This window comes from Streptomyces sp. NPDC047017 (assembly GCF_040644175.1).
GTDB lineage: Bacteria > Actinomycetota > Actinomycetes > Streptomycetales > Streptomycetaceae > Streptomyces.
Genome location: NZ_JBEYVW010000002.1, coordinates 229,001 through 285,817, shown reverse-complemented (window position 1 = coordinate 285,817; position 56,817 = coordinate 229,001). Strand labels below are relative to the sequence as shown.

47 protein-coding genes and 5 pseudogenes (1 of these 52 running past the window's edge) are annotated in these 56,817 nt (G+C 70.7%); 21 read left to right on the top strand and 31 right to left on the bottom strand.

The annotated features are described in order from the left end of the window. Positions 1 to 82: 82 nt before the first annotated feature. Positions 83 to 1,387 (top strand): MFS transporter, encoded by a 1,305-nt coding sequence (locus ABZ858_RS04580; protein WP_361372956.1) that lies wholly within the window; start codon positions 83 to 85, stop codon positions 1,385 to 1,387. 282 nt (positions 1,388 to 1,669) lie between these two features. On the opposite strand, the gene ABZ858_RS04575 is transcribed toward ABZ858_RS04580, so the two are convergent. Beyond that, on the bottom strand, positions 1,670 to 2,869 hold the full coding sequence (locus ABZ858_RS04575) for an NAD(P)/FAD-dependent oxidoreductase (protein WP_361372546.1): 1,200 nt from the start codon (positions 2,867 to 2,869) through the stop codon (positions 1,670 to 1,672). Between the two features lie 177 nt (positions 2,870 to 3,046). Here ABZ858_RS04575 and ABZ858_RS04570 point away from each other — a divergent pair, with 177 nt between their 5' ends. Next, a complete protein-coding gene (locus ABZ858_RS04570) occupies positions 3,047 to 3,685 on the top strand; it encodes a GNAT family N-acetyltransferase (protein WP_361372544.1) in 639 nt (212 codons plus the stop codon). 410 nt (positions 3,686 to 4,095) lie between these two features. Beyond that, on the top strand, positions 4,096 to 4,980 hold the full coding sequence (locus ABZ858_RS04565; protein WP_361372542.1) for a GNAT family N-acetyltransferase: 885 nt from the start codon (positions 4,096 to 4,098) through the stop codon (positions 4,978 to 4,980). Between the two features lie 16 nt (positions 4,981 to 4,996). Here ABZ858_RS04565 and ABZ858_RS04560 read toward each other — a convergent pair whose 3' ends face one another. After that, positions 4,997 to 5,662, bottom strand: a complete 666-nt coding sequence (locus ABZ858_RS04560; protein ID WP_361372540.1) for a pyridoxal 5'-phosphate synthase — start codon at positions 5,660 to 5,662, stop codon at positions 4,997 to 4,999. A 150-nt stretch (positions 5,663 to 5,812) separates the two neighbouring features. Further along, positions 5,813 to 6,448, bottom strand: a complete 636-nt coding sequence (locus ABZ858_RS04555; protein WP_361372954.1) for a TetR family transcriptional regulator — start codon at positions 6,446 to 6,448, stop codon at positions 5,813 to 5,815. Positions 6,449 to 6,582: 134 nt separating this feature from the next. On the opposite strand from ABZ858_RS04555, the gene ABZ858_RS04550 reads away from it, so the two are divergent. Both ABZ858_RS04550 and ABZ858_RS04545 read left to right on the top strand, forming a co-directional pair. Beyond that, on the top strand, positions 6,583 to 7,311 hold the full coding sequence (locus tag ABZ858_RS04550; protein WP_361372538.1) for a VOC family protein: 729 nt from the start codon (positions 6,583 to 6,585) through the stop codon (positions 7,309 to 7,311). A 199-nt stretch (positions 7,312 to 7,510) separates the two neighbouring features. Continuing rightward, on the top strand, positions 7,511 to 9,910 hold the full coding sequence (locus ABZ858_RS04545; protein ID WP_361372536.1) for a PQQ-binding-like beta-propeller repeat protein: 2,400 nt from the start codon (positions 7,511 to 7,513) through the stop codon (positions 9,908 to 9,910). 294 nt (positions 9,911 to 10,204) lie between these two features. Here ABZ858_RS04545 and ABZ858_RS04540 read toward each other — a convergent pair whose 3' ends face one another. Both ABZ858_RS04540 and ABZ858_RS04535 read right to left on the bottom strand, forming a co-directional pair. Further along, positions 10,205 to 10,387, bottom strand: a complete 183-nt coding sequence (locus tag ABZ858_RS04540; protein ID WP_361372534.1) for a hypothetical protein — start codon at positions 10,385 to 10,387, stop codon at positions 10,205 to 10,207. Between the two features lie 272 nt (positions 10,388 to 10,659). Continuing rightward, positions 10,660 to 13,599, bottom strand: a complete 2,940-nt coding sequence (locus tag ABZ858_RS04535) for a BTAD domain-containing putative transcriptional regulator (RefSeq protein ID WP_361372532.1) — start codon at positions 13,597 to 13,599, stop codon at positions 10,660 to 10,662. Positions 13,600 to 13,833: 234 nt separating this feature from the next. Here ABZ858_RS04535 and ABZ858_RS04530 point away from each other — a divergent pair, with 234 nt between their 5' ends. The 3 genes from ABZ858_RS04530 (at position 13,834) to ABZ858_RS04520 (ending at position 18,295) form a co-directional block, all read left to right on the top strand. Beyond that, a complete protein-coding gene (locus ABZ858_RS04530; RefSeq protein ID WP_361372530.1) occupies positions 13,834 to 16,419 on the top strand; it encodes a bifunctional FO biosynthesis protein CofGH in 2,586 nt (861 codons plus the stop codon). 98 nt (positions 16,420 to 16,517) lie between these two features. Continuing rightward, entirely contained in the window at positions 16,518 to 17,090 is a 573-nt protein-coding gene (locus tag ABZ858_RS04525; RefSeq protein WP_361372528.1) for a hypothetical protein, read from the top strand. Positions 17,091 to 17,182: 92 nt separating this feature from the next. Then, positions 17,183 to 18,295: an ADP-ribosylglycohydrolase family protein gene (locus ABZ858_RS04520; protein ID WP_361372526.1), complete on the top strand. Its 1,113-nt coding sequence runs from the start codon at positions 17,183 to 17,185 to the stop codon at positions 18,293 to 18,295. 32 nt (positions 18,296 to 18,327) lie between these two features. Here ABZ858_RS04520 and ABZ858_RS04515 read toward each other — a convergent pair whose 3' ends face one another. From ABZ858_RS04515 to ABZ858_RS04495, 5 genes are all read right to left on the bottom strand, one after another. Further along, positions 18,328 to 18,513, bottom strand: a complete 186-nt coding sequence (locus ABZ858_RS04515) for a hypothetical protein (protein WP_361372524.1) — start codon at positions 18,511 to 18,513, stop codon at positions 18,328 to 18,330. Between the two features lie 117 nt (positions 18,514 to 18,630). After that, positions 18,631 to 19,020: a hypothetical protein gene (locus tag ABZ858_RS04510; protein ID WP_361372522.1), complete on the bottom strand. Its 390-nt coding sequence runs from the start codon at positions 19,018 to 19,020 to the stop codon at positions 18,631 to 18,633. A gap of 188 nt (positions 19,021 to 19,208) precedes the next feature. Beyond that, entirely contained in the window at positions 19,209 to 19,400 is a 192-nt protein-coding gene (locus ABZ858_RS04505) for a DUF397 domain-containing protein (RefSeq protein WP_361372520.1), read from the bottom strand. A gap of 215 nt (positions 19,401 to 19,615) precedes the next feature. Continuing rightward, the gene (locus ABZ858_RS04500) at positions 19,616 to 20,473 is read right to left on the bottom strand and encodes a helix-turn-helix transcriptional regulator (RefSeq protein ID WP_361372518.1); all 858 of its coding nucleotides are present in this window, start codon (positions 20,471 to 20,473) and stop codon (positions 19,616 to 19,618) included. 224 nt (positions 20,474 to 20,697) lie between these two features. Then, positions 20,698 to 21,459 carry a GPP34 family phosphoprotein gene (locus ABZ858_RS04495; RefSeq protein ID WP_361372516.1) on the bottom strand — a complete coding sequence of 254 codons (762 nt, stop codon included), beginning with the start codon at positions 21,457 to 21,459 and terminating at the stop codon, positions 20,698 to 20,700. A gap of 259 nt (positions 21,460 to 21,718) precedes the next feature. Between ABZ858_RS04495 and ABZ858_RS04490 the strand changes: the two genes are divergently transcribed. Continuing rightward, entirely contained in the window at positions 21,719 to 24,148 is a 2,430-nt protein-coding gene (locus ABZ858_RS04490) for a D-alanyl-D-alanine carboxypeptidase (RefSeq protein WP_361372514.1), read from the top strand. A 173-nt stretch (positions 24,149 to 24,321) separates the two neighbouring features. Continuing rightward, positions 24,322 to 26,232 carry an MFS transporter gene (locus ABZ858_RS04485; RefSeq protein WP_361372512.1) on the top strand — a complete coding sequence of 637 codons (1,911 nt, stop codon included), beginning with the start codon at positions 24,322 to 24,324 and terminating at the stop codon, positions 26,230 to 26,232. Between the two features lie 97 nt (positions 26,233 to 26,329). Here ABZ858_RS04485 and ABZ858_RS04480 read toward each other — a convergent pair whose 3' ends face one another. The 3 genes from ABZ858_RS04480 to ABZ858_RS04470 all read right to left on the bottom strand — a co-directional run bounded on the left by ABZ858_RS04480 (position 26,330) and on the right by ABZ858_RS04470 (position 28,980). Beyond that, positions 26,330 to 27,214, bottom strand: a complete 885-nt coding sequence (locus ABZ858_RS04480) for a MerR family transcriptional regulator (protein ID WP_361372510.1) — start codon at positions 27,212 to 27,214, stop codon at positions 26,330 to 26,332. 74 nt (positions 27,215 to 27,288) lie between these two features. Beyond that, positions 27,289 to 27,810, bottom strand: coding sequence for a glutathione peroxidase (locus ABZ858_RS04475; protein ID WP_361372508.1), 522 nt, complete (start codon positions 27,808 to 27,810; stop codon positions 27,289 to 27,291). 27 nt (positions 27,811 to 27,837) lie between these two features. Then, complete coding sequence (locus tag ABZ858_RS04470) at positions 27,838 to 28,980, bottom strand: ArsR family transcriptional regulator (protein WP_361372506.1); 1,143 nt, start codon at positions 28,978 to 28,980, stop codon at positions 27,838 to 27,840. 196 nt (positions 28,981 to 29,176) lie between these two features. Between ABZ858_RS04470 and ABZ858_RS04465 the strand changes: the two genes are divergently transcribed. The 3 genes and pseudogenes from ABZ858_RS04465 to ABZ858_RS04455 form a co-directional block, all read left to right on the top strand. Next, entirely contained in the window at positions 29,177 to 30,382 is a 1,206-nt protein-coding gene (locus ABZ858_RS04465) for an MFS transporter (RefSeq protein WP_361372504.1), read from the top strand. 168 nt (positions 30,383 to 30,550) lie between these two features. Beyond that, positions 30,551 to 32,605 carry a restriction endonuclease gene (locus tag ABZ858_RS04460; protein ID WP_361372502.1) on the top strand — a complete coding sequence of 685 codons (2,055 nt, stop codon included), beginning with the start codon at positions 30,551 to 30,553 and terminating at the stop codon, positions 32,603 to 32,605. A 225-nt stretch (positions 32,606 to 32,830) separates the two neighbouring features. Next, positions 32,831 to 32,944: pseudogene (locus ABZ858_RS04455) on the top strand (oxidoreductase); the annotation flags it as partial. Between the two features lie 1,931 nt (positions 32,945 to 34,875). Here ABZ858_RS04455 and ABZ858_RS04450 read toward each other — a convergent pair. From ABZ858_RS04450 to ABZ858_RS04380, 15 genes and pseudogenes are all read right to left on the bottom strand, one after another. Next, positions 34,876 to 35,577, bottom strand: coding sequence for a hypothetical protein (locus ABZ858_RS04450; RefSeq protein WP_361372500.1), 702 nt, complete (start codon positions 35,575 to 35,577; stop codon positions 34,876 to 34,878). Then, positions 35,574 to 36,533 (bottom strand): hypothetical protein, encoded by a 960-nt coding sequence (locus tag ABZ858_RS04445; protein ID WP_361372498.1) that lies wholly within the window; start codon positions 36,531 to 36,533, stop codon positions 35,574 to 35,576. Before ABZ858_RS04445 ends, ABZ858_RS04450 begins: the two co-directional genes overlap by 4 nt. 598 nt (positions 36,534 to 37,131) lie before the next feature. Further along, positions 37,132 to 37,476, bottom strand: a pseudogene (locus tag ABZ858_RS04440) (NUDIX domain-containing protein); the annotation flags it as partial. Positions 37,477 to 37,535: 59 nt separating this feature from the next. Then, positions 37,536 to 38,300, bottom strand: a complete 765-nt coding sequence (locus ABZ858_RS04435) for a hypothetical protein (RefSeq protein ID WP_361372496.1) — start codon at positions 38,298 to 38,300, stop codon at positions 37,536 to 37,538. Positions 38,301 to 38,355: 55 nt separating this feature from the next. Next, positions 38,356 to 38,565, bottom strand: a complete 210-nt coding sequence (locus ABZ858_RS04430; protein ID WP_361372992.1) for a hypothetical protein — start codon at positions 38,563 to 38,565, stop codon at positions 38,356 to 38,358. A gap of 277 nt (positions 38,566 to 38,842) precedes the next feature. Continuing rightward, a pseudogene (locus ABZ858_RS04425) lies at positions 38,843 to 39,238 on the bottom strand (aldo/keto reductase); the annotation flags it as partial. Further along, complete coding sequence (locus ABZ858_RS04420; RefSeq protein ID WP_361372494.1) at positions 39,235 to 40,404, bottom strand: cupin domain-containing protein; 1,170 nt, start codon at positions 40,402 to 40,404, stop codon at positions 39,235 to 39,237. The gene ABZ858_RS04420 and the pseudogene ABZ858_RS04425, both read right to left, overlap by 4 nt. 15 nt (positions 40,405 to 40,419) lie before the next feature. Next, positions 40,420 to 40,554 (bottom strand): hypothetical protein, encoded by a 135-nt coding sequence (locus ABZ858_RS04415; RefSeq protein WP_263636687.1) that lies wholly within the window; start codon positions 40,552 to 40,554, stop codon positions 40,420 to 40,422. 181 nt (positions 40,555 to 40,735) lie between these two features. Then, the gene (locus ABZ858_RS04410) at positions 40,736 to 41,059 is read right to left on the bottom strand and encodes a hypothetical protein (RefSeq protein ID WP_361372491.1); all 324 of its coding nucleotides are present in this window, start codon (positions 41,057 to 41,059) and stop codon (positions 40,736 to 40,738) included. Next, positions 41,053 to 41,460 (bottom strand): ATP-binding protein, encoded by a 408-nt coding sequence (locus ABZ858_RS04405; protein WP_361372952.1) that lies wholly within the window; start codon positions 41,458 to 41,460, stop codon positions 41,053 to 41,055. Before ABZ858_RS04405 ends, ABZ858_RS04410 begins: the two co-directional genes overlap by 7 nt. Before the next feature lie 170 nt (positions 41,461 to 41,630). Then, positions 41,631 to 42,479 carry a helix-turn-helix transcriptional regulator gene (locus tag ABZ858_RS04400; RefSeq protein ID WP_361372489.1) on the bottom strand — a complete coding sequence of 283 codons (849 nt, stop codon included), beginning with the start codon at positions 42,477 to 42,479 and terminating at the stop codon, positions 41,631 to 41,633. Between the two features lie 15 nt (positions 42,480 to 42,494). Next, entirely contained in the window at positions 42,495 to 43,028 is a 534-nt protein-coding gene (locus ABZ858_RS04395; protein WP_361372487.1) for a DUF6879 family protein, read from the bottom strand. Continuing rightward, positions 42,997 to 43,263 (bottom strand): hypothetical protein, encoded by a 267-nt coding sequence (locus ABZ858_RS04390; RefSeq protein WP_361372485.1) that lies wholly within the window; start codon positions 43,261 to 43,263, stop codon positions 42,997 to 42,999. Before ABZ858_RS04390 ends, ABZ858_RS04395 begins: the two co-directional genes overlap by 32 nt. A 162-nt stretch (positions 43,264 to 43,425) precedes the next feature. Next, positions 43,426 to 43,920, bottom strand: a pseudogene (locus tag ABZ858_RS04385) (mobilization protein); the annotation flags it as partial. 1,215 nt (positions 43,921 to 45,135) lie between these two features. After that, entirely contained in the window at positions 45,136 to 45,438 is a 303-nt protein-coding gene (locus ABZ858_RS04380; protein WP_361372483.1) for a hypothetical protein, read from the bottom strand. Here ABZ858_RS04380 and ABZ858_RS04375 point away from each other — a divergent pair. From ABZ858_RS04375 to ABZ858_RS04360, 4 genes and pseudogenes are all read left to right on the top strand, one after another. Next, on the top strand, positions 45,430 to 46,437 hold the full coding sequence (locus ABZ858_RS04375; RefSeq protein ID WP_361372481.1) for a DUF4041 domain-containing protein: 1,008 nt from the start codon (positions 45,430 to 45,432) through the stop codon (positions 46,435 to 46,437). The two genes, ABZ858_RS04380 and ABZ858_RS04375, sit on opposite strands and share 9 nt — an antisense overlap. 595 nt (positions 46,438 to 47,032) lie before the next feature. Beyond that, positions 47,033 to 50,704 carry a P-loop NTPase fold protein gene (locus ABZ858_RS04370; RefSeq protein ID WP_361372479.1) on the top strand — a complete coding sequence of 1,224 codons (3,672 nt, stop codon included), beginning with the start codon at positions 47,033 to 47,035 and terminating at the stop codon, positions 50,702 to 50,704. Positions 50,705 to 50,733: 29 nt separating this feature from the next. After that, positions 50,734 to 50,829, top strand: a pseudogene (locus ABZ858_RS04365) (DDE endonuclease); the annotation flags it as partial. A 264-nt stretch (positions 50,830 to 51,093) separates the two neighbouring features. Further along, complete coding sequence (locus ABZ858_RS04360; RefSeq protein ID WP_361372990.1) at positions 51,094 to 52,185, top strand: hypothetical protein; 1,092 nt, start codon at positions 51,094 to 51,096, stop codon at positions 52,183 to 52,185. A 300-nt stretch (positions 52,186 to 52,485) separates the two neighbouring features. Here the strand turns inward: ABZ858_RS04360 and ABZ858_RS04355 are convergent, their stop codons facing one another. The 3 genes from ABZ858_RS04355 to ABZ858_RS04345 form a co-directional block, all read right to left on the bottom strand. Beyond that, entirely contained in the window at positions 52,486 to 52,989 is a 504-nt protein-coding gene (locus ABZ858_RS04355; protein WP_361372477.1) for a hypothetical protein, read from the bottom strand. Between the two features lie 147 nt (positions 52,990 to 53,136). Then, positions 53,137 to 53,676, bottom strand: coding sequence for a GNAT family N-acetyltransferase (locus ABZ858_RS04350; RefSeq protein ID WP_361372475.1), 540 nt, complete (start codon positions 53,674 to 53,676; stop codon positions 53,137 to 53,139). Next, complete coding sequence (locus tag ABZ858_RS04345) at positions 53,673 to 54,956, bottom strand: XRE family transcriptional regulator (protein ID WP_361372473.1); 1,284 nt, start codon at positions 54,954 to 54,956, stop codon at positions 53,673 to 53,675. Before ABZ858_RS04345 ends, ABZ858_RS04350 begins: the two co-directional genes overlap by 4 nt. 240 nt (positions 54,957 to 55,196) lie before the next feature. On the opposite strand from ABZ858_RS04345, the gene ABZ858_RS04340 reads away from it, so the two are divergent. The 4 genes from ABZ858_RS04340 to ABZ858_RS04325 all read left to right on the top strand — a co-directional run. Beyond that, entirely contained in the window at positions 55,197 to 55,643 is a 447-nt protein-coding gene (locus tag ABZ858_RS04340) for an ATP-binding protein (protein ID WP_361372471.1), read from the top strand. A gap of 226 nt (positions 55,644 to 55,869) precedes the next feature. After that, positions 55,870 to 56,058, top strand: coding sequence for a hypothetical protein (locus tag ABZ858_RS04335; protein ID WP_361372950.1), 189 nt, complete (start codon positions 55,870 to 55,872; stop codon positions 56,056 to 56,058). A gap of 94 nt (positions 56,059 to 56,152) precedes the next feature. Further along, positions 56,153 to 56,332, top strand: coding sequence for an FxLD family lanthipeptide (locus ABZ858_RS04330; protein ID WP_361372469.1), 180 nt, complete (start codon positions 56,153 to 56,155; stop codon positions 56,330 to 56,332). Positions 56,333 to 56,550: 218 nt separating this feature from the next. Then, positions 56,551 to 56,817, top strand: the start of a protein-coding gene (locus ABZ858_RS04325) for a lantibiotic dehydratase (protein WP_361372948.1). It continues 2,688 nt past the right edge of the window; 267 of the gene's 2,955 nt are visible here — the first part of the coding sequence; the start codon lies at positions 56,551 to 56,553; its stop codon lies off the right edge, out of view.

Genomic DNA, 56,817 nt, shown 5'->3' with positions numbered 1-56,817 from the left:
CGAACGCTGTCCTTCGGGCCACTCGATGGCGGGCGTCCCGTGCCGGAACCTCTATGACGTGACCCAGACAACGGAACCCCCGATCGACCGTCCCGGCGTCGGCGAACGGCCGCCCGCGCGCCCCGTGCGCGTGCACCGGGCCTGGTTCGTCGCCGCCGTCACCTTCGTCACGATCATCGGCGCGGCGGCCTTCCGCTCGCTGCCCGGCCTGCTGATCGACCCGCTGCACGACGAGTTCGGCTGGTCGCGCGGCACGATCGGCGCCGCCGTCTCGCTCAACCTCGCCCTGTACGGACTGACCGCGCCGTTCGCGGCCGCGCTGATGGACCGTTTCGGCATCCGCCGGGTGGTCGCCTGCGCGCTGGCCGTGATCGCCGCCGGCTCGGGCCTGACCGTGTGGATGACCGCCGCCTGGCAGCTGTGGCTGTGCTGGGGCCTGCTGGTCGGGCTCGGCACCGGGGCGATGGCGCTGGCCTTCGCCGCGACCGTCACCGAGCGCTGGTTCACCGTGCGGCGCGGCCTGGTCAGCGGCATCCTCACCGCCGCGTCCGCCTCCGGCCAGCTGATCTTCCTGCCCGTGCTGTCCTGGACGGTCCAGTCGCACGGCTGGCGCCCGGCGGCCGTCACGGTGGCCCTGGCCGCCCTCGCGGTCATCCCGTTCGTCTGGGTGCTGCTGCGCGACCACCCCGCGGACATCGGCGTACGGCCCCTGGGCGCACGGGAGTTCGTGCCCAAGCCGGAACCGGCACGGGGGGCCGCCCGCCGGACCCTGACCGTGCTGTTCTCGGCGGTCCGCACCGCCCCCTTCTGGCTGCTGGCCGGCACCTTCGCGATCTGCGGCGCCTCCACCAACGGCCTGATCCAGACCCACTTCGTGCCCGCCGAGCACGACCACGGCATGCCCGTCACGGCGGCGGCCTCGCTGCTCGCGGTCATCGGCGTGTTCGACGTGGCCGGGACCATCGCCTCCGGCTGGTTCACCGACCGCTTCGAACCGCGCCGGCTGCTCGCCGTCTACTACGCCCTGCGCGGTGTCTCCCTGCTGTTCCTGCCCATGCTGCTCGCGCCGAGCGTGCACCCGCCGATGCTGCTGTTCATCGTCTTCTACGGCCTCGACTGGGTCGCCACCGTGCCGCCCACCCTCGCCCTGTGCCGCGAGCAGTACGGCGAGGACAGCGCGATCGTCTTCGGCTGGGTGCTCGCCTCCCACCAGGTCGGCGCCGCCCTCGTCGCCTACCTCGGCGGGGTCGCGCGGGACGTCTTCGGCTCCTACGACGTGGTCTGGTACGCCTCGGGGGCGCTGTGCGCGGCGGCGGCGCTGATGGCACTGGTCATCCGGCGCCGCGGCGGCGAACGTACGGGCGCCCTCGCGGCGTACGCGGGCTGACGGCGACGACGGCGACGACGGCGAGGACGGCGAGGACGGCGAGGACGGCGAGGACGGCGAGGACGGCGAGGACGGCGAGGACGGCGAGGACGGCGAGGACGGCGACGGCCGCGACGACGGCGCGGATGGCCGGGCGGCCTGGCGGTCGGCCGCCCGGCCGCCCGGCCGTCCGTGTTTCCGGCGGGTCTGGCAGGTCGGGCGGCTGTCTGCCCGGGTGACCGCCCGCGCGGCCCCCGTACGACCGCCCGCGCGTCTGGCCGTACGACCGCCCGCCCGCCCCCGCTACGCCGACACCGGCACCAGGGCCGCCCGCGCGCTCCCGTGGTGCTTGGCGGCCTTCCGGGCTATCCGGCGTGCGTCGAGGGCCAGTTCGCGGAGCATGCCGCTGACGGGGTTGGTGAACCCGGTGAAGTACAGGCCGGGGGCCGTGCCGGCGGTGCGCGGGCCGTGCACGAGCGGTCTGCCGCGCTCGTCCAGCACTCCGAGGTGGCCGACCAACTCCGTGAGACCGCGCGCGTACCCGGTGGCCGCGATGACGGCGTCCGGCGCGATCCGGGTGCCGTCGGCGAGGACGACCTCGCCGTCCGCGAAGCCCTCGACGGCGGCCACCACCTCGATCCGGCCCGTGCGCACGGCGTCGACGAGGCCGACGTCCTGGACCGGGATCGCCCCCTGCCTGACCCGTGAGTACAGGCCGGTGTCCGGGCGGGGCAGGCCGTGCGCGGACAGGTCCGGCACGCTCAGCCGCGCCAGCGGCCGGGCGAGCCGGTCCACCAGCGGGACCGGCAGCCGCCTGCACAGCACGCCCGTGTACTGCGCGGCCCACCCGGCGGTCGAGCGGCGCACGAGGTGCGGCACGGTGCGCACGGCCAGCCGGACCCGCGCGGCCCCGCCCTCCACCAGGTCCACGGCGATCTCGGCGCCGGTGTTGCCGGCGCCGACGACGAGGACGTCCCGGCCGGTGTACGGGTCCGGTGCGCGGTAGTCGCGGGCGTGCAGGAGTTCCCCGGTGTACTGCTCGCGGCCGGGCCAGTCGGGCAGGCGGGGCGTGTGGTTGTAGCCGGTGGCGACGACCACCGCGCCGCCGGTCAGCCGCCGGCCGCCGCTGGCGTGCAGCAGCCAGCCGGTGCCGTCCGGGGCGGGCTCGACGCGGGAGACCTCGACGCCGGTCACGATCTCCAGCTCGTGGTGGTCGGCGTACTTCTCCAGGTACCGCACCACGTCGTCGCGCGCCGGCCAGCGGCCGAACCGGCGCGGCATCGCAAGGCCGGGCAGCGCGGACAGCCGGCGGGTGGTGTGCAGGCGCAGCCGGTCGTAGTGGCCGCGCCAGGACGCCCCGACGCGGTCGGACCGTTCCAGGACGACGGCCCGCAGGCCCCGCGCGCGCAGCGCGTACGCGGCGGCCAGGCCGCCCGGTCCGCCGCCGATGACGTAGACGGGCCGGTCGGTGTGCTCGGGCGTGGTGGGGGTGGGGTCGGCCATGAGCGCGAGCGTAACCACGCACCCGCTTGATGGGTCTCGGTCAAGGCCGGAATTGGTTGCGGATTGATCACGTGCGATCACGGAAGGCGTCGTACGGCGTCGTACGGTGCCGTCCGGCGTCGTACCGGGGCAGTACACCCCGCCCCCCCTGCACCTCACCCGCCCCACCGGGTGACAATGTCCCGGTGGCCTATAGATGACAATGACCCGCCGGCGGCCGGTACGACCGCGCCGCTTCCCGTCGACTCCGTCCCCGAACTGCGCGGCCACGGGCTGGTGCTGCGCGGCTGGGACCCGGGGGCCGAGGCCCAGGTGCGGACCTGGCTGCACGGCCGGTCCGACCCGGAGTTCCGGCGCTGGAACACTCCGCTGATCCTCGACGAGCGCCTGGACGACGCCCGTACGTCGCTCGCCGCGCACGTGCGGGCCGCCGCCGACGGCACGGGCATGCCGTTCCGCGTCACGGACGAGGCGAGCGGCGCCACGCTCGGCCACCTCGGCCTGGGGGTCGTCAGCCGCCCCATGCGGTCGGGCCGGGTCGGCTACTGGGTGCTGCCCGAGGCCCGTGGCCGCAACGTCGCCGCGCGGGCGCTGCTCCTCGCCACCCGCTGGGCGTTCACCGACTTCGGCCTGCACCGGCTGGAGCTGGACCACGCCCTGGGCCACGAGGCGTCCTGCCGGATCGCCGCGCGGTGCGGCTACCCCTACGAGGGCACCCTGCGCGGCGCGATGTGGGAGGCGGGCCGCCACGACGCCTTCCGCGACTGCCACCTGCACGCCCGCCTGTCCACGGACCCGGAACCCGGGGCACCCTGACCGTCCTTGACCGGCGCGCCCTTGACCGGCCGGGCCCGGCCCCGCCCTGGCCTCGGCCGGTCCGGCCGCCCGACCCGTCCCCGCCCGGTTCGGCCCGATGGAATCCGGAGGGGTCGCCGCGCCACTCGGCTCGGCCCCGCTCGGCCCGGCCTAACCTGGCCCGGCCTAACCTGGCCCGGCCGTCTGGCCCGGCCGCCTGGCCCGGTGAAAACCGGAGGCGTCGCCGCGCCACCTGGTCCGGCCGCCTGGTCCGACCTCCTGACCCGCCCAGTCCGGCCCGGCCGCCTGGTCCGGCCTCCTGACCCGGCCCCCGCCCGGCCTGCCTGCCCCCCCCGCCCAGCCCGTCCTCGCCCCGCCCACCCCGCTCAAAAACCAGAGGCGTCGCCGCCCGCCGGCCGGAACGATGAGGCATGCCTCTCGACGACTGGTACCTCACCCAGGATCTCGGCGACTTCCTCGCCCGCGCCGGGCTGTTCCTGCGTTCCCGGCCCGCGACGCACACCGTGCAGCTGACCGTCACGGAGAATCTGCGCGCCCGTGGCGGCCGTATATACGGCGGCGCCGTGCCCGAGTTCGGCGTTCTGCCGGGGGACGGCGGGCACGGCGTGGCGGCGGCCTTCCTGCGCACCCCGCCGCACCCGCTCGTCCTCACCCCGCTGACCGGGGAACAGGCCGACGCGCTGGCCGGGCAGCTGTCCGCCCGGGAAGTGCCCGGCGCCGGCCTGACCGGTGTCAACGCCGACCGGGACACCGCCGCCGCGTTCGCCGCCGCCTGGCAGCGCCGCACCGGCGCCGCGAGCAGCCTCGGCAAGCGGCTGCGGCTGTACCGGCTGGCCGGGCTGACCGTGCCCAGCCCGGAACCGCCCGGCCGCGCGCGGACGGCGGGCGCGGCGGACGGCGAGCTGCTGGCCCGCTGGTACGTGGAGTTCTGCGCCGGCGTGGGGGAACCGGCCGCCCGGGACCCGGAGGAGTGGGCGGACGAACGCGTCGTACGCGCGGACATCCTGCTCTGGGAGCTGCCGGACGGCACCCCGGTCGCCATGGCCGGCCGGTCCCCGCTGGTCGCCGGGCAGGTACGGGTGAACGCCGTCTACACACCGGCACACCTGCGCCGCCGGGGCTACGCGGGCGCCGTCACGGCGGAGGCGAGCCGGGCGGCGCTGGCGGCGGGCGCGGCCGAGGTGCTGCTCTTCACCGACCTCGCCAACCCGACCAGCAACGCCCTGTACCAGCGGATCGGCTACCGGCCGGTGTCGGACTTCGCGGTGCACGGCTTCTCCGAGCGACCGGAGTGACCAGTCCGCGTCCCCCTCACGGCCACAGCAGCTCGCTGACCCACCCCTCGGCGGTGTGCCGGTAGCGCAGGCGTACGTGGCGGCGGTGGGCGTCGCCCTGGAAGAACTCGACCTCGGCGGGGCGCAGCCGGTACAGGGTCCAGGTGGGGGCGACCGCGTCCGGTTCGCGCCGGGCCCGGTCCCAGGCCGACTCCGAGGCGCGGGCCAGTTCGCCGGGGGAGTGCAGGACCTCGCTCTGCCGGCCGGTGAGCGCGGCGGCCAGCGCTCCGGCCGAGCGGGCGTGCAGGTCCGCCCGTGCCTGCTCGGGCGGGGCGGTGGTGACCGGGCCCCGGACGCGGACCTGGCGTCCCAGGGCGGGCCAGTAGAAGGCGAGCGCCGCGTACGGGCGGCCGGCCAGGTGGCGGCCCTTGCGGCTGTCGGCGTGGGTGGCGAAGGACCAGCCCTCCTCGTCGGCGCCGTGCAGCATCACGATCCGCACGTCCGGCAGGCCCTCCGCGTCGGCCGTGGCCAGGGACATGGTGTGCGGCTCGCGCTCACCGGCGGCCACCGCCTCGGCGAACCACTCGGCGAACAGGGGCAGGGGAGCGCCGGGCGCGGCGGCGGGGTCGAACGGGGGCAGCCGGGTGACCTCCGGGTCCCAGACGCGCAGCGACCTCAGCAGTTCGTGCAGATCCTTGTGCATGATCCGAGTATCGCGCCCTGAGTATCGCGCCCCGGGTGCCGCGCGGCCCCCTCAGCGCGACAGGCGGCGGCCCACGGGAGTGGACCGCCGCCTGTCTGACAGGACTTGGGACCCGAGGCCGCCGTCAGCGAGCGGGGCCGGGGGGCACGGCTATCTCGTCGGCTTCTTCCCGGTGACGCCCAGGTGCACCAAGAGCGCGACGTTCGGCTTCAGTTCGGCCTGCTTCACGCCCCAGGAGGTGAATCCTTTCTGGTGCGAGGCGACCGCCGCGAGCATCGCGACCAGCGAACCGGCGATCGCGGCCGGGTTCACGTCCTTGTCGACCCTGCCCTTGGACTGGAGTTCGGCCACCGAATCCGCGAGGGAGCCGTTCACCGAGTTCAGGATCTTCATCCGCAGCTTGTAGAAGCGCTTGTCGCCCTCGGCGGCCCCGAGGTCGACCACGCGCAGGATCGCGTCGTTGCGGCGCCAGAACTCCAGGAACCCGTCCACGAGTTCCTGCGCGGTCTGCCAGCCCGCCTTGCCGGCCCAGGACCTGCCTTCGAGCAGCGAGGCCAAGCCCGCGCCCTCGGCCGCCATTTGCTCGGCGATCTCCAGGACGGCGCCCTCGACGTCCGGGAAGTACTGGTAGAAGGTGGCGGGCGAAGTGCCCGCCTTCCGTGCGACGTCGATGACCTTGACGTCGCGGTAGGGGGAGGAGCTGAGCATCTCGCTGAGGCAGTCGAGCAGCTTCTGCCGGGTCGCCTGCCCGCGCCGCCCGGCCACACGGCCGTCGACGGTCCGCACTTGTCCTGTCATGTCGTCAGCTTACCGAGGGGTGATGGGAGCGCGATTCGGCCGACTGCAAATGGGGTGCGCGGGCGGCGAGCGGCTGGTGTGCCTGGTCTGCGGGCTGCGGAAGACCCGGCTACTTTGACGGCATGGCCGAAAACAGGGCATCCGCGTGCACAGAGGGCGTCCCCTGCTGGGTGGACGCGCAGCTTCCCGACGTCGCCGCGGGGGAGCGTTTCTACGGTGGGCTCTTCGGGTGGACCTTCGCGGCGAAGGAGGCGTACGGCGGCTCCGTCGTGGCCCTGCTGGACGGGGAGCCCGTGGCCGCGCTCACCCCCAAGTCGGACGGCCGGATGCCCACCGTCTGGACGGTGTACTTCGCCACCCCGGACGCCCGCGCGCTGGCCGGGCGCATCCAGGGCCAGGGCGGCCAGGCGGTCGGCGGGGCCCGGCGGATCGGCCCGTACGGCACGGCCGCGCTGGCCGCCGATCCGCAGGGCGCGGTGTTCGGCCTGTGGGAGCCGGGCCGGCACGCCGGCTTCGGCCGCCGCCACCGGCCGGGCGCCTTCGGCTGGGCCCAGCTCTACACCCGCGACACCGAGTCCGCCGACGCCTTCTACAGCGGCCTCTTCCACGAGGCCCTCTTCGGCGGCCCCTCTCGCCCCGACTTCGGCCGGGCCCCGGTCGCGGACGTCTTCCCCGCGCAGATGCCGCCGCACTTCCTCGTCCACTTCGAGGTCGCGGAGACCGGGGCCGCCCTCGACGCGGTCGGGCGGCTGGGCGGGCGGGTGCAGGTGTCGCCCTTCGAGACGTCCTATGGCACGGTGGCGGTCGTCGTCGACAATCAGGGGGCGTCCTTCGCCGTACTGGAGCGGTGAGACCGCCGCCGCGGCCGGGAACCGGCGTTTTGCGCCGGGTTTGCGGAAGGACATCCCGATTCGTCGGCGGGTTCGCAACCAGTGCCGCGGCCAGGAAGAATCGGAGTGCGTGCCGCCACGGCGGTGCGGTGGTGAGACGCTGCACGGGGGCCGCGCGCACACGGAGGTGACGCGGCCCGTACGGGGAGGTGGCAGGCAAGTGGTGGATCAGCTGACGCAGCACGATCCGCGGCGGATCGGGCCGTTCGAGGTGCTGGGACGGCTGGGAGCCGGCGGCATGGGGCTGGTCTATCTCGCGCGCTCGGCGTCCGGCCGGCGGGTGGCGATCAAGACGGTCCGCACCGAACTGGCCGAGGACCAGCTGTTCCGGGTCCGCTTCACCCGCGAGGTCGAGGCCGCGCGGGCGGTCTCCGGTTTCTACACCGCGGCGGTCGTCGACGCCGACCCGCGCGCGGCCGTGCCCTGGCTGGCCACCGCCTATGTGCCCGCGCCCTCCCTCGAAGAGATAGTGACCGAGTGCGGCCCGCTCCCGGCGCAGGCGGTGCGCTGGCTGGCGGCGGGCGTGGCCGAGGCGCTCCAGTCCATCCACGGCGCCGGACTCGTCCACCGCGACCTGAAGCCGTCGAACGTGCTGGTGGTCGAGGACGGCCCGCGGGTGATCGACTTCGGTATCGCCTCCGGTGTCTCGAACACCCGTCTGACCATGACGAACGTCGCCGTCGGCACCCCCGCCTACATGTCCCCCGAGCAGGCCAAGGACTCCCGCAGCGTCACCGGGGCCAGCGACGTCTTCTCGCTCGGCTCGATGCTGGTCTTCGCCGCCACCGGGCACCCGCCCTTCCACGGCGCCAACCCGGTCGAGACCGTCTTCATGCTGCTGCGCGAGGGCCCCGACCTGGAAGGGCTGCCCGACGAGCTGCGCCCGCTGATCGAGGCGTGCATGCAGATGGAGATCGCGGCCCGCCCCACCCCCGCCGACCTCCAGGCCCAGCTCGCCCCGCACCTCTTCGGCTCCGGCTCCGACGACAGCGGCACCGCCTCGGCCTGGCTGCCCGAGCCCGCGGTGGGCCTGATCGAGTCCCGCCGCGGCGGCCGGACCGCCGTGCACCTCACCGCGCCCGGCCCCGGCGGCGACCGGGGCAACGGCCCCGGAGCCGCCGTCCGGCCGCCCGTACCGCCGCCGCCCCCGCCCTCCTACGCCCCGGTCGTCCCGGCGACCGCGCCGCCGCTGCCCGCGATGCCCGCCCCCGTCGGCGCCCCCGACACCGGCCCGGTGCGGCTGGCCGGCGCCCAGGTGCCCATCGGTCCCGGCCCGCGCGTCGCCGACGCCCGCGCCGCCGCCGTGCAGGCGCCGCCGCCGGAAGCGGGCCTGGTCGCCACCTGGTCCCGGCCGCGCCCCGGCACGGGCGGCGCCGACCCCGCCGTACCGGCGGCCCCGCCCGCGCCTTCCGCTGCGCCGGAGACCGCGCCCGGCTGGCGCCCCTGGCGGTTCCGCATGTCCAACGACGTCTGGGGCACCCCGGCCGTCGCCGGCGACCTCGTCTACGTCACCTCCTTCGAGGTGCACGCCCTCGACGTGGCCACCGGCCGCCGCCGCTTCAAGACCCGGGACGTGGCCTGGTCGATGGCGGTCGCCGACGGCAGGGTGCACGCCTCCGACGGGCCCACCCTGTTCGCCCTGGACGCCCGCGACGGCGCCGACCGGTGGCGGCTCCAGACCGACGCCTGGGTGTACACGGTCAAGGCCGAGCGGGGCACGGTCGTCACCGGCACCCGTGGCGGCGGCGTCCAGGCCCGGGAGGCGGCCGGCGGCCAGAAGCTGTGGGAGATCACCGGCTGCCAGACCGACTTCGAGTCCCCCGAGGCCGGCCCCGCCCTGCACGACGGCACGGTCTACGTCTGGCAGGACGCCCGGCTGCGCGCCCTGGAGGCCCGCACCGGCGAGGAGCGCTGGTCCTATCCCATCGGCGACGCGGCCTCCTGCGGCGGTGTGCCCGTCCGCATCACGCCCGCGCCCGACGGTTACGTCTACGTCTGCGCCGGCACCCGGGTCCTCGCCGTGGACGTGGCGAGCGGCCGGGTCCGCTGGCACTTCGAGGCCCCCGCGGTCTTCCTCTCCCCGCCCGCCTTCGCCCCGGGCCCGGCGGTCACCGGCGGTGGCGTGTACCTCGCCGACTACCTCGGCACCGTCTACGCCCTGGACGCCACCGACGGCCGCGACCGCTGGCGCATCGCCACCGAGGCGCGGTCCTCCGTCGACCCGGTGCTGGTGGTGGCCGGACACGTGCACGTGGGCAGCGGCAAGGGCCTCTACACCCTGGACGCGGTCACCGGCACGCCCAAGTGGCGCTTCCAGTCCGGCGGCGAGATCGTCGGCTCCCCGGCGGTCGCCGAGGGCCGCATCCACTTCGGCTCCACCGACCACCTCCTCTACACCCTCAAGGCCGACGACGGCCGGCTGCGCTGGAAGCTGGCCACCGGCGGCGAGATCACCGGCTCCCCGGTGGTCCGCGACGGCGTCGTCTACGCCTGCAGCAAGGACCGCTGCGTCTACGCCCTGGACGCGGAGAAGGGCACGGGAACGTCCCGCACGACGTGACGGGCCACCAATTGTTCGCGCGTCAGTCCGGCCGGTTCCCTCGTGAAGCGCGACTCCGCGCCGTAGAAGGGCAGAAGGAAGGGACGTTCGCCGACGCGTCGGGGTCCTTGCGTGCGGGCACGACTCATCACCGCCGTTCGCCCGTTGCGTACGCGCAGCCTGTGTCGCCTTCGGCGTACGCGCTCCGGCGGCGCCGCGCGACTTGTCCGTCACCCTGCGTGGAGCGGACACACGTCGGCCGCGGCGGCTCCCCCCGGTGCCGCCGCGGCCGGTCCCCCGTGCCGGGAAAGTCGGTCAGGCCTTCTCGTCCGTCGCGTGGATGTTGTCCGTGCTCGCGCCGCCGGTCTCCTCCTCCGCCTTGAGCGGGTTCGGGGTGGCGAGCGGCTCGCTGGTGGCGTGGATGTTGTTCGTGCTGACCGTGCCCGGCTTGGTGCCGGTCGCGTGGATGTTGTCCGTGCTGCTCTTCTCGTCGCTCATGTCGCTGCTTCCCCGTCTGGTTCCGGTTCGGTGATCGAGCCGCCCGCCCGGTGACTCCCCCGTGAGTCTCCGGGCGGGCGGGGATGGGCCGTTCACCCTATGCCACGGCCCTGGACCGCTCCGCCTGCCCCCCGACGCGACGGAACGACACGACGAGACTGCCGGACACCGATAAACAAACGATGAACGCCCCAGCAGCCCCACCGGCCTCGGAAGCCCCACCGGCCCCGGCCGCCGCACCGGCCCCAAGCCACCGCCCCACCGGCCCCGGTTCAGGCCACGGCGAGCGGATTGAGCAAGGCGCGGACCGTCTCCGTCTCCGGGGCGTCCGAGGTCTCGTAGAGCGTGAGCGCGTCCTGCCAGCAGACCCGGGCGCGGCCGCTCTGGCCGATGCCTTCGAGCGCGCGGCCGAGGACGACGAGCACGTTCCCGCGGCGCCAGTCGCCGCCGATGTCGCGCAGGATGCCGAGGGCCAGTTCGGCGTTGGCGGCGGCCTGCGCCGGCCGCCGGGCGGCGAGGTCCACCTCGGCCAGCCGGAACAGCGCCATCCCCTCCCACAGCCGCTGGCGGCTGTCCTGGAACACCGCCAGCGCCTCCTGGAGGCGGGCCGCCGCCTCGGCCGGCCTGCCGCTCTGGGTGAGCGCGAGCCCCAGCGCGTAACGGCCGTTGGCGCCCTTGAGGGCGTGCCCCATGGCGTCGTACATGTCGGTGCCCTGCTGGGCCAGCGACACCGCGCTGTGGGTGCGCCCGGTGGCCAGGTGGATGCGGGAGAGGTTGCACAGCGCGCTCGCCTCGCCGGCCCGGTCCAGGCAGGCGCGGAACCCCTCGATGGCCCGGGTGAGTTGCGCCTCGCCGTCCTCGTACCGGTTCTGGTAGAGCGCGATCACCCCGAGCGTGTTGTCCGCCCAGCAGGCGGCCAGCGGATCGGTGCCGGCGCTGAGCCGGGCCGCCCGCTCGGCGGCCCGCACCGCGGGGTCGAAGCGCCCGGTGATGTGGTGCACATAGGCCAGGGAGATCAGGGCGCGGGCCTCGGCCCGGGGGTCGGCGCCGTCCTCCGCCGCGTCCCGCAGCGCCGACGCCACGCTCTCGTACGCCTTGGAGTCGGTGCCGGACTCCGCGAGGTCCACGGACGCCCACAGCGTGTCGACGGCCCGGCCGAGGAACTCCGGCCGGGTGGACCGGCGTACGCAGGCCAGCAGCGCGTTCGCCTCGGCGTACAGCCAGTTCTGGGCCGCGTGCCGCTCCTCGAAGGCCAGGCCCGGGTACCGGGTCGGCCGCAGGTGCTCCACCAGCCGGTCGCCCGGCCGCTCGATCGCGTACACCCCGGCCGCCGTGGCCAGGTAGAAGTCCAGCAGCCGCGACAGCGCCGCGTCCCGCTCGCCCGGCGGCTGCTCGTCGCGCTCCGCGCACGCCCGGGCGTAGAGGCGGACCAGATCGTGGAAGCGGTAGCGGCCCGGCGCCGCCGACTCCAGCAGCGAGGTGTCGACCAGGGATTCCAGCAGGTCCTCGGTGCCCTCCACCGGCAGGTCCAGTACGGCCGCTGCCGCCGCCAGGGAGATGTCCGGGCCGTCCGCGAGGCCGAGCAGGCGGAAGGCGCGGGCCTGGGCCGGCTCCAGCTGGCCGTAGCCCAGTTCGAAGGTCGCCTTGACGGCGAGGTCACCGGCCTGGAGTTCGTCCAGGCGGCGGCGTTCGTCGGCGAGCTTGGCCGCCAGCACCGACACCGTCCAGGTGCGGCGGGCCGCCAGCCGGGACGCGGCGATACGGATGGCCAGCGGCAGGAAACCGCAGGCGGCCACCACGTCCAGGGCGGCCTTCCGCTCGCTGCCCACCCGCTCCTCGCCGACGATCCGCGTGAACAGCTGGAGGGCCTCCTCCGGGCTCATCACGTCCAGGTCGACCAGATGCGCGCCGGCCAGGTCCAGCATCCGCACCCGGGAGGTGACCAGGGCCGCGCAGCCCTCCGTGCCCGGCAGCAGCGGCCTGACCTGGGCCGCGTCCCGCGCGTTGTCCAGCAGCACAAGGACCCGGCGGCCGTCCAGGACCGAGCGGTACAGCGCCGCCCGCTCCTCCAGGGAGTCCGGGACCGCCGAGTCAGGCGTGCCCAGGGCGCGCAGGAACGAGCCGAGGACCGTCTCCGGCTCGGCCGCGCGCTGCCCGGCGCCCTGGAGGTCGACGTACAGCTGGCCGTCGGGGAAGGCGGCCCGCGCCTGGTGCGCCACGTGCACGGCGAGCGTCGTCTTGCCGACCCCGCCGATGCCCGCCAGCGCCGATACGGCCATCACCCGGCCGTCCGCCGACGCCAGCACCTCGCTCAGCTCGACGACGAACGCGGCCCGGCCGGTGAAGTCCGGGACGGTGGCGGGCAGTTGAGCGGGCCGCACCGGTGCCGCCGCCGGTTCGGCCGCCGGGGCGGACGGCTCGGCCAGCGCGGGGTCGGCCTGGAGGATCCGCTGCTGGAGTTCGCGCAGCTCGGGGCGCGGGTCCACGCCCAGTTCGTCGGCGAGCAGACGGCGGGTGTCGGCGTACACCGCCAGCGCCTCCGCCTGCCGTCCGCTGCGGTAGAGCGCCAGCATCAGCAGTTCGCGCAGGCGCTCGCGCAGCGGGTGCGCCGCCGTCAGCGCGGTCAGCTCCGAAACCGCCTCCGCGTGGCAGCCCTGCTCCAGGTCCATGTCCAGGCAGCTTTCGAGGAGCCGGAGCCGCCACTCCTCAAGGCGCGCCCGCTGCGCCTCGGCGTACGGTCCCGGCAGCCCGGCCAGCGGTTCGCCGTCCCACAGGTCCAGCGCGCGCCGCAACTGCGCGCGGGCCCGGCACAGGTCGCCGCCGGCCCGCGCCTTCTCCGCCCCGGCCGCCAGGTCCTGGACCGCCGCCACGTCCAGCGCGCCCTCGCCCAGGCCCCGTACCGCGTACCCGCCCGACTCGCTGACCAGCATGCCCGCGTCCAGGATCTTGCGCAGCCGGGACGCGTACGTCCGGACCGCCGCCAGCGCCTGCGACGGGGGGTCCTCGCCCCACAGCGCGTCGATCAGCTCGGCCGCGGTCGCCGTGCGCCCCTCGCGCAGCAGCAGCGCGGCGAGCAGGGCGCGCTGCTGGGGGGAGCCGGTGCTGAGCGGCGCCGGCCCGCGCCAGGCGCGCACCGGTCCGAGCACGCTGAAGCGCAGCGTCGCCGATCTCTCGGGACCCCGCTGCTCAGGCACTCGCGGTACACCGTCCATCGCTGCCCCCTGACGAACCTTGCACAACCGAGAGGCCAGTTTGCCTTGTTCACGGCAGATGCGTCAGCTCCGCGAGACGCCGATCACAGACCGCCGCGCGCCTGCCTCACAAGCCCTGCACACCGTCTCCCCAATCGGCGGGCGCGGGCCGGGGCCCGGGGGCGGCGGCCCGCGCCGCGGCCGGGCGGCCCCGCGGGACGCAGGGTGTGATCACCGGCTCCGTATGCTCGAAGGATGACGACTTCCGCGACCTCCGGAACCGGCCCCACCGAGAACTCCCTGCGGCGCGCCCTCAAACGGGCCCGGGACGGCGTCGCCCTGGACGTCGCCGAGGCGGCGGTGCTGCTCCAGGCGCGCGGCGAGCACCTCACGGACCTCGCCGCCTCCGCCGCCCGGGTGCGGGACGCGGGGCTGGAGGCCGCAGGCCGTCCCGGCGTCATCACCTACTCCAAGAGCGTGTTCATTCCGCTGACCCGGCTGTGCCGGGACAAGTGCCACTACTGCACGTTCGTCACCGTGCCCGGCAAGCTGCGCCGCGCCGGGCACGGGATGTTCATGTCCCCGGACGAGGTGCTGGACATCGCCCGCCGCGGCGCCGCGCTCGGCTGCAAGGAAGCCCTGATCACCCTGGGCGACAAGCCCGAGGACCGCTGGCCCGAGGCGCGCGAGTGGCTGGACGCGCACGGCTACGACGACACGATCGCCTACGTCCGCGCCGTCTCCATCCGCGTCCTGGAGGAGACCGGCCTCCTCCCGCACCTCAACCCGGGCGTGCTGACCTGGACGGACTTCCAGCGCCTCAAGCCCGTCGCGCCCAGCATGGGCATGATGCTGGAGACCACCGCGACCCGGCTGTGGTCCGAGCCGGGCGGCCCGCACCACGGCTCCCCGGACAAGGAACCGGCCGTCCGGCTGCGCGTCCTGGAGGACGCCGGGCGTTCCTCCGTCCCCTTCACCTCCGGCATCCTGATCGGCATCGGCGAGACGTACGAGGAGCGCGCGGAGTCCCTGTTCGCGCTGCGCAAGGTCGCCCGCGCCTACCACGGCGTCCAGGAGCTGATCATCCAGAACTTCCGCGCCAAGCCGGACACCGCGATGCGCGGCATGCCGGACGCGGAGCTGGACGACCTGATCGCCACGGTCGCCGTCGCCCGGCACATCATGGGCCCCTCCGCCTGCCTCCAGGCCCCGCCCAACCTGGTGGACGCGGAGTACGAACGCCTCATCGGCGCGGGCATCGACGACTGGGGCGGCGTCTCCCCGCTCACCATCGACCACGTCAACCCGGAGCGCCCCTGGCCGCAGCTCGACCAGCTCGCCGAGCGGTCCCGGGCGGCCGGCTTCGAGCTGCGCGAACGGCTGTGCGTCTACCCGGAGTTCGTCACCCGCGGCGAGCCCTGGCTCGACCCCCGGCTGCTGCCGCACGTGCGCGCCCTGGCCGACCCGGCCACCGGCCTTGCCCGCGCCGACGCCCCCGTCCAGGGCCGGCCCTGGCAGGAGCCGGACGAGGCGTTCACCTCCTCCGGCCGCACCGACCTGCACACCGCCATCGACACCGAGGGCCGCGCCGGCGACCGCCGCGACGACTTCGACGAGGTCTACGGCGACTGGGACGCCCTGCGCGAGGCGGCGGCCCCCGGCATGGCGCCCGAGCGCATCGACACGGACGTACGCCAGGCCCTGCGCACCGCCGCCGACGACCCGACGCGGCTCACCGACCCCGAGGCGCTGGCGCTGCTGCACGCGGACGGCCCGGCGCTTGACGCGCTGTGCCGGATCGCGGACGACGTACGCAGGTCGGCGGTGGGCGACGAGGTGACGTACATCGTCACCCGCAACATCAACTTCACCAACGTCTGCTACACCGGCTGCCGGTTCTGCGCCTTCGCCCAGCGCCGCACCGACGCCGACGCGTACACCCTCTCCCTCGACCAGGTCGCCGACCGCGCGCGGCAGGCGTGGGAGGTGGGCGCGGTGGAGGTGTGCATGCAGGGCGGCATCCACCCGGACCTGCCCGGCACGGCGTACTTCGACATCGCGAAGGCGGTCAAGGAACGCGTCCCCGGCATGCATGTGCACGCCTTCTCGCCCATGGAGGTGGTGAACGGCGCGACCCGCACCGGTCTGTCGATCCGCGAGTGGCTGACCGCGGCGAAGGAAGCGGGCCTGGACACCATCCCCGGCACGGCCGCGGAGATCCTGGACGACGAGGTCCGCTGGGTCCTCACCAAGGGCAAGCTGCCCACGGCCACCTGGATCGAGGTCGTGAAAACCGCCCACGAGCTGGGCATCCGCTCCTCCTCGACGATGATGTACGGCCATGTGGACCAGCCCCGGCACTGGCTCGGCCACTTCCGCACGCTGGCCCGCATCCAGCAGGAGACGGGCGGCTTCACGGAGTTCGTCACCCTGCCCTTCATCCACACCAACGCCCCCGTCTACCTCGCGGGCATCGCCCGCCCCGGCCCGACCGCGCGCGACAACCGGGCGGTCACCGCGATGGCCCGGCTGCTGCTGCACCCGCACATCCCCCACATCCAGACGAGCTGGGTGAAGCTGGGCGCCGAGGGCGCGGCCGAGATGCTGCGCTCCGGCGCGAACGACCTCGGCGGCACGCTGATGGAGGAGACCATCTCCCGGATGGCGGGTTCGTCGTACGGCTCGTACAAGTCGGTCGCGGAGCTGGTCGAGGTGGCGCGGGCGGCGGGCCGGCCCGCGAAGCCGCGCACCACGCTCTACGGCGAGGTGCCCGAGGAGCGCCGGCGTGCGGCGGCGGCCTCGGACGGGCACCTGCCGGAGCTGCTGCCCGTACTGGACTGAGCCGGGCCGGACCGAGCCGTGCGGGCGGGCCGCCCACAGTACGATGAGCCCACCGTTGCCGGGGGCGAGTGACCGAACTGCCGAGGAGATGCGTGCCCATGCCTGCCCGAATACCTTCGTGGGCCTGGGTCAGCGGGCTCACCGTGGGAGCGGTCGTCGCCGTCGGCGTGCTGGCCGCGCAGGCCGACCGGGGGCCGCACCCCACGGCGGCGGTGGCCCGCCCGCACGCGTCGTCCCCGGCGGGCGCGCCCGCGCACACCCCCGCCCCCCGGCACACCGCGCCGCCCGCGCCCCCGGCCGACTCGGGCACGGGCCACCGCATCGTCTACTCCCTGGGCCTCAAGCGGGTCTGGCTGATGGACGAGCGCGGCATGCCGTCCCGGACCTTCCCGGTCTGGCCGGGCACGGTGAACCCGGACCCGGGCGCCTACGCGATCTCCCAGCGGCAGCCCGACCCGGTGAAGGGCTCCGACGGGGTGCGGATCGAGCACATCCTGTACTTCGCGGGCAAGTCGGGCGTCTTCATCGCCTTCAGCAACGCCGTCGATGGCTCCTCGCCGCCGCCGGTCGCCTCCGGCATCAAGACGGGCGGCGTCCGCACCGGCAAGGCGGACGGCACGGCCCTGTGGGACTTCGCGACCAAGGGCACCCGGGTGGTGGTCGTCCCCTAGGGCTTCCCGCGATCACCCCCTGAACAGACCGTTCCTGTTCGACTACAGTGCCGAACGTCGTACGTACGGACGGTGCCGTGAGGGAGGTCTGGGTGAGTACGACGTCCGGTGTCCTCTGGGGGCGGGCCGAACAGCAGGACTTCCGCGGCCGGGTGCGGGGCGCGCTGCTCGGGGTGGCGCTCGGGGACGCGCTCGGGGCGCCGGTGGACGGGCTGGACCTCGGCGCGCTCCGGGAGGCGCACGGCCCCGAGGGCGTCGTGGACCTCGTGCCCGCGTACGGGCGCCGGGGCGCCGTCACCCATCTCACCCAGCTCACCCTGTTCACCGTCGACGGGCTGATCCGGGCGCAGGTGCGGCGCGACGCGGGCGCCTGGCATCCGCCGACCGATCTGCACCGGGCGTACCTGCGCTGGGCCGCCACCCAGCGGGACTGGGGCCCCGACGAGCGGCGCGAGGAGGACGGCTGGCTGGCCCGCGAGGAGTGGCTGTACGTCCGCCGGGACCCGCCGCGCTCCCTGCTCGGCGGCTTCGGCGACACCGTCATGGGCACGGTGGAGGCGCCCAAGAACCCCGCGGAGACGGGCCCGGAGGCCGCCGCGCGGTCCGCGCCGTTCGGGCTGCTCGTCGGCTGGGAGCCGCAGTTGGTGGTGCAGCTCGCCGTGGAGTGCGCGGTGCAGAGCCACGGCCACCCCACGGCCTGCCTCGCGGCGGGCGCGTACGCCGTGATCGTGCACGCCCTGGCCCGCGGCGACGCGCTCGACGGCGCCGTGCAGAAGGCGCTGGCGCTGCTCGCCGTGCGGCCGGGACACGAGCCGGTGTCCGACGCCCTGAAGCACGCGCTGGGCGCGGTCCGCCAGGGCATGCCAGGACCGGCCCGGGTGGCGGAACTGGCCGGGGACGGCACCGCGCCGGGACTGCTGGCCGTGGCCGTCTACTGCGCGCTGGTCGGCGAGGACGTACGGCACGGACTGTGCCTGGCCGTGAACCAGGACGGCCCCTCCGGCGCGGCCGGCGCCCTCACCGGCGGCCTGCTCGGCACCCTGCACGGCGAGACGGCCCTGCCCCCGGCCTGGCTGGCCGAACTGGAGGGCCGCCCCGCCCTCCTGACCCTGGCGGACGACTTCGCGATGGAGATGACCCAGGGCCCCGCCCTGCACGGCCCCACGGGCTCGTCCCCGGGCTGGCTGGCCCGGTACCCGCGCTGAGATCGCCCGTCCGCTGGCCTGGCCTGGCCCGGCTAGGCGATGGTCGCGTTGAAGAAGATGACGGCGCCTCCGAAGGCGCCGCCGCCGCAGAGCACGGCCGCGTCAGGACTGGATCCTGCCCGCACGGTGAGAATCGCTGCCCCGGTGCCCACCAGCAGGCCCAACAGGAGGACGAGTGCGGACCGCTGGGTGAACAAGGGATCAGGATCGTGCTGCAAGTACGGCTCCCCTTCCGTCGCGGATCGGAAGGCAAGGTGCCGACCGAATCCATGACGGTACAGGAACTACTCGTGCATGTCAAGTGTCCTCAGCCTGATTTTTTGAGGAAGATCGACTTACTTGCGGCGGAGGGACTGCAAGAGCTGACCGGTCTCGTTGACGGTCCAGAAGCTCCAGCCGTTCCGGTTGGGCTTGACCTTATTGTTCAGGGCCTTCAGTACGGCGGCGGCCGCACCGCTGGGGGTCCGGTGGTTCCCGGCAGCGGGGCCGTCGGCCACGAAGATGGCCTGGGTGGCGGGGTCGTACTCACCATCGATCCGCTTACCGTTGTAGATCGCGTGCACGGGAACCCGGCGGGCAGGCGTCCCGGAAGTGCGCGCCGCTTCCGGTAGCTGGAAGTGCTCGACCAGCTTGGCGACTGCCTGACCAGGGCTTACGCCCCAGGCGCGAGCGAGGAGGTTGACCTGCGCGAAGGTGGCATCGGTAACGGAGATGTTGTTGGCCATGCCCCTATCCTACACACCGATGTGAGCAAAATTGAGGATAGATAGGATCGAGAGCATAAAAGGACCCCCTCGGCAAGGACGGCGACTGTCGAGGGGGCCCTTCGGGTGGCGCAGGCTGTGCCTGGCGCCGGCTGTGCTGATTCAGTTGTCGGGCATGGCGCGGGGGAAGGATCAGCCGGATCCTCCGTTCACGCCTTGACCGATGCGACGAAGGAGTTCCAGGCGGTGGCCGGGAAGCCGAGTGCCGGGCCCTCGGTGACCTTGGAGTCGCGGACCGCCATGGCCGCGGCCACCGGTGACTTCACCTCGACACATGCGCCGTTCCCGGTGGAGTACGAGGACTTGGTCCACGAGGGGGTGGCGCCCTGACGAATTGCCATTTCTGCTCCGGATTGCCAGTGAGGGGTTGAGTGCTGACACCGCACGACGCGTTCGGCAGGAACCCACAGCGCGGTTTGCGCCAACGGTGTTGCTCGATGGCGTGATCGACGCTACTCGCTGGGCCCGGTACGCGACGGGACCGTTCACTCGACCGGATGGCATATTCCAACGGGTCTTCCGTACCCGGTGGTTGACCGTGTACGGTGCCCGCCTCTCAGCTGGTGTGCTCCTTGGCGATGGTCGCGATGAACTGCCGCGACTGCTCCACGTTCAGGGCCTGCGCCCGCAGGTGCTCGTACATCACGCTGTACTTCTGCACGTCGTTGGCCTTCTCCAGGTACAGGTCGCTGGTGACGCCCTCGATGTAGACGACACTGGAGTCGGCCGCGTCCGGGAACTCCAGGATCGCGTACTGCCCGTTCAGGCCCGGGTGCGCGCCCATCTCGAAGGGGATCACCTGCACGGTCACGTGCGGCAGCCGCGACTGCTCGATCAGATGCTCCAACTGCTCCCGCATCAACGGTCCGGTGCCCACCGCCCGGCGCAGCGCGGCCTCGTCGAGGACCGTCCACAGGCGCAGCGGGTTCTCCGCGGCGGAGATTCGTTCCTGCCTCCGCATCCGCACCTTGACCCGCTTCTCGATGTCCGCGGGCGCCGTCTCCGGCAGCGCCCCGGCGATCAGCGCCTCCGCGTACTGCCGGGTCTGCAACAGCCCCGGCACCACCTGCGGGTCGTACACCCGCAGACTCGCCGCGTCCGTCTCCAGGCCGATGTACACGCTGTACGGGATGTCACCGAACGAGTGCCACCAGCCCTGCTGGCGCGAGTCCTTGGCCATCTGCATCAGCGAGTCGACGACCCGGTGGTCCTCCACCTCGTAGACCCCGCACAGATCACGGACGTCACGCTGGCTGATGCTGCGCCGGCCGTTCTCCAGGCGGCTGATCTTCGACTGCGACACCAGCAGCCGCTCCGCCACCTCCTCGGCCGTCATGCCCTTGAGCTCACGGAGCCTGCGCAGCTCCTGGCCCAGCCGGCGCCGCCTGACGGTGGGATTGACATTGGACGCCACGGGACGCGCACCTCCGGCTGCATGCCTCTACTTTGCGTATCTGCTGCTGAGCAGACTGCCACCAAGGTGCTTCATACCGCTGGGAAACGCCGGATATGCGCCCGTCGCATGCCAGTTGGGCCCGATCAGGCACCGAGCGGGGCGACGGGACCGTATGATCGCGTCTCCCCGCCCGGGCCCGCGGCTCCCGAACGGTTCCGGGGACGTGCGGTGACGTGCGGCGTTCAGTGGGCCACGGCGCGCACCATCGAGTCGGCGCCGCGCTGCGACTGCATCGGCACCCCGTGGGACGGTTCCGCCGCGTGCCGGGACCCGGCGGACGCCTGGCGTCCGGTCACGGCCGGACCGCGCCGCGGCTGGGCCGCCACACCGTTCTGGACGTCCATCACGGCGTGCGCGACCAGACCGCCCATCGGGTCGTGCCGGATCAGGTCCCGCAGCCGGGACCGCGAGGAGCGGCCCTCGTTGCCCGGGTACAGGTGCTTGCCGAGGCCGACCGCGTGCGCCAGCGCGGCGAGCGCCGCGGTCCGCGGGTCCGGCGGCACCCCGGTGCGGATCGCCGAGTCCAGCCGGGCCCTGATCTCCCGGCTGATGGCGTTGTCCGTCGCCTGGTAGCGCGTCGTCGGCAGCACCCCGCACATCTGGCCGGCCACGGCGTGCACCATGCCGCACCGCTCCAGATGCGAGAGATAGGTCTGGCGGAGCCCGAGACGGGGCCCGCCGATCCAGTGGACGGCCCGCACCGGAGCGCCGCGCCTTCGCAGCAACTCCAGCGCGCAGTCCAGCGTCGGATCTCCTGTCGGCCGTGGCACCACCACGGCGATACGATCCCCGTCCGGGGCTATCCGTCCGGCCAGCGCCAGCTCCACTAGCTGCGCTCCGGCCAGACCCAGGTCGAGCGACTGCGGCTGCGCAGTGGTACCCGTGGCCGGGTCCAGTGCCAGCAGCAGAAGCTCTTCCGGAAGTGTTCTGCGGCTCCTGCCCATCCATGCCTCCCCGCGTGGATGAATGACAGGGTGACCCCTCTCACATTGGTCTGTCGAGGGTGCGTGACCGGTTCGTAGTGGAACCAGTAGGTATGTCGTTCTCGTCTTCCACGTGGGTTTGGTCCGCACACAGGACACTGGTACATGGTTCGGACATCGGTACGACCGAGGGGTGCAACCGGTGGTACGACCGGGTGGTACGAGCTGTCGTGCGGGTGGCGGTTCAGGGTTCGGTAGCGGCACGCGGGGCGTGCGGCACATGGAGGAGGCATCGGTGGCGGGCGAGTCCCCCGACAGGTCGAAGCAGCGCGAGTCGTCGGCAGAACCGACGTCGGGGAGCGCGGGTCCGGTTCCCGAGGCCAGGGGCGAGGTCCGCGATCCGCGCCTCGCGCCGGGCGGGGAGTCGGGCGCGTCTGGTAAGTCCGGTAACTCCGGTAAGTCTGAGTCGGGTGCGTCGTCCGGGGGGCGTGGCGGGGTGGACACCGCTACGCGGGTGTTCTCGGTACGGGACGTGACGACGGAGGCGGAGGCGGAGGCCGCTGAGGGCGCCGACTCGGACGCGGGCACCGCGGGGGAGCCCGAGGGGGCCGGAACGGCGGACGACGACTCGGGCGCGGCCGCGAAGGGCGCGAGGGGCGCGTCCGACGGCGAGAAGTCCGAGGAGGGGAAGTCGTCCGGGGCGGAGGACGGCAAGGAGCCCGAGGGTGCGAGCGGGAAGGCCGCCGCCGGGGGTGACAAGCCCGAGGCCGGCAAGCCCGAGGCCGGCAAGCCCGCGGCCGCGAGCAAGAAGCCCGGAGCCGGCAGCGAGGAGCCCCAGGCCGACGAGCCCGCGGCCGCGAGCGAGAAGCCCGCCGCCGAGGAGCCCGAGGCCGCGAGCGAGAAGCCCGCCCCCGAGAAGCCCGAGAAGCCCGAGAAGCCCGAGAAGCCCGAGCCCGGTAGCGAGAAGCCCGCCGCCGGTACCCCCGTCGATCAGCCCACCGCCGTCTTCAAGGCGCCCCGGCCCGCCGTCGACCAGCCCACCACCATGCTGAAGCTGGGCGGCGACGCGAAGAGCGGGACGGAGTCCGGTGGCGGCGACGCCGAGAAGGGCGACGGAAAGCCGGGTCCCCGGGCCGCCGAGTCCGAGGCCGAGCGCACCAGCAAGTTCGTCGCGCTCAAGGCCCTCGACGCCCCGGAGACCCGTAAGCCGAAGCCGGAGCAGACCGCCCCGAAGCCGGAGCAGACCGCCCCGAAGCCGGAGCAGACCGCCCCGAAGCCGGAGCAGACCGCCCCGAAGCCGGAGCAGACCGCCCCGAAGGCGGCGGACCCCACCCAGGCGCTGCCGCAGGCGAAGCCGGAGGCCCCGGCCACCCCGGGCGGCCCCGCCGCGCGGGGCGGCACCGAGCGGACCACGCAGCAGCCGCTGCCGCCCAAGCCCCCGCTGGACCTGCTGGCCGAGCTGACGAACACGCCGCCGCCCCCGCAGACCCCGCTGCGCACCACCGTGCGCCGGGTGAAGATCTGGACCCCGCTGGTCCTGCTCCTGCTGATCGTCTTCGCGGTCGTACAGGCCATGCGCCCACTGCCCGCCCCCACCCTCGCGCTCACCGCCAAGGACAGCTTCACCTTCGACGGGAACAAGCTGACCCTGCCCTGGCCGGGCGAGGGACAGGGCTGGATGGACGTCGACGGCATCGGCACCATGGACCACTTCGGCGAGCAGAAGCCGGTGGCCATCGGGTCGGTCGCCAAGACCATGACCGCCTACATCATCCTCCGGGACCACCCGCTGAAGGTGGGCCAGGAGGGCCAGAAGATCACCATCGACGCGACGGCGGAGAAGGAGGGCGGCTACGACAAGAGCGGTGACGAGTCCACCCTCAACACCGTCAAGGCCGGCCAGACCCTCACCGAGAAGCAGGCGCTGTCGGCTGTCATGATCCCGTCCGCGAACAACATCGCGCGGCTGCTCGCGCGCTGGGACGCGGGCTCCGAGGCGGCGTTCGTCAAGAAGATGAACGACACCGCCAAGGCACTGGGGATGAGCAACACGACGTACACCGACCCCTCGGGCCTGACGGCGTCCACCGTGTCCACCGCCGAGGACCAGGTGAAGCTGGGCGACGCGGTCGTGCGCATCCCGGCCCTGGTGGCCATCACCAGCGCGGCCAGCTGGACGGACCCCTCCGGCAAGAACTGGTCGAACTACAACGAGCTGCCGTACCGGATGGGCGCGATCGGCATCAAGACCGGCAGCACCACCGCGGCCGGCGGCAACCTGCTCTTCGCCGCCCGCAAGGAGGTCGGCGGCCAGACGGTCACCGTCGTCGGCGCGGTCCTCGGCCAGCGCAAGCCGACGATCCTCAAGACCGTCAACGACGTCAGCAAGACCGCGCTGCAGGCCGCCAAGGACGGGCTGACCTCCGCGAAGATCTTGAAGAAGGGCGATGTCGTCGGGTATGTGGACGACCGGCTCGGCGGCCACACCCCGGTCGTCGTCACCCAGGACGTCACCGCGGTCGGCTGGGCCGGTTCGCAGGTGAAGCTGTCCTTCGCCGCCGACCGGGTGCCGCACTCCGCGAAGGCCGGCGCCAAGGTGGGCACGCTCACCGTGGGCGACGGCCGGGGCGGCGCGGTCCGGGTCCCGGTCGCCCTGCAGAAGGACCTCGCCGAGCCGGGCTTCACGGACAAGCTGACCCGCGTGAGCTGACCCGCGTCAGCTGATCGGTCACAGCCGGTGACCTCGGTGATCTCGCACACCCCGTCGGGGAGCCCCACCCGGGCGCTCCCCGGCGGGGTGCGTGCTAGCGTCACGAATCGGGCGCGTCACCGGTCGCGGGACGAGGCCGCGAACAGAGGACGGGACACGGGGAGTGCCTTCAGGTGGCCACTGCGGAGCCGACACGCGCCGACGACGCCGATCCGGGCCCGGAAGCGGACCCGCGAATAGGCACGCCGACGAAGGCTGAACCGTCCCCCGCGGACCCTGCGCCCCCCGCGGCCGCCACCCCTGACGAGGCGCCCCGCGCCCGTGCCCGCGCCCACGCCGCCGTCATGGCGCTGCGCGAACGGATGCTGAAGCACCCCGTCCTCTCGGTCACCGCCCTGGCCGGGGTCCTGCACATCGTCTGGTTCTTCACGTTCGCCAACAGCGGCGGCGACCTCGCCGCGCAGGACGCGTGGGCCGAGTTCGTCGGCCGGCACCCCGACTCCGCGTACAACCTCGCCTGGTACGGCGGCATGCACGCGGTCTCGTACAGCATGGTGTCGCCGTACCTGATGTCCCTGCTCGGCGTCCGCACCACGATGATGATCGCGGGCACGGTCTCCGCGGGCCTGCTCACCCTGGTCCTGCTGCGCAGCCGGGTGGTGAAGAACCCGCTGTGGGCGTCGCTGGCCGGTGTTTTCGGGCTGCTGTGCAACGCGGTGTCGGGCCGGGTGACGTTCGGCCTGGGCACGATGTTCGCGCTGGGCGCGGTCGCCGCCGTCTTCTGCTGGCCGCACCGCTGGCGCCACAGACGCTGGGCGAAGGCCCTGGTCGCCGCCCCGCTGGCCGCGCTCGCCACCATGGGATCGCCGGTCGCGGGCCTGTTCGTGGGCCTGGTCGCGGTCGCGCTGTTCCTGCAGAAGCGCCGCCCCGGCGCCTGGGCGCTCGGGCTGGCGCCGGTCGCGGTGGTCGCCGTCTCGGCGCTGCTGTTCCCCTTCTCCGGCACCCAGCCGATGGGCTTCGGCTCGGCGTCCCTGCCCCTGGTGTACGCGGTGCTGGCCGCCGTCCTCGTGCCCAAGCGGTGGACGACGGTCCGGATCACCTCCTGGGTGTACGCCCTGTCGGTGGTCGGGGTCTGGGTGGTCAGCTCCCAGATCGGTTCCAACATCACCCGGCTGGCGATGCTGTTCGCCGGGGTGGTGCTGGTGGCGGCGCTGCCCTTCACGGTCCCGCGCTCGCGCAAGTGGTACACGACCGTGCTGGCGCTGACCGGCTTCGTCGTGTGGATCGGGGTCAAGTCGGTGGACGACATAGTGCACACCGCGCCCGCCGCGTCCTGGTCGCGCGAGCTGGCGCCGCTGGTCCACCAGTTGCAGAAGGCCGGCGCGGCCAAGGGCCGGGTCGAGGTGGTCCCGGCCAGCTCGCACCGCGAGGCGTCCGCGCTGGCCCCCTACGTCAACCTGGCCCGCGGCTGGAACCGCCAGGCCGACATGGAACGCAACCCGCTCTTCTACGACGACACGCTCGACTCGGCCAACTACCACGAGTGGCTCCAGCGCTGGGCCGTCCACTACGTGGTGCTGCCCAAGGGCGAGCCGGACGGGGACGGCGGGCAGCGCGAGCGGGCGCTGGTGCAGCGCGGGATGCCGTACCTGAGCCAGATCTGGGGCGACGCCAACTGGCAGCTGTTCAAGGTCACCGACCCCGCCCCGCTGGCCGAGCCCGACACGGTCGTCGACAGCGCCGAGCAGGGCGAGATGACCTTCGAGGTGCGCAAGCCCGGCCGCGTCCTCATCCGCGTCCCGTACTCGCCCTGGCTGAGCCTCGTCGACGACCACGGCAAGAAGCTCAAGGCGCCGCAGGAGACCGACGCGTCCAAGCACCGCGCCGAGGGCACGCCGAAGACGTACGACAACGTCAACGGCTGCCTGATGCAGACCGAGCAGGACGCCCTGGGCGTCCAGTGGACGCTGCTGCTCGCCCCGAAGGCGGGCACCTACCGGCTGGCGGCCCCGTACAAGCCCCTGCCCCGGGGCACGCCCTGCCCGGACGAGATCAAGAAGGACGTCCAGGTACCGGGGAAGTGAGGGGGCGGCGGGGCCTGGGGGAGGTCGGCGAGACGGGCTCGGCAGGGGTGGGCGAACCAGACCCGGACGAGTCAGCGGACCGGGCGGCTCGGACGGGTCAGCGGACCGGGAAGGCCACGTCGCAGACCGGGTCCTGCGGGCCGGCCGTGTCCCAGTCGGTGAAGTAGACCTCGCGGCTCGGCCCGGCCTGCTCAAGTCCCCGCGCGGCGATCCACTGCCCCACCGCCTCGAACGCGGCCAGGATCTGCGGGAAGGCCACCTGCGCCTTGGTGATCCGGGTGTACGCCAGCCGGTGCGCCGGCACCACGCGTACGCCCGTCTCCCAGGACCGGCCCCGGGCCGCCGCCCACGCCCGGGCGGCCGCCTCGTCCGCGACCGGCAGGCAGGACTCGACGGGCCCGTCGCTCTCCATGGACACCTCGGCGTGGTAGACGACGTACGGCGCGCCGGTGGCCCCGCCGCACTCCCGCGCGGCGGCCGCCAGCCGGTCCAGCGACGCCCCGATCCAGGCGGGCAGCTCGTCCGCCAGGGTGTGCCGGGTCTCGGTGATCACCACCTGCCCGGGCACGTCGGCCGTCTCGACCGTGAACTTCCCGTACATATCGGAACCCTTTCCCGACAGCCGTCCACGGAGGTATTCGGCGAGGGTGCGCTGCCCGGCCACCCGGGTCTCGACGTCCGCCCAGTACGCGGCGAGCCGGTCCGCGGCCCGCTCGCCGTCCGCCTCGGCCGCCGCGACCACCTCGGCCACCCGGGCCAGCGGCATGTCCAGCTGGCGCAGCAGCGCCACCAGCCGGGCCCGCTCGGTCTGGGAGCCGCGGTAGTAGCGGTAGCCGCTGGCCTCGTCGACCCGGTCCGGGGCGAGCAGGCCGAGGCGGTCGTACAGCCGCAGCGCCTTGGCCGACAGCCGGGCCCGCGCGGCGAACGCGCCGATGGTGAGCAGCTCCTCGCGCTCCACGTCCACGCCCTCATCCTCCGTCACCGGGCGGTCCGTCGCGCCCGGTGACAGCAACGCTCACCCTTGCCCCAGGGGCAAGGTCAACGGCCGGCCGGATGTCAGCCGAGCTGGGCCTCGACGGCCGCGACCAGCTCGTCCGCGTCCGGCTCGGTCTGCGGGGAGAACCGGGCGACGACCTCGCCGTCCCGCCCGATCAGGAACTTCTCGAAGTTCCAGCGGATGTCGCCGCGGTGCCCCCCGGCGTCGGCGAAGCCGGTCAGCCGGTCGTAGAGCGGGTGCCGGCCCTCCCCGTTGACCTCGGTCTTCTCGGTCATCGGGAAGGTGACGCCGTACGTCGCCGAGCAGAACGCGGCGATCTCCTCGGAGCTGCCCGGCTCCTGGCCCATGAACTGGTTGCAGGGCACCCCGAGCACGGTGAAGCCCTGCCCGGCGAACCGCTCGTGCAGCTTCTCCAGTCCGGCGTACTGGGGGGTGAGCCCGCACTTGGACGCCACGTTCACGACGAGCACGGCCTGTCCCGCGTACTGCCGCAGATCCGCGGAACCGCCCTGGAGGGCACCGATCTCCACGGCGAGCGGGGAGTCCTGGGGGAGTGTGGTGTTGCTGTCTGCAGTGGTCATGAACGGATGCTAGGGCCTGGGACGGCGTTACGGGCCGCCAGGGGCCGGTGATGGCCTGTCCTCGCCCCCGTCCAGGCTTTGCCCCTGCCCCTGCCCCGGCCTTGCCGTCGTCCTCGCCTTCCCTCCTGCTCCCGCCCCGGGACCGCCCCCGCCCCCGCCGCGACGAGCACCTGTCCCGTCCCCGCCTTGATGAGTACCTGCCTCGACGAGCACCTGCCCCGCCGCCGTCCGCGCGTACAGCACCGACCTCCCGGCCCGGCCGCGCGTCACCAGCCCGGCGTCCAGCAGCACCCTCAGATGGCGGCCCACGGACCCCAGCCCCTGCCCGGTCACCGCGGTCAGCTGGGTGGTGCTGAGCGGGGAGTCGAGCAGCACCAGCACCTGGGCGCGGGCCCGCCCCAGCAGCGCCCCCAGCCCCGCGGGCACCGCCGCCCGACGCGCCGCCGCGTCAGCGAGGGCGCCCGCGCACGGGTAGACGACGGCGTACCGGGACCCGGGCTCGTCCCACGACACCCAGCCGCTCTGCGGGGTCACCGGCACGAACATGAGCTGGGCCCCGGAGATCTCGCGCGGCGGATACGCGTGCGCGTTGACCTGGAGCCGGCTGCCGCCGAGCCAGCGCGTGCCCGGGCGCAGCCCGTCCAGCGCGGCGGCCCAGCCGCCCTGGCTCACCTGCGCGGTCCGCGCGAGGACATCGGCCTCCAGGACGCGCCGCCTGCGCTCCCAGGAGGGCGCCACGGCCTCCCGCCACACGTACTCCAGCAGCCGGGCCGCGCGGTCGGGCAGGTCGTCGCGGTGCAGCGCGGCCGGTACCGGACCGGCCAGCGAGAGCGCGAGATGCGCGCGCGCCGCGGCCGGGTCGGCCGCGCGCACCCGCGCCACCTCCCGCGCGAAGGACTCCCCGCCCCGGGGCGTGGGCGTGAGGAAGTCGGCGAGCCACTCCCGGCCCAGCCCGGCCCGCACCAGCAGCGCGGTGACGGGATCGGCCGCCAGCCGCGCACGGTAGGCGGGCAGCCGCTCGCGCAGCCAGGACTGCTCACCGGGGTGCCCGCCCGGATACCCGTTCGCGCCCTTGTGCAGCAGGATCAGGCTCGCGAAGGTCTCGGCGAGCGGCGACAGCACGAACCGGCTCCCGGCGAGCGTGTCCGCGTTGACCTGCCACCACCCCATGCCCACCACCACCCCATGCCCTCGCCCCAGCCCCTCGCCCCGGTCCCTCGCCCCAGCCCCTCGCCCCGGTCCCTCGCCCCGGTCCCTCGGTCCGGCGCAGGAAGATCCCGCCGCGCCCCCGACGTTCCGGACCCGACCTTTCGCCCCCGCGCGAAACAATAACGACCCCCGCCCGCCCCGCCCGAGACTCCGGCGCATGCGCAGTTACCGAGACCTGTTCCGTACCCCGGAGTTCACCCCGCTCTTCCTCTCCGCCGCCGCCCAGAACGCCGCCGGGACGATGAGCGGCCTGGCCCTCGGCACGCTCGTGTATCGGGCGACGGGCTCCCCGCTGCTGTCCGCGGTGAGCATGTTCGGCCCGTCGCTCGCCCAGGTGCTGGGCGCGACCCTGTTCCTCTCGGCCGCCGACCGGCTGCCGCCGCGCCGGGCGCTGACCGGCGTCTCGCTGGCCTTCGCCGCCGGCACGGCCCTGCTCGCGCTGCCCGGCCTGCCGCTCGGCGCCCTCTTCGCGGTCGTCCTCGTCCAGGGCCTGATCGCCTCGCTCGGCGGCGGCGTCCGCTGGGGCCTGCTGAACGAGATCCTGGCGGCGGACGGCCGGGACGGCTATCTGCTGGGACGCTCGGTGTTCAACATGATGAGCGGCCTGATGCAGATCACCGGGTACGCGACGGGCGGGGCGCTGCTCGCCCTGGTCTCCCCGGGCCCGGCGCTGCTGCTGTCGGCCGCGCTGTACGCGGCGGCCGCCGCCTGCGCCCGGCTGGGCCTGACCCGCCGCCCGCCCCGCGCCACCGGCCGCCCCTCGGTCGCGGTGACCTGGCGTACCAACGCCCGCCTGTGGTCCGACCGCCCGCGCCGCCTGACCTACCTCGGCCTGTGGCTCCCCAACGGCCTGATGGTGGGCTGCGAATCGCTGTACGTGCCGTACGCCCCCGCCGCCGCGGGCACCCTGTTCGCCTGCGCGGCCCTGGGCATGCTGGCCGGCGACCTGACCGTGGGCCGCCTGCTGCCGCCCGCCGTACGCCGCCGGGCGGCCACCCCGCTGCTGCTCCTGCTGGCGGTCCCGTACCTGCTCTTCGCCCTGCACCCGCCCGTACCGGTGGCCGCCTGCCTGGTGGCGTTCGCCTCCGTCGGTTTCGGCGCGAGCCTGGTCCAGCAGGAGCGGCTGATGACGCTGACCCCCGACGAACTCGGCGGCCACGCCCTGGGACTGCACTCGGCCGGCATGCTCACCTTCCAGGGCGTGAGCGCGTCGCTGGCCGGCGCCCTGGCCCAGGCCACCTCGCCCGCCACCGCGATGACGGCCACGGCGGCGGCGTCCGCGGCGGTGACACTGGCCCTTTCGGCGGCCGGACGCAGGCCGGTACCACGGCCGGCCCACCCGGCCCGTCCCGCCGCCGAGTGACCCCGTCGTCCCCGGCCGGGCAACCCCGCCCCCGCGCACCGCATTTGCCATGGGCAAGCTGATATACCGACATGGTCGTGGGTGGGTAGAGTCGGAGGACCGCGGGCGGTTGTAGGGGCAACCATCGGTGCCTGCCGTCGCCGGTGTCCTGGGGAGGGCCTACAGCGCATGAGTCGTCGCTCTACAGGTCTGGTCGGCGTCTGGGCCGAGGTGCAGCGCCAGCAGCAGCGCCGGCGGGAGACCGAGGCCAGGCAGCACCGGGAGCAGGCGCGGCAGGCGCAGGCCCACCAGCGGCGGGTCGCGCAGGACCACCGCCAGTACCGGCAGGCGCTGGCCAGACGGCGTACCGAGGAACTGGAGGAGCGCGTCGCCGCCCTCCAGGGCCTGCTGGCGGCCGGCTGCCGGGCCCCCGCCTTCCGCGCCGCCGCGCTGCTGCGCGCCGAGCAGGTGCCGCCCTTCTCCCCTGGCCCCCTCGCCCAGCCCGTGCCCATGCCGCAGCGCCAGCGCTACCGGGCGCAGGGCGGCGGGACCGCGGCGAGGCGCGCCCAGGCGGAGACGGAGGCCCGCGCCCGGTTCGAACGGGACTGGCACGCGGCGCAGGCCGCCGAGTCCCAGCGGCAGCACCGACTGACCGCCTACCAGCGGGAGTACGAGCGCCAGACGCAGGCCGGGCTGGCGGAGGTGCGCCGGCACAACGCGGGCGTCGCCGAGGTGACCGCGGGGGTCAGGCGCCAGGACCCGGACGCGGTGGTCGAGTACTTCTCCGCCGCCCTCTACGCCTCCACCTCCTGGCCGGAGGGCTTCCCCCGGCAGGTCGCGGCGGCCTACGACCCGGCCGCGCGCCAGCTCGTACTGGACTGGGAACTGCCCGGCTACGACATCGTCCCGGGCACCAGGTCGGTCCGGTACGTCGTCGCCTCGGAAGAGGAGAGGGAGACCCCGCGCCCCGCGACCCAGTGCCGGGCGCTGTACCGCGAGGTCGCCGCCCAGTGCGTGCTGCTGGTGCTGCACGAACTCTTCGCGGCGGACGAGTACGCGGCCCTGGAGTCGGTCGCGCTGAACGGCTTCGTGGACGCCCACGACCCGGCCACGGGCCGCCAGGGGCACATCTGCCTGGCGACGGTCATGGCCCAGCGCGCCACCTTCGCCGGCCTGCACCTGTCCCAGGTCGACCCGGTCAGCTGCCTGACGGACGCGCTCAAGGGCCGCCTCACGGCCCGGCCCGACCAGCTGACCGCGGTACGGCCCGGCCGCCGGCCCGAGGAGATAGGCAACCGGATCGTCACCCACGGCGGCGAGGCCGACGACGAGCCCGACCTTTACGCCATGGACCCGATCGCCTTCGAGGAACTGGTCGCCGAACTCTTCCGCGCCATGGGCATGCAGGCCGTGACCACGCAGCGCTCGAACGACGGCGGCGTGGACGTCGACGCGCTGGACCCGGCCCCGATCCGCGGCGGCAAGATCGTCGTCCAGGTGAAGCGCTACCGCAACACCGTGCCGCCCACGGCCGTACGCGACCTGTACGGCACGGTCCAGGACGTCGGCGCCAACAAGGGCGTCCTGGTGACGACCTCGAAGTTCGGCCCCGGCTCGCACGCCTTCGTTGACGGCAAGCCCCTGGAACTCGTCTCCGGCAGCGAACTGGTCGACCTCCTGCACCGCCACGGCCTGCGCGGCAGACTGGGCGACAGGGGCCGCCCGGCCGACACTCCGCCCCCGCCCCCGCCTCCGCCTCCGGCCCACAACATCCTGGGCATGTCCTGGTCCGGCACCGTGGCCCTGGACGTGTGCGCCCTGGTCTGCCACGGCAACCGTGTCCTGGACGACGACCACTTCGTCTTCTACAACAACCCCGCCACCCCGGACGGCTCCGTCGCGGAGATCGCGCCCACCACCCCGGACAAGGCCGCCCTCCGCGTCTCCTTCGACACCCTCCCGCCCACCTCCGACCGCCTGGTCTTGGTCGCCGCCACCGACCCGGAGACCGACCCGCACGCCGACCTCTCCGGCTTCACCGACGCCTGCGTCCGCCTCCTCGACCCCACCCGCACCGAACTGGGCCGCCTCGACGTCTCCGACGGCCGCCCCGGCGAAACAGCCCTGGTCCTCGGCTCCTTCCGCCGCCGCGCCACCGGCGACTGGGACTTCGTCCTGGGCGGCAAGGGCTACCCGGGCGGCCTGGCGGAACTGGTACGGGACTTCGGGATCGAGGTCGACTGACGGCGGCACCACGCCGGAAAGACGCACGGCCTGACGGCGGCCTACGCTCACAAGTGCTGTTTGGCCGCCGTTACGAGGCCACTGACGGCATCGCGGGTCCGCACCCGCGCCTCGTCCAACTCCTCCCGGCTGTCTGCCTTGACCAGCCCGGCGACTCCGGCGAGCACGCGCTCCGCCCCAGCCGCGCGTCGTCCGTCAGCAGCTGTACACGGAAGAGCGCCTCCTGGGCACTCCCAGATCAGCATCACCATGGACGTCTGCGCCTACGTCGTCCAGGACACCCAGCGGGAAGCCCTGAGCCACACGGATCGGCTGCTCAGGAGGCGCCGACGCCAGTAACCGATGCAGATGTCCAAGAGGAAGCCCCCGGCCCTTTCATGCCAGGGGCTTCCTCTCATGCTGGTCGAGGCTCAGACGCACGGCCTCGTAGCGCGACAGCCGTGGCTGGACGATCAGCGAACGGGCCAGTTCCCCAGACCTAGTGCCACAGCCGATGCGCTGCTGATGAGCGTCAGCAATCCGTACGGGATGCGCTCCACAGTCACACGGACGCCACCGCAGCGGAGATCGAAGATGGGCCTCGTTGGGGTAGTTGCATCAGCGCTCCGATCCCGCCCATGGGTTGTCGTCACTTGGTGCTTGTCTACGCGGCTGGCCACGAGAACTCCCTCTTCATGGAAACGCATGATGTAGCACCTCACCCATGTGGGTGGTGGTGCTCTTCTGGTCACGCCGACCTTGAGGGAGGAACTACTTAGCCGCGCAAGTCGGTTCACGGATCAGCGCTACTGGTTCCAGCCGGGAGATGAGGCCAGCCCGTGGAGTCATGTCAGCCTGACCTGCGGATATGTGCCTCCTCCTAGTTGGGAGAGAGGAGTCGATTGGCAAGCAGTCGTGCGAGTGTGATCACTGGTTCTGAACGGACAACCCTGCTTGCTCCCCAGTGACAACTATGGTTGTCGCCGTGGAGCAACAGGGATCCGTTGGTAATGATGCATCGGCAGGCGACGCCGCCGGGCTGCGTAATCCAGCCTGGCGTGAACCTGACGACCTTGAAATCGCTGAGCTGTGTGACCAGATGCGATCCGCAGCCAAGGCTCTGGCGCGACGAATCTCTGCGCGGAGTCGAGAGTGTATGGGCAACGGCCACACTGCTCCGGCGGGTGACTCAATACGCCGACTGGCAGCTTGCTCACCTGCGTGTGCTGCGGTACATGCAAGAAGCTGTTCAGGAGATTGCAGCGGACACGGCGCAGACTGCTGGAGGAATGGGGGCTAGCTACAGCCAAGTTGGATTCGCCTGGGGAATCTCCCGGCAGGCTGCTCGGAAGAAGTGGACCCAAGCGGGCGACACGGGGGAACCTCTGCCGGAGACGCTTTCTATAGTGAGGTATGGAGGGAGCGCAGAAGTCAGCCGTGTGCCGGGGCGATCTTCGTGGACGTGGACGGGGCGCGGTTGCGATGGCACCGACGAGCAGGCAGCGCAGAGCTGTGACAGCCGCTGGACGGCCCTGGCCGCAGCTGGCGTTTTTCTGCGAGACCACTTCGTGGCGCTTGGGTGGCGTGATGACGTCGACGTGCCATCCGCCCTGGCAACCCCTGATCGCGAGACTTGCTGGTGTGCCGACATCCAGGACCGCTGCTTGCCTTGAGTGTCATGAGCGACTCGGCTTGAAGCTGGCATGGGTCCGCTAGAGCGCAGCGCGAGCCATGAGCCAGATGGATCGGCTCTTGCGGGCAGGCCAGGACGTCGGTGACCGCCCCTTTTGATGTCAGAAGTACATGGCAAAGGCCCCGGACCATGATCGGTCCGGGGCCTTTGCCATGGTGCCACCGGCAGGATTCAAACCTGCGACACCTGCTTTAGGAGTGGGATCGAATCCTTGCCGGGGGGTGCTCCACGCTGCCGCGTGATGCTGTTTCGCCTGATCAGCGCCACGCGGCGGCCTGCTCCATCCGCCTCATGACGCCTTGTGCCGGGCGGTCCGCTCACGCATCGCTCACGCACGAAGGGGTGTGACCGACGGCGTCGGCGAGCTTCAAGGCGTCGGGGGCAGAGTTCGCTTCGGGTAACGAAAGTCATTGCCCGACACGGCGCCGGAGGCCGCAGCTCCACGCACACGACGGTTCTTCCGGGCCGACCGCGAAGTCGTCCCCGTCGTGGTGGCCACGTGCGTCGATGCTGCGGCGCCGGAAATCTGGACGCCGCACTCCAAGCTCCCCGCAGGGCGCTACCAGCCGGGCAAGCTGCTGCCAACACCCCTACCAGGTCACAGGCCCCCGGGCCTTCTTCTCCGCCGACTGGCCAGCAACTCTTCCACCTCTACTCCGAGTTCAAGTTCTGGCGCAATATCGAGCCAGGACTCCACTTCGCGCGCTATTCCCCTGTCGGTGACCTTCTCTTTAAACCAAGGAAACTCAGCCAGCAGAACAATTACAGCAAGAAGAGCGGCCCCGCCTTCGAAACTGACCGCACGGTCGAATTCCTCTCCCTGCGGCAGACCTGCTTCAAGGGCCCTACGATAGCGGTCCCGTCTGACACCGGCCGCTCTCAATGCCTGCTCGCGGGTACAGGGCATCCAATGCAGTAGTCGCGCCGCCACAGCGTCGACTTGCAGGGAGGCGGGCACCTCCCGAGCCCCTTCCTCGACGGCTAGACGAGCAAACCTGATGTACTCCCGGGTGATGGCGACTGGGTCGTGCACATCCAGTTCTTGCTCCACAAAGTCGAGCAGACTCGACGCAAAGGAGAGGCGCAATTCCAGGTCAATACCCGGCTCTTCATTGACCGGATAGTAGCCGGTGAAGGCGATGTCGACCAGGGTAAGGACCCATCGCGCCTGTCGTCCCGGAGACACCGGCGGGGCAAGCCGGCGCAGGGCCTCCGGTAGCTGCTCCGCTTCCACCCTGATGAGCGAACTGTAGTCAGTGATCGGGTTGTACCGGTCGCTCGGATTGTTCAAATTACTCACCACCCGAACGGTTGGATCGCGTCTTCGGGGACGTCTATGCCCGCGTTCCGGAAAGCATTGACGCCCGATTGGAGGTATGAGGCAGGGGCGTCGAGTTCAGCCATCGGATAGTAGTGGCCGCTCTTGTCCGTGATACGGGTGACCCTCCCGTTCGTGAAGGTTACATCCCCGGCTCCCCGCACTGGACCACCCCGGAAGAGCACCGAGTGCTTGACCTTGTCGGAAGCTTCGAAGAGGATGTGCAGCTTGCCGTCCGGTCCGACGGCCCACAAGTAGTTTCCTCCGCTGGATACTGCATCGTCGAATGCCTGAGTGCCGACCTCAATGGGAGCGACTCCGGCTGCTTCTGCGTCAGCCAGCTCGCGCGCGAGCCATTCCGGGTCGTCGTACATATTCGGGAAAGTGACGTCCAAGTACGTGTGACTTGTCGAGTCGTAGTCGTCGACTGAGTCCCAGATATTCGCGGCCAGCGTCAGCGTCTCCCCGGGTACGACCGCACCTGTGTTGAACGAGCCGGGTGACACCTCGTTGTCAGACCAGGACCGTGGATCGCCGCCAGACCCCGACATCACGACATCGTCCGGTACACCCCAGACGCTGGTGTCGGCAGCCGTGCCAGCGTGTCCCGCTGCCCCTCTGGCATCACTGTGCGCCGATGCGGTCTTCCGTACCTTGGTGACGTTCTTGCGCAGCTCGGATGCGGTGGGTCGCGAGCCGCGTGTGGAAACGACCGACGCGGCACGGGTGCCGCTCGCACGGTCATGCGCGACTTCTGCGCGCCGCTGTGCCAGTGTCATCGTGTGCTGGGGTTTCACTGGACTGGGCTGCGTCTTGGCCGCGATGCCACCACCCGCTGCCGGCCCGGCGATCGCCGCGACAGGTAGCGCGGAGTTGAGGCCCACGAGGAGAGAGAGCACCACACCGGCTCTGAGCAGCCTCAATCGACGAACATTCATGACACAGCCCCCCTGGCCCGATACTTCGTGGCACCGCGACATTCAGCCGGTCATGAACATGCCGCCGAAGAAGGATTCCCGGCATGCGCACTGAGCGTCAACGCCTGACATCGCAGGTGAAGTTGATCTCGGCATTATCTGGTCAAGCATCGGCTTGATGCGGAAGGTGACGTTTCAACCCTTGCTTTTTCTGTGCTACCTGTGGCGTCGCAGGGGTTCCTTGGCTTGCCATTTGCAGGGATCACCATGAGTTGACCCTGTCGTTTCGCAAGCATGGGAATTAAGAGAGGGTATGTGACTGGACATGAGAAGCCCCGCTGTAGAGGGACTGTGCGGTAGTGCGAAAGCTGACGCGAAAGCAATGATCTGAGCCGCCGGCGACTGCTGAGGCAACAGGTTGCTGCACCGCCTCACGGCCGAAGCTGACAGTCGCTGTTCGTAGAGGCCGCCGGGCCCCTCGGCGGCACCGTCTGCAGTCCCTACTGGTCCGCCGGCGTGCAGACCTCAACGGCAGCCTGATCAACTTCCTCCCGCCCGTGAACCGGCCGAGACCAGGTTCGGCGATGGTGTCCGCGAACTCCGCGGAGATGGCCCGCCTGTCGACCCAGCAGACCCGGGCGTGATTGTTCGGCTCGCGGTTCTCGGGCTTCCTGGTCCAGTTGTGGGCGGCAAAGACAACGGTGAGGAAGCCATTGGGAGCCTCGACGCCCCAGGCGCCGTCGATCAGGTGGGCGACCTTCAGGGACTGCGGCCTCACGGTCAGGCCGGTTTCCTCGTACAGCTCGCGTACGGCGGTCTCGGTGACGGGCTCGCCGGCTTCGCTCTTGCCGGCGGGGAGGTCCCACCTGCCCTGGGCGAACTTGGAGTTCTGGCTGCGCTGGGGCAGGACGACGCGGGTGGTGGCCTTGGCGTGGACGATTACGGCGGCGAACAGCCGTGTCATGGATTCGAGGGCGGCCTTGAGGGCTTCGGGCTGGTCGTCGGTTGTCCGTTGAGCCGCTCTCAGGCCGTCCTCTCATAGGCCGTCTTCAGGTACTCCTTCACCGGGCTTACCAGCCCCTTGTAGAACGGCGTACGGGCGGCTGCCTGCAGGATCTGGACGCAAACAGTCAGTTCCGCCACGCGTGCGGCGGGGCTGTCGAGGATGTGGGCGAACGTCCGGCGGACGCGGGCGGCCGTGGCGGGGGCGTGGAGGGAGTAGAGGTAGAGCTGGGCGGCGTCGAAGGCGACCGGGGCCTGCCCCCATCCTTCCCAGTCGAGGATCGTGAGATCGGGGCCGACGAGGTTGGACCAGTGGAAATCGCCATGGGCGGTGGACCACTCGATATGACCGACATCGCATCCTGTGTATTCGGGGACGGCTCGGCGAATGTACTCCTCGCGTACGGCGATGCGTTCGGTGGCGGTTTCGGCAAGGGTGTCGAGCGCTGTCCGCAAATCGGACCACCATGTCTCGGAGAGGGCCGGATCGTTTTCGAGGACCGGTGAGCGCGAGATGACGGTGGCGTCCGTGTGCTGGTACAGCTCCGCCCGGTACGCCCAGCCAGCGTCCTGCCAGTCATGAACGTCGTGGAGGACAGGACGGGGGATCACTGGAGGAAGCAGTTCCTGGGCGATCTTCGGGCCGTCCCAGAGTTTCCCGTGCGCCTTGTCGGGCCGCTCCGCGACGACGCGGAGCCAGCCGGTGCCCTGCGCGCTGGTCACGGCGCCGGAGAGGGTCCGGCCGGCGTAGCCCCAGATGGGTTCTCCGGCGAGGTCGGTCAGCATGAGACTGGCGCATGCAAAGGCCCTGGCGGTACGCATGCGCTGGGCGGTGGCGTCGTCAGGCGCCGAGAACATCGATCACCTCGTGCAGGGTCTTGTCCGGGAGCGGAGGTAGAGCGAGGACGCGCTGGGCGGTCTCCCGGTGTTGCGCATGCCCGGATCCCAGCAGGACGTGATTCACCCCTGGGATGGACGCGGCGACGCGCAGCGTGGCCTCGGCCGGGGTGGCGCCTGGGGCAATGAGCAGGGCTAGTTCGTCCGTGACCATGGCGGAGTTCTCCGCCATGCAAGGGCGCGGAAATGAACGCGTCCGGGCCGGCTGCGGTCGCCTCAGCGAGAGGGCCGTCGCCCTCCAGAGCCTGGGCTACCGGCTTGAGCATGACCAGCGACACGGGGAGTGGGATGGCGGCCAGGTGATGATCGGAGCCTCCGCAGCGGGTGGCGATGCCGAGGAGGTCAGCAACGCTGAACGCGCCGTCGAAGCCGGTCCAGGTCGCGACACCGTAGCCTCCGATCCGTCCAGCACGCACCTCGGCTTCGAGAGCGGTGAAGGCGCTGGCGATGCCGTCATGAGGGCGGTCGGCTCGTTCGGGGTTGTGGACGAAGACGATGTCCGCCACGCGACCCAGCGCTGCTACGTTGTGGCGGCTCTGCCAGGCGACGTAGCGGTGGGTGAGGCAGTGGCCTGAAGCGGCTTCGGCTGGTGTGAGAACTCCGGCTTCCTTGGCGGCCGTAGCGATGTCCGGGGTGAAGAACCCGACCTTCGTCGACACACGCAGATCCGGGTTCCCGGCGAGCACGGCCTGGAGCTGTACCTGGGCGCGGCCTTGGTGGTAGTTGGGGGCGGTGTCGATCCAGGATGCCCCGCAGGCGACCGCGTGGACCGCCGCCTGCGGGATGTCCCGGCACCGGTACGTTCCCAGTGCGAGGTCGGGGCTCACGGCTCGCTCACCGCCGCGATGTTTGCGTTGACCAGTTCGGTGATGAGCCCGGCAACCTGTCCGACGGTGAGAGTGCTCGTTTCCGCCAGGTACCCCAGCGATGTCGAGGAGCCGTCGAGGAGTGGCGACAGTACAGCGCGTACGGACGCGGTGAACGTCCACTCTTCGCCGCCGGCGAGGAGCGCGACCTGGCCCTGATCGTTGTCGGCGAGCTGGGCTCGGGCGGTGGTGAGCCGGACGCGCAGGTCCTCTCGTGCCGGTACGGCGTCGAGGATGGGAAGTGACGGCATGGGGCGGCCCGGCTCGATGCCGTCCCTCGCGGTGAGGAAGTCTCTGATCGCGCCGTCGTGGAGGGCGTCCGTGACGTCCTTGCGGAGGAGTTCGAGGTATGCGGCCTGTTCCTGCGGCGGGGCGAAGACGGGCAGGTGCGCCCGTACGGTTTCCGAGGTCCGCAGCCGCTCCGAGAGCCAGCCCAGCAGATCCGCGCCGCTCGTGGTCTGGAGCCCGCACGTCAGGTGCAGCGATCGGCCCTCAGTGGCCGCCGCCGCGTGCCACCAGCCCCGGGGCAGGTACAGCATGTCGCCGGCGCGCAGGACGATCTCTTCGATGGGCTCGTCTGCCGGAGGATCCGGGGCCTCGGTGTCACGGTGCAGCGGGTTGGTCCGGGTCGGCCCGTACAGACGCCACCGCTTGGCTCCTTCGACTTGCACCACGATGACGTCGTGATCGTCCCAGTGGATGCCGAAGCCCTCCGTCGCCGTCCAGGAGGCGTACACGTTGATCTGGACACGGCCCCGGAAGACCCCTTCGAGGGCCTGTGCCAGGCGTTCGGCGGGCTGGTGGAGTTCATCCACCGCGTCCAGGACCAGTGAGGCACCGTCGTGGAGCTGGCCGTGCAGCCGCGAGGGCTGGATGCGCTGCCACACCACGTTCCTGCGGGTGGTGGCGGCGGTGGCGTAGCGCTGCCGGGGGATGAGTTCCCCGTCGCGGTGAAGGCGCAGGCGAGGCGGTTCAGGGCGACCCCGGCCGATGACGGTGTTGAGGTCACCCCACGTCAGGACGGAGGGGAAGTCGGCGACGCTGCGCCAGATGCGGTAGGTGCGTCCGAAGGCCCCGGTGGGGAAGTCCCCACCGAGGCGTTCGACCACCTGCGAGAAGGCGGTCACTTCTGTCGGCTCCACTCAGTCGTTGGTGTCGGATACGCCGGTCGAGCCGCCGTCGGACGGCTGCTCCGCACGGGAGCGGGCGGCGGCGATGGACTTCCGGGAGACGATCAGCCCGTCCTCGGCGGGCTCCATGACGACGTTCTCGGGCATCGTGCACTCCTGTTTCTCTCGGCTTCCTCCCGCTCAGTCAGAGCGAGAGGTTTTGGGCAGATCCGCTGTGCCGGTTGCAGTCAGCGGTCTGGAGCGGCGCCCGCCCACCTGGGGGGAGAGACGGGAGGACGCCGTACCGCCCGGGGCTGTCCTTCGGTACACCGGGCGGGGTCTGTGGGTACTACAGGGAGGCCCGCAGGCCCTCCGAGAGGAGCGAGAGCAGCGCCGTGTCCGGCCGGGTGGCCTCGACGGCGGCTCGCCCGTCGGCGTGCCACTGCGCCAGTCGTTCGTGCCACGCGGCCTCGGCGCGCATGACTTCGGTACGGATATCTGCCAGCGCCAGATCGGTTTCCGTGCGCAGCCGCACGAGGTCGGCGGGTGTCAGGCACAGGGTGCGGACGGTGATCCTGCCCTGCGTGCGGCGGGGTACAGCCAGCTCCACGCATCGCTCCGGATCGGTGACCTCCGCCAACTCGTGTTCTGGTAGCAGTCGCAAGGTCAGCATGGCGGGACTGCCAGCTCCGCCCAGACAGTTTTGCCCCAGCGCTTTTGGTCGTAGCCCCAGCGGTGTGACAGCGCGTCGATCAGTACGAGGCCGCGCCCAGTCTCATCGCCGCTGGCGACCGGGCCCATTTTCGGCAGGGCATGGGATTTGTCGGTGACGCTGATCCGTACGAGATCGTTCGTTACGCGTCGGACGGACACCCGAATCAGACGGCACGGGGTGTGGCGGACTGCGTTGGCCACCGGCTCGGAGACGATCAGTGTGCCCGCATCGGCCATCTCGCCTATGCCCCAGGCGTTCAGCGCGGCCGAGACGAGCCGCCGGGCACGGCGGACCATCTCGGGCTCGCAGGGGAGGGTTTCGCTGTAACAGGCCGGTCCGACTGTGGTGGGTCTCGTCATGACGCTCACGGGTCGTCTCCTCGGGGCTGGGAACGTCCCGCTCGCAACGGGGGTGCGAGCGGGACTCTCCTCCACTGCCGCCGAGGGGAGCCTGGCCTGCCCGGCGACGTCAACGACCGTACGGAGAGCCGGAGTTTTTCCTCAACGAAATTGCGGGGAATTGCGCAATGTCATCCGAGGGAGTCGATCGCCGTGTTGATCAGAGCGCGGGTGGCGTTGCCGTGGACAGCCATCCTCGCCAGCTCACCGAACGCCTTGCGATAGTCGGCAAGTTCGCGCGGTTGCACCACGTTGACCTCGGCCGTGAGGGTTTCCACCACGCTGCGTGTGCCGTCATGGAGGTAGAACGCCTCCAGCGGCCACATGGTCCTCTGCACGGTGAAGGGGATGACGCCCAGGGAGACGGAAGGGAGCGGCATCACGGCCAGCAGATGCCTCAGCTGTCCGGCCATCGTCTCGGCGTCGCCCACGCGGTAACGCAGGACGCACTCCTCCATGAGCACGATGAACCGGTGTCCGCCCTCGTACAGGAACCGGCTCCGGGCGACGCGGGCCGCGACGGCTTCCGAGACATCGTTGGGGGTCCCTTGGAAGTCGGTTATGGCCTCCATAAGGGCCGTGGCATATGCGGGGGTCTGGAAGAAGCCGGGCACGACGTTGGAGACGTACGCGCGTGTGACGCCGGTCTGCGCGTAGAGGTCGTAGAAGTGCTCCTGGGTCTTGCGCATGCCCATCCGATGGCTTCCGCGCCACTCCACGTACATCGAGTCGACGGCGCGGGCCGTGGCAATCAGGTCGTCGGCCTGGTCGGCGGCGCCACAGGCAGCGCACCAGGCGCGGATGTCCACGTCGGTGGGCTGTACCTCGGCCTTCTGGATGCGGGTGGTTTTCGCGGGGTGCCAGCCGCACCGGGCGGAGAGTTCCTTCCCGGTGAGGCCGGCGTCCTTGCGCAGGTGAGTCAGGCGCACGGCGAGCGCTTCACGGGCCGCCTGAGCGCTGGACGAAGGAGAAGCGGGCATGGGGAGGAGCGGCGGTCAGACGGTGTACTTCTCGTGGTCGACGGCGCGCTCCCACACGGCCTCGAACGCGTCGGAGCACAGCTTGACCACAGTGGGGTCCTCGCTGAATTCCTTGGGCGGATCCGCCCAACCCCCTTCTCCGGTGAAGATGTTGAACTGCACCAAGCGGTCGTCGAACAGCCAGAAGTCGGCTCCAGGCAGGGCGATGTCCACGGCCCGCCGACGGGGCAGCCAGCGCACCAGTTCACCCGCCTCGACGTTCAGCGGGGTGGCGGCATGCTCCCAGCGGATGTAGTCCGTCACGGGCTCGGAGACGATCCTGGCCCGGCGCATCACCACGCCCCGGCCGACGGCCTCCCGCACCATGCCCAGCCAGCCAGGCCACCACCGCGCCGTCGGATCGAAATCGACCTGGCCGGTGCGCTTGAACTCCTCGAACTCCTCAGCCTCGTCACCGACGCCGTACGCGTCGCGCATCTCCAGATGCACGGCGCTACGGCGGGTACCGGCAAGCAACTCAGCGAAGCTCGGCACGTCGCTCTGCGACATCGCACGCCTCCCTCAGAATCGGCACCATGCGGGCCGGAATGCGGATCACCGTCTCGTGGGCGGGGATCCCGACCGCGTGACCGGCGGCCCACTCCGTACCGCTGACCAGTGCCTCCAGCGCTTCCTCAGCCTTGACGCCCTGGAGGACCAGGTCAGCCGTCTCCTCTTCCACCCACACCGTCGGCGACCCCTCGCCCCCGGTGTTGGGGTCGATCCCGATGAACTGTAGGTCCACGATGCCCCCCCAGATCAAGTCGGTTGCGCCTTCTTGCGTGCGACGCTTCCGAAGTGGACGAGCGTCGTCAAGGGCACAGGGTCGGTTCGGTGTGACGTTGGCTTGAACGCACCAACTCTCATTCACAGAAGCTGCGGGGCGCACGGCGAAACCACACGGCGCCTACCGGTGCTTTCGATGCTGCTGTTCGGTGGGGGTCGCCGCCACCGAGAGCTGGGGCCTCCTGTTCTGCTGGGTGGGCGTCGAGGCTGCGATGGCGGAGCGTCGGCGGGCTGCTTCGGCGCGGCGGTTGGGCGCCGGGTTTCGGCCCGTGTGCTGGATGCGGGTGATCAAGACTCGGGCAGGTTGGCGGGCGGTGGTCAGCTCGCGTTGGGCGACGGCCTCTTTGAGGAACTGGTGGGGTTGGTGGCCGCGGGCTTCGGCGTCGGCGAGGACGGTGGCGAGCGCAGGCCGGGCCGGGTCGGCGAGGATCCGTTCGGCGCAGTCGGGGACTGCTGCCCGTATGTCGTTCGCGAGAACGCGGCGGGGCTGGTCCCTGGGCAGGCGGGCTGTGAGTTCGGCGAGCGTCGGGGCGAGGGCACGGTCTGCGGCTGTCTGGAGGTGCTGGGCGGCTTGGCGAGCGGCATCGGCTTGGTGGGCGTGGTTCTTCGCTTCGTGCCCAAGGACGAAGCTCCGGAAGCCCAGGTCGAGGCAGAGGAGGCGGAGGCGAACGTGCCGGACGGTGCTGATCCGTCCGGAGAAGTCTCGGGGCCTGGCACGCCGTCCGCTCACGCACCGCTCACGCAAACGGCCCCGGACGAGGAGTCCGAGGCCGAGTAGGGTCTCTCCCTGGGGGAGAAACCCCAGGTCAGAGCGGTAACGCGTTGTGCCCCCGGCAGGATTCGAACCTGCGACACCCGCTTTAGGAGTTTTCTCTGATCAACGTCGTGACCTGGGGGAACTCCGCCATGACCGCGTTTGACCTGGAGAAACATGTCTCGGTGGTTCTTGCATGTTCCCAGGGTTTCCCGGCCTCATGTGTGCTGAATCCGTTCCGGGCCGACTGCAGGGGGGGCGACCTCGTGCCACAGGTCGCGGGCGCGCGCGGCGTGGCCAGGGGAGGCACAAGACGCGGAGGAGTACGCGCCCGTGTGGTGGATCATCACCCCGTTCACGGGGCCCCAGTTGCCGTGCTGGTCGCGGTTGTGGGTGCGCCAGGATCCGTGTTCGACAACGCCAAGTCGTGCGCTCTTGAGGACGGACAGGAACTTGTCCGCGGACAGAGGGGTGGCCACCTTCGCTTCACCTTCACCCGGTGCGTCAGGGGCGGTCGGCCGTGCCCGGGGCGCCGGACCGGCCCCTCGAGGACGAAGGGCACTTCGCTGCCGGCGGAGGGCCGTCCTGACAGCGGCCGGAGTCTAACGGCTCCCTGCGGCTTACCCACCTCGTCGGATCTGCTGCCAGGAGGGCCAAAAACAGGAGATGGCAGGACGAAGGCCCACAAGGCCGAGTACGTTCGACTCGGCCCGCTGGCTGCCGGACGGCATCGGGGTTACGCCGGCCGTCTCTCGCCCTCGCGACAGGAGTCGTTGCCCCATGACCTACCGGTTCAACCCGCCGCCCACCTGGCCCGCCCCGCCGGAGGGGTGGAGCCCGCCATCGGGCTGGGAACCGGATCCGGCATGGCCCACACCTCCCGGCTGGCAGATCTGGATCCCGGAAGGGGCCGCGCCGCAGCCGAGTGCACCCGTTCCTCAGCAGTCCCCCTACGGTCCCCAGGCGACGGTCCCGGCCACAGGTGGGGGTCTGTTCGGCCGGCGCCGTAAGCAAGCGGAGTCCGAGGCGGCGCGTCTGGCGGGCGAGCTGACGCTGATGGAAACACAGGTACGCGGACTACAGGAAGACAACCGTCACCTGACGGAGCAATTGAGTCGTCTCATCGGAGCCGACAGCGCTCAGATAGCCGCCGAGCAGCAGCGACTGCGCCGCGCGCACGAGGAGAAGCTCCAAGAGATCGGACGGATCGACGCTCTCCTCGACGAGAAGATAGAGCACGCCGCCGAGAGCGCCGCGCAGTCCCTGGTTGACGTGCGCCGCCAAGCCGACGACATGGCTCGCCAGACGGCGGAGGCCGAACAGCGCCTTACGGCCGCGCGCCGGGATCTGGTGCTCACCGATGAGACGCGGATGCTGCAAGAGGCAGGCATTTACGAGTACCGCCATCCGCTCGCCGACGCGCTCGCCTACAAGGACCGGCTCGACAATCTCAAGACCCGCTACAAGCAGTTGGCGAGGGACGACCGGGCAGTGCTCGGGAACCAGTACTGGATGGTGGACGGCTCAGCTGCCAAGGGCCGCAAGATGGTCCGTGACTTCTCCAAGCTGATGCTGCGCGCGTACAACGCCGAGGCGGACAACGCAGTGCGCGGCATGAAGCCGCACCGGCTCGACTCGCTGATCGACCGGCTCGGCAAGACGCGGGAGTCGATCGCCCGGCTCGGCGCCACCATGCAGATCCGCATCGGCGATGACTACCACCAGCTGCGGGTCCAGGAGTTGGAGCTGACGGCGGACTACCTGGTGAGGAAGGAGACCGAGCGGGAGGAGCAGCGAGAGCTACGAGCCCAGCAGCGCGAGGAGGAGCGCCTGCAGCGCGAGATCGAGCGCGAGCGGCAGCGGCTGGAGAAGGAACGCAGCCACTACGAGGGTGCCCTGCGCCGCCTGCGCTCCGGCACCGGCGATGAGGCCGCCATAGCTGAACTCGAAGGGAAACTCGCCGAGTTGGGTGCCGAACTGGAGGCGGTCGAGGCCCGTGAGGCCAACATCCGGGCCGGATACGTTTACGTCATCTCCAACGTCGGAGCGTTCGGCGAACGCATGGTCAAGATCGGTATGACCCGGCGCCTCGATCCCATGGACCGCGTGATCGAACTCGGGGACGCGTCCGTCCCCTTCCGCTTCGACGTACACGCCCTGATCTTCAGTGAGGACGCCGTTGACCTGGAACGCCGCCTGCATCGGGAGTTCGAGTCCCGCCGCGTCAACCGGGTCAACCTACGCCGGGAGTTCTTCTACGTCACACCGGCAGACGTACGCGCCGCCCTGCAGCGGCTCGCCGGACAGCACCTCCTGGAGTTCCAGGACACGCCCGAGGCTCCTGAATGGAGGGCCAGCCAGGCCGCTGCCGGGCGGTGACGGGTTCGACTCAGTCAACCTCGTCGGGTGCGTCCAGATGGCAGGCGGCGCCATCCAGGCTGATCCAGGTGACCGCGGAGGTACTTCCCGCCGCGAGGTGAGCGGTCACTTCTCCGGTTAGGGTGATCGCGAGCCACACGGACACCTACACCTCGCTGATGCCCCCAGTTCGAGCAGGAGGCCGCCGACGCCCCCGTGGGGGTCAGTGGAAAACCCCGTAACCAGGACGTCGCCTAGCGTTACGTCCCCGCACACACGAAAACAACCCCCCTCGGAGATCACTCCGAGGGGCTCACGTATCTCACCGCACTGAGCCAGACGCCTGCAGATTCTTTGTGCGAGGGGCGCTGAAGGGGCGGGCAATTGATAGACGTATCTGTGGCGGACGGCTCGCCGGCACGCGCCGGGGGTTGTGACAGTGAAACTCGTCCCCTCTCCGCCCTGGGGACCGCCGCGAATGCGGGAACGTCCCGTTGTCAGTGGTACCGCTTATCGTGTTGCTCAGGTGAAGTAACGGCGCAGACCGTGAACTTCAGGGGGCGTGGGCCCAGAGGCCGAAAGCGGGGCAGCAGTGGCACAAGGGGACAGCAGCCGGATGGCGCCGGACGACCTCATACGGGACCGCGAGGTCGACAGTACCCAGAGTGACCGGTTGGCTCACAGTCACATCGCCGATCAGCTTTACGACGTAGTGCTGTCGGTGCCCACGCCGACCAACATCGCGGTGTGGGGCCCTTGGGGCTCCGGCAAGTCAGGCGTGGCTAATCTCCTGAAAGGGGTGCTCGACAAGCGGGAGGATGTACGGTTCGTCCGCTTCGACGCCTTCAAGTATGCGGAGAACCCACTACGCAGGAACTTCATCATCGCGGCCGCCACTGCCTTGGGGATCAAGGATGCAAAGTTCCACGAGGAGCTGTACGGCGGACGGGTCGCCGTCAAGCTTCAGTTTGGGCGGAACGACGTAGGGCGTCTTCTGAGGATGTTCGGCCTGACCTTTGGAGCTGTTGTCGCCTTCTTCGGCGCCGCCATGGCGCTCTTCGCTTGGCTGCACGGAGGGGCGTTCCGGCCCACGTTCGCCAACATGGCGGCCGGGGCGCTGAAGGCGGGCATTGCACCGGCGGCCCTGTTGACCTCCCTGATGGTGTTGGTCTCGCGCACCCTCACCCGCGAGCACAAGACGGACGCGGCTGACAGCGACGAGCAGTTCGAGAGGATCTTCGCCGAACTCGTCGCGCGTGCGGACGTGGAGCGGCTCGTAGTGTTCGTCGACGAGCTGGACCGGTGTAAACCTTCCGACGTCGTGGCCACGCTGGACGCTCTACGCACGTTTTTGGGGGTTGATGGTTGCGTCTTCGTTGTCGCCGCTGACCAGCAGGTCCTGGAAGAGGCACTCACACGCGCCCTGGAGCAGGCCACGCCCGCCGACGCCGTCAACCCGTACTACAGCAGCGGAAGCGGCTATCTGGACAAGGTGTTCCAGTACCAGCTCAGTCTCCCGCCCCTGCTCGTGCCGAAGGTAACCAGCTTCGCCGCCGACCTGGTCCGCGGGCGGAGTGGCGTGTGGGCGGCCATGGACATCAACCTGGTGGTGAGCATCCTTGTGCCCTCGCATGTGCGCAGTCCCCGCAGAGTGAAGGCGCTGCTGAACACGTTCGCTCTGACCTACCGGCTGGCTCAGCGGCGGGCAGCGGACGGGCTGCTGGAGACCGACCCGGCGACGCGGGTCGAGGAGATCGCCAAACTGGTTTGTCTCCGGGTGGAGTTCCCCCTCTTTGCCAGGGACCTGCTGCTCGACCATCGGCTGTGCGAGTACGTACTTGCCCTGGATGCCGATCCCCGGGCTGATCTGGGATTCCACGTGGGAGATCAGGTCAAGCAGGCCGCGCGCAGGTACGCGAAGCTCGATGCTGACGTAGACCAGCGTCTCAGCGACCCAGAAGACCCTGGCGAAGGCGAGGAGGGGGAAGCGAAAACGGCTAACGTACGAAAGCACCACGGTCAGCAGCTCGTGGCCTATCTCAAGCGAACACGGAAGGTGCCGGGCCCAGGCCGTGACCTGATCTTCCTGGAGACCAGCGGCAGTGTGTTTGGGCTGCCGGCCGTCGTGGCCGAGACGCTGGAGCAGCAGGCCCAGAACGCTGAGCTGGACGAGGTGCTGGCGTCCATCGGCGGCCTCTCCGTCGAAGATCGCCCCGCCGCGCTGGCCCTCCTGACGCAACAGGCCCGGGATGCGATCGGCCTGGAGGAGGAGAACGTCGCCTATACCGTCCTGGCGGTCTGTGGTGACGCATCGATCCCGCTGAACGGCACGGCGGACACCGCGGTCGAGACACTCACACCGATCTTGACCAACTCCTCGCACCCACTGCCCGACGAGGTGCTGGCTGGATGCTGGCGGCTGGCACTGGCGAGTGACCGGCCGGCAGCACTCGAGATGCGCACGATCGTCCTACGACATTCCTCGGTCAGAGAGAGTGCTTCGGTAGCCGCCATGGTGATGCGCCACGTCGGGCCCGCATTGGCAGCAGACCCCGGCCTCGTACAACAGTTGGTGTCCCGCCATCTTCTGGGTGAGGAGGAGGACATGGCGGACATGCTCGCCGACCTCTCCTCCCTGGAAGCCGCAACTCTCATGACGCAGGTCGGTCCCCTCGTAGCGAAGGAACTGCGGGCGCTGATTGAGCAGCACGAAACATGGAAGAAAGCCAAAGCTCAGTCGGGTGCCGTCGCGGCGGACTCCTCAACAGAGCCGAGGTCTCCCGACGAGGCGCTGCAGAGACTGGAATGGCTTCTCGAGCACTGGTGCGAAGAGGGACCCGAAGCGGCACACGCCGTCGCGGAACTGCTGTTGGCGTCGGACAGCCAACTCTGCCGGACCATCGTGGAACGGAACACGGGCAGGATCCCCATGGTCAGGGAAACGGCCCTGGCGCGGACGGTACTGTCGAGCGCCTGGCGACGTTCGACCGACCGGTGGCCAGACTGGCTGGGGATGCTGGACCCGCGGTCATCCATCGGCGACATGACCGAGGAATTCGACAAACTACTGGAAGTGCTGTGGGAGAGAGCCAGCAAGAGTGACGACGCTCTGGAGCCCGAAGTGGTCACCCGCGCCGCGGACAGCTTCATGCGACTCTTCGACAGCCAGCCCCCGGACCGCTATCCGCACATCACGCCGTTCGTTCTGCCGTCGCTGTCCCGACCCTCGACCGACGAGGAAGCCGCCGAGCAGCTACGGCTGCTCGGCGTGCTTCAGCCGCTAGAGAATGGCGGCCTGTTGAAGCGCACAGACTTCGTCCCCCATCAAGCGGCAGCTCTCACTGAGCTGCTCGCCGACGGAGACGATCTCGTCGTTTCGCAGGACGGCGCGATCCTGGCCTACGTTGAGTCACTCCTGAGCGACTGCCTGCGTGACCTGGACTCTCCCGGAACAGCACCGCTGAGTCCCGAGAAAGCCCGGGCTCTGGTGGAGTCCCTCGACAACGGTGGCTGGCTCCCGGGACTTGAGCACACCCGACTACGGGTGCGCGCGCGTCATCTGCTTCTGATCGGCGGCGTCGACGGGGACAGTCTTCAGCCATTGCCGTCAGCGGCGGAAATGGCCGCCCACGCCCGTAGTCGCCCCAACCGTGTCGGCGAAACGCTGGCTGCCTGGGTCGCTCTCGAAGGGCCCTCGGCTCCGGAGCTGTTCACGGCCGTCTCGGCAGGTCTGCGGCAACAGTCGCCGCTGCAGACCGACGCGGCGCTACTTCAGGCAGTGGCCTCACGGCTGGCTGATCTGCCCGCTGAGGTCCAGGCCGGCTTCTGGAGGGATCTGCTGGGAGGCCCGGGCACTCGCCTGCCAGAGCAGACGCTGGCCACGGCCGGATGGCTGTCACTCCCAGACGCCTTCACAGCCGAGCTGCTGATAGACAGGTATAGCCGCGCCTCCAAGAATCCCGACCGTCGAGCCGTCCTCGACCTGTGGAAGGCTGCGGACGTCAAGTCTTCGGCTGCACGCCGCGACCTGATCCAGCAAATCCTCATCCCCATGCTCGAGGCGAACCAGGGAGCAGCCGAGCTCGCCATCCTCTATCTGCCGCAGCTGATGCAGGCGGTTCCCAAGGGGATGGGGAAGGCGGTGCGCGAGGCCGTCGAAGCAAGTGCCACGAAGTGGAGCAACCTCGCGCAACGTGGCACCAAGGCCCTCAAGTCCGTGGGTTACTCCACCGAACGCGCGGGCCTGCTGAGATTGCGCGAACGCATCAGCCGCAGCAACGACGACTGAGAGGTCAGGGGCGCAGTTACCCAGGTGCCACCACGGCCAACCGTGCCTTCGCCGATCCCGATGACCTGATCGCTGCCGTCCGGCGCGGCCTACGCCAGCTCCAGTACCGCCACAACGTTCTCGACAAGAGCCTCCGACGGCAAACACCATGGTGGCACCACATATTCGAGGTCAGTAGCAACTCGGCGAGACCTCCGGCTTGTGTCCTCGTTCCCACGCAGGGCCTCTTTCCGATAGTTGCTCGACCCGAATCCGGTGAAGCCATAGTCTGTAAGGCTGACGTGCGTCGGCCGTGCGGACTGAGGGGGAACATGAGGGTTTGCTTCTTCGTGGAAGAGGGCTGGCGAGATGGCGAAAACTGGGGATGGCCTACCTTGCGGGAGCGCTTTGTGCGCACCTACATGGATACCGTCCCCCGCCACCGGCGACATGCCCGATTCGATATCGGATCCCTCTTTCTGTGGAAGGTTTACGAAGGCTCCGGTGGAGTCGAGCGAGGGGTGGAGAGGCTCCTTGGTGAGCACTGGGCGGTCTGGAGCACGTTCTATGGGCCAGAGCTGATTGAGAGGGCGGCGGCGCAGAGCAACCTCGCCGGCATCGCGGTGGACTCCCTGAACCCCGCAGATGCGCGGGCCCTCCACATCAGGTTGAAGGGTGAGCCCTGGTATGTGGGTGCGATGCAAATTCTCCCGGAGATTCCCCTGCACGTCGCGCTGTTCCTGGGGTCGCTGCCGCCTACCTTCCGGGTCTTCGAGGACTCCCTCTATCTCTTTCACCGAGGCTATGAGGTGGCGGTTGAGGACAACCGGGACTACGTGGAGTTCGAGAGCTGGGAGGCGTCTCGGATCTTCGGGGCTGTCCACTGGGAGGACATCGGAGTGCGGGGAACCATTTGGGACCCGTATCACGACCCCGAATATTTTCGGCGGCTTGGCGAACTTGATGGACTGCTACAGGGACAGCTTTCCTCTGCGCTCGACGAACTACTGATCAGGTGTACCGATGTTGACCCTCGACTCACGGATAAACTCCATGGGGCCATCAAGTCGTTCGAGAACCACGAATCGCCTGAGGGGTTGGCGCACGTCTCGCTATCGTGCAGAAGATTCTCGGAACAGTTGGCCGACTGTCTCTATCCGCCTCGGGAAGAAAAGGTCAATGGGAGAAACGTCGGAAAGGAGGCTTATCGAAATCGCCTGTGGGCCTATGTCGCGGAGAACTCGATTTCCAGTACTACGCGAAAACTCCTGGTGGCCAACATCGAAGATCTAGGGAACCGAATCGACACGCTTGACGCTCTTTCCAACAAAGGGCTCCACGCCCAGGTTTCCACCTCGGATGTCAACCGACTGCTTCTGTCGCTGGTGGTTGTGGCGCACGACCTCCTCACGTTGCGTCCCCCAGGCGGAGCCTTCCGGTACGACGCTTACGCGGAGCACATCCACAATGTGACGCGGGAGGGCCTACGCCGGAGGCGCTGAGAGGGGAGTGAGGAGTTCGCGGCCTCCGTGACCGCCTGGACCTCTGCCGCATCGCTATACGATCGAGCACGACATCGATGCGCTGCCGGGGCCGGATCGAGGCTACGCCCGTGGAGAGTTCGAGTATGCGGCCGGTGGTCACGGCCGCCTGCTCGACCTCGCCAGCTGTGAGGTAAGCCTCGGCAAGACCGGACCACCTCCTTCCCCCCTCCACGGCGATGGGGAGGAGGCGGAGGGCGTAATACTCGAGAGTGTGCTGCACCCTGCGAAGTTTCGGTACAGCTGGGGTGGTAAAGCCCGCTAGGAGCCGGCAGGTCTCTCCTTGCCTTCGATCGCTACTCTGCCGCCGACAAAAGCCACAGCGAGGGCGGCTACAGCGAAAACAAAACCCAACTTCTTATTGAGTGCCCCACTCAAGAACTTCTTATTCTCGCTATCATTCTGGAATGCCATTTTGGAATTTTCCTGAATTTGCTTGAGGATCTCCACTCTCTCTTCCCGGCCCAGGTCGTCCCTATCGAGTTCGCCCCTGAGGATCTCCCTCTCCTCTTGGAGGGCCTGATAAACATGCTCCTGGCTTTGCGTGTTGGCTGAAAGTGTGGACTCATGCGCTGTCGTTATCGCATCCAGAGCATCTTTGGCGAAATCCTTGAAAGTGGGGAACTGCTCCACGATTTTAAGGGCAACCTCAGTGCCCATGTCGGGCATCATGGCTACGAACTTCATCATCTTGTCTTTGGAGAGGTGTCTCCAAGTCTCGATCCCAAGTTCCTGCTTGATCTCGTCTTCGTCCTTGTAACCCATACGTGGAACGTCCCCCATCCTCCCTTGTTTCCCCAGATCGGAGCTACTGGTCTTGAATATGTGTTGCCGTCATGGTGTTTGCCGTCGCGGGCCGTCCCCTTCATGCGGTTGCGCCGTTCGAAGAGGGCGGGTCACCGTAGGCGCCGGTCAGCGGGTGGCTCGGATCATCACGGTGAGGATCGGCGAGGCCGGTGATGGCTGGCTCTGCCCGATGTCCTCGTAGCCCCACGATCCGTAGAGCGCGTGAACTTTTCCGTCGCCAGCTGCCGGGTTGACCATGAGTGTGACGTACGGTTCGTCGCGTGTGGCGAGGAAGGTGTCGTGGATACGTCGGGCGGTGCCAGTCTTCCGCCAGGCTTCCCGGACGCCGATCTCCTTCAGGGCCACGGCCGGACGCTCGGTGTACATCTCCGCCGGCGCTGGGCTGGTGCGCTGCCAGTACCGGTCGCCGTGCTCGATGGTGTTGCCGTAGGCGTAGCCGACCGGGTGCCCGTCCGCGTAGGCGAGGACGGCCGTGAACCCCGGCTCGCCGCAGTGTCGGTCCAGGCGCTCACCGAACGCGGTGACCGCGTAGTTCGGAAGGTGGAGCAGCGGGGCGCGCACATCGGCATACACGTCGAGGAGATCGCCGCGGACGGTGTCGAGGGCAGTGAACGTGCGCAGTTCGATGGCGGGCGCCGTGGTCATGCGGCCATCCTCCAGGAGGCGGTGTGCTCGGTCCAGGTCTGCGCGGTGGAGCTGCCCGGCGCGGTAGCGCGTAGCGCAGCCCCGAACTCCTGCAGCATGCGCGATACCCGGGCGTGCTGGGTGGCGGCCTCGGCGGGGACTTTCATCGCGGTGGCCGTGGCGGCGTCGGCGGCCCCCTGCGCGAGCTGGGCGTGCGCGAGCCGGGTCGTTGTGATGGCCCGGGACCGGACCATGTGGGGCCGCAGCGCGGACAGGCAGCGGTGGGCGTGAAACTCGGCGGTCGCGTAGTCGCCGAGCGCCAAGTAGGCGGACAGTGCCAGGGAGTCCAACTCGGCCTGGTCGTAGAACGCGAGCATCCACACCGGCCGGTACTCGGCCGGGTCGGCGCGCAGCATGGCGTCCTGTGCCTGATCGAACGCGCGGCGGATGCCAGTGCGATCCTGCGCCGTACCGTGAATCGCCGCCTGCCGGGCCAGACCCAGGGACGCGAACAGCGGGTCACGGCGCGTGATGTGCAGGTTGCGGGCCACGTCGTTGGCGGCGAGCGCGTCGGCGGGCCGGCCCATGTGCCGGTACATGGCCCCCGCGTGGCTCCAGATGCGGAATTTGATCGCCTGGTCGCCGGACATCTCAGCGAGGGCCTGGGCCTCACGCATGTGAGCCTTCGCGACGTCGTAGCGGCGACCGTCGATCGCGGCCCACATCGCTGAGGAGCGGAACGCCGCTGCGGAGGCGTAGAGGCTGCTGCGTACGCGCTGGGTGGCGCTGCCGGCGTTCTGGAGGTTCAGGGCTTCGTCGGCGAGCGCGGCAGCCTGCTGCTCGATGCCGAGTTGTCCGCCGTGGCGGTGGTCGCTGGCGATGATCTCGGCGAAGCGCGTGTTCAGGCGGTTGACGTCGCTCATGCCGATGCGTCGCGGGGATGCGGTGCCGGGTGCGGCTGCTGCTACGGCGGCCGCTGCAATGCCGCCGACGAGGGTACGACGCTTCATGTCGGGGTCCTCCTGCTGCGGTGGGGCTGGGCTGGACGGAGTCCGGCCCCGTGGCACGAATCCTAGAGCGACGGCGGGCAGGCCACTGACGTCCTCGAGTGCCTTGCGGGTAGCCGATTTGGGCCACGTGACCCGCCCTGCCTTCCAGGCCCGGACCGACGAGCCGTCGAGGCCGCCAGGCCGCCCGGTCAGCCGCTCTAAGGCGCTGTTCACAGCGTCAGCAAGGCTGTTGGAGCTGTAGCCGTGTTCGGCCATCCACGCCTCAAGAACCCTGTTGCGCGGGGTGTCCATGCACGCACGGTAGCTCTCACACCCCCTCACCCACCAGGTAAAGGGAAGGTCAAATCACCCTAGGTCTTTCTTCCGGGTGGATGGCTAATCGCCCTAATCACCTGGCTGCAAAAGGGAGTTGTCTGGTTGCTGGTCGCTCGCCGCTCCCTCCGGTGCGGGCGGCTGTTGACGGCCCGGCCCGCCCCTGGCGCCTTCTCAGGGGTGAGTCGGGCGCCGAGACAACGCGAAGGCTCAACCCCAATGACGAGTCTCATTAAGCCACTTCAGGCCGCCCCCACCGGCCATCCCGCCTACAGCCAGACCTTCCCGTGCAAGCCGGCCACGGCCGAGATCGGCCGCCAGCTCGTCCGTGACGCCCTCGGCGTATGGCACCTCGACAGCCTCGCCGACGTTGCCGCGCTGATCACGTCGGAGCTGATTGCGAACGCCGTCAGGCACACCTCGTGCCACTCGATCCGGCTGATCGTTGGGCGGCCGAGCGAGATACGGGTGCGTGTCGGGGTGGTGGACCGGGCACCCTTGCGCCTGCCGGTTCTCGGTCAAGCTGGTGACGACGACGAGTCAGGCCGTGGCCTGCTCCTGATTGACGGCATCGCCGACCGCTGGGGCTATGACCTGCACGGCCCGGACAAGCGTCCATGGGGCAAAGAGGTCTGGGCCGAACTCCTCATAGGGGGCGGCGAGTGAGCACCCCTGCCACGGTGACCTCACCCATCCCGGACGTGGCCCGCCTCCGGCCCCGACAGCAGATGGCCATGGAGTGCGCCCGCTGCGCCCGGTACCTGGGGGCGAACGGCGAGGTGTTGGGCGATGTGCGTCATCGGGGCCTGCTGTTCCGGCTCTGGGTCTGCGGGCCCGCTTGCCGGTCGCCCACCCCCAGGCAGCAGAGAGGAGCCGAGGCATGAGCTCGCGTGTGGACGAGCGCTGGGTCACCGGTGACTGTTGGCTCGGGTGCGAGCGCACCGGAGTGCCGGTGACCTGGCTGGGCCCGCTGCAGTGGGACGGGCAGCACGCCCCGGTCTACACCTGCAAGCCGTGCCTCGACCGGCTCAAGGCTCGGGCACTCGCCTACTTCATGCAGCGGCGGCCAGTTGCCGTCTAACCAGACTCCCGCTCCCGGTCGTGCGGTGCCGTGCCGTACGGCCGGCGGCGGGCACCACCGCACAACAACATCCCATCCACTCAGAGGAGTTGGCATGACACGCAGCACCGTAGTACCGAGCAGCACTCAGGTCAGGCAGCAGACCCCGGGAACGTCGGACGGCTTCGACCTGGACGTCTCCCTCATCGAGGTGGCCGACCCGTCGGGTCTGGTCAACCTGACCGACGACAACTGCGGAACCACCTGCGGCGCTTGCACCACCAACGTCGCCTGACCTGAGGCTTCGCATCTCTACGGGCTGGTGCCGTCGCGCCCTGCGGCGTGGCGGCACCAGCCGCCCGTCCCTCACCTACGGAGGTAGTGGTGGCTGTTCCGCGCCCAGCGTTCCGAAGCGGCACGACCGCGCTCGTACGAGCCGTTGCCCGGCCGACACTGCCGTGTCCTCCGCTCCCTGACCTCGACGATCGCTCTCCCAACGGGTCGGCCACCTGTATCGCGTGGCTGCGCGAAGTATGGGCGAACAGCAGCGTCGCCGAGGCTCTGGAGCATGCGAGCCCGACCCTGGCCGCGCAGGTACGGACCGTGTGCACGACCCATGAGCCGTCATCGCGTGACGTGCGTCGTACGGCGCTGTCCGTGGCCCGCTACCTGCTGCGTTCCCAGCACCGTGCCACGCCGTTTGGGCTGTTCGCCGGTGTGACCACTGCGGAGTTCGGTCCGCAGTCGGGGGCATGCTGGGGTGTGGAACACGTGGCTGTC

Excerpts from the sequence above, each read along its gene's own strand:
- ABZ858_RS04530 (WP_361372530.1), top strand. The coding sequence starts at position 13,834 with ATGACGACTTCCGCGACCTCCGGAACCGGCCCCACCGAGAACTCCCTG.
- ABZ858_RS04410 (WP_361372491.1), bottom strand. The coding sequence starts at position 41,059 with ATGCTGACCTTGCGACTGCTACCAGAACACGAGTTGGCGGAGGTCACC.
- ABZ858_RS04355 (WP_361372477.1), bottom strand. The coding sequence starts at position 52,989 with ATGGGTTACAAGGACGAAGACGAGATCAAGCAGGAACTTGGGATCGAG.
- ABZ858_RS04445 (WP_361372498.1), bottom strand. The coding sequence starts at position 36,533 with ATGAATGTTCGTCGATTGAGGCTGCTCAGAGCCGGTGTGGTGCTCTCT.
- ABZ858_RS04350 (WP_361372475.1), bottom strand. The coding sequence starts at position 53,676 with ATGACCACGGCGCCCGCCATCGAACTGCGCACGTTCACTGCCCTCGAC.
- ABZ858_RS04475 (WP_361372508.1), bottom strand. The coding sequence starts at position 27,810 with ATGACCACTGCAGACAGCAACACCACACTCCCCCAGGACTCCCCGCTC.
- ABZ858_RS04330 (WP_361372469.1), top strand. The coding sequence starts at position 56,153 with ATGACACGCAGCACCGTAGTACCGAGCAGCACTCAGGTCAGGCAGCAG.
- ABZ858_RS04535 (WP_361372532.1), bottom strand. The coding sequence starts at position 13,599 with ATGGACGGTGTACCGCGAGTGCCTGAGCAGCGGGGTCCCGAGAGATCG.
- ABZ858_RS04340 (WP_361372471.1), top strand. The coding sequence starts at position 55,197 with ATGACGAGTCTCATTAAGCCACTTCAGGCCGCCCCCACCGGCCATCCC.
- ABZ858_RS04525 (WP_361372528.1), top strand. The coding sequence starts at position 16,518 with ATGCCTGCCCGAATACCTTCGTGGGCCTGGGTCAGCGGGCTCACCGTG.
- ABZ858_RS04550 (WP_361372538.1), top strand. The coding sequence starts at position 6,583 with ATGGCCGAAAACAGGGCATCCGCGTGCACAGAGGGCGTCCCCTGCTGG.
- ABZ858_RS04435 (WP_361372496.1), bottom strand. The coding sequence starts at position 38,300 with ATGCTGACCGACCTCGCCGGAGAACCCATCTGGGGCTACGCCGGCCGG.
- ABZ858_RS04375 (WP_361372481.1), top strand. The coding sequence starts at position 45,430 with ATGCTGCAAGAGGCAGGCATTTACGAGTACCGCCATCCGCTCGCCGAC.
- ABZ858_RS04495 (WP_361372516.1), bottom strand. The coding sequence starts at position 21,459 with ATGGGCAGGAGCCGCAGAACACTTCCGGAAGAGCTTCTGCTGCTGGCA.
- ABZ858_RS04395 (WP_361372487.1), bottom strand. The coding sequence starts at position 43,028 with ATGTCGCAGAGCGACGTGCCGAGCTTCGCTGAGTTGCTTGCCGGTACC.
- ABZ858_RS04470 (WP_361372506.1), bottom strand. The coding sequence starts at position 28,980 with ATGGGGTGGTGGCAGGTCAACGCGGACACGCTCGCCGGGAGCCGGTTC.
- ABZ858_RS04345 (WP_361372473.1), bottom strand. The coding sequence starts at position 54,956 with ATGGACACCCCGCGCAACAGGGTTCTTGAGGCGTGGATGGCCGAACAC.
- ABZ858_RS04400 (WP_361372489.1), bottom strand. The coding sequence starts at position 42,479 with ATGCCCGCTTCTCCTTCGTCCAGCGCTCAGGCGGCCCGTGAAGCGCTC.
- ABZ858_RS04565 (WP_361372542.1), top strand. The coding sequence starts at position 4,096 with ATGCCTCTCGACGACTGGTACCTCACCCAGGATCTCGGCGACTTCCTC.
- ABZ858_RS04505 (WP_361372520.1), bottom strand. The coding sequence starts at position 19,400 with ATGGCAATTCGTCAGGGCGCCACCCCCTCGTGGACCAAGTCCTCGTAC.
- ABZ858_RS04430 (WP_361372992.1), bottom strand. The coding sequence starts at position 38,565 with ATGGTCACGGACGAACTAGCCCTGCTCATTGCCCCAGGCGCCACCCCG.
- ABZ858_RS04540 (WP_361372534.1), bottom strand. The coding sequence starts at position 10,387 with ATGAGCGACGAGAAGAGCAGCACGGACAACATCCACGCGACCGGCACC.
- ABZ858_RS04560 (WP_361372540.1), bottom strand. The coding sequence starts at position 5,662 with ATGCACAAGGATCTGCACGAACTGCTGAGGTCGCTGCGCGTCTGGGAC.
- ABZ858_RS04570 (WP_361372544.1), top strand. The coding sequence starts at position 3,047 with ATGTCCCGGTGGCCTATAGATGACAATGACCCGCCGGCGGCCGGTACG.
- ABZ858_RS04575 (WP_361372546.1), bottom strand. The coding sequence starts at position 2,869 with ATGGCCGACCCCACCCCCACCACGCCCGAGCACACCGACCGGCCCGTC.
- ABZ858_RS04460 (WP_361372502.1), top strand. The coding sequence starts at position 30,551 with ATGAGTCGTCGCTCTACAGGTCTGGTCGGCGTCTGGGCCGAGGTGCAG.
- ABZ858_RS04490 (WP_361372514.1), top strand. The coding sequence starts at position 21,719 with ATGGAGGAGGCATCGGTGGCGGGCGAGTCCCCCGACAGGTCGAAGCAG.
- ABZ858_RS04405 (WP_361372952.1), bottom strand. The coding sequence starts at position 41,460 with ATGACGAGACCCACCACAGTCGGACCGGCCTGTTACAGCGAAACCCTC.
- ABZ858_RS04465 (WP_361372504.1), top strand. The coding sequence starts at position 29,177 with ATGCGCAGTTACCGAGACCTGTTCCGTACCCCGGAGTTCACCCCGCTC.
- ABZ858_RS04415 (WP_263636687.1), bottom strand. The coding sequence starts at position 40,554 with ATGCCCGAGAACGTCGTCATGGAGCCCGCCGAGGACGGGCTGATCGTC.
- ABZ858_RS04510 (WP_361372522.1), bottom strand. The coding sequence starts at position 19,020 with ATGGCCAACAACATCTCCGTTACCGATGCCACCTTCGCGCAGGTCAAC.
- ABZ858_RS04370 (WP_361372479.1), top strand. The coding sequence starts at position 47,033 with ATGGCGCCGGACGACCTCATACGGGACCGCGAGGTCGACAGTACCCAG.